Here is a 57,671-nt window from a genome sequence, read left to right as displayed (position 1 = left end):
CTGATACAAAAAGCTTGGAAGGATGATATCCCTTTCTTATCACCCGTTGCCCCTTCACCCATTAGGCGAAACATTTCTCCCACCATTCGGAACTGGACAAACTTTGTACGGAAAGTAAAATATATCCCTGACCCTATTAATAATATAATTAGAACATATGACCAAAGTAATGTATTTGTACCATTTACGAAACTTTCGATTATTTTCATCTACTCATCCCCTTCTACCCTAAATTTTTATTTACTGATATAAATTAACAAATTCTCAGAAATATGACAATATATGAACTTTCCAGCGAATAGATGTTCCATTACTTTCATGAATTAAAAAATGCCTAAATGTCCTTGTTAAATCAAGTCAGTGAACATAAAGAAAACTCGCCGATTGGCGAGTCTTAAGGCGAAGACATAGGCTTAGTTGCACTTATGCCGATACGAAAATTATCCTTTCCTATCAGCTAATAAAAGAAGCGGTCCAACCGCTTCTTATTATTATAGTGTCACCACCAAATTTAGTGTCCACCCCACACGGACAGTGTCTTTTTGTGGTGCCTGACACCATTAGGAAACACGCTTTAAATGTTTGAATTGTCCTTTTGATAGGACGGTTCTCTCCAGGCGATGAGCCATTATTCCTGCTAAGACGGCTAGGACGATATCCTTTGGCAGCGGTGCAACCATCCATAACCATGCCATTTTGTATGTAAATCCTTCTGGTGCGGCTGCCCAAAATTTATAAGCAAAGTACATCCAATTTGTCCCGAAAAGGTAGTTTACGGCCATTCCGATTAAAGCAGCTATGATAAAGGCAGCCATACTTTTCTTCTTCTCGACAATTTTTCCAATGATAAAAGCAGTGAAAATATAAGAAATAATAAAGCCGAAGGTAGGCCGGAAGATGATGGATGGCCCTCCGATAAAATCAGCAAAGACTGGAACCCCTACTATGCCTACTAACATATAAACAATCATTGCAATAGATCCTAAGCGGCTGCCCAAAATGGCTCCTGCTAAAATAGCAAAAAAGGTTTGCAGTGTAATCGGAACCCCGCCAACATGCAAAAACGGAGCAATAGTAGCAATGTTCGCACCAATTGCCATCAGTGCCACAAACATTCCCGCAAGTGTTAAATCAATTGCCCTAAATTTATTCATCTTTGTTCTCCCACCCTAAAATATTATTGATTGTTATAAATCTAAAATAAATGGTAGAACATGCTATTGTCAACCTAAAAATTATTTTAGTTAACAATATAACAATAATACTGGAAATAAATTTCTTCAATCAAACGTTTTATTAATCTTTCACCATAAATACTCTTGAAAAAAATCCCCTTTTCCAGCAAAACTTTTCCACATTTTTCTAAGGAATTAGACTATCATGATTATTAGTAAAGCCCTTTTCAGGAAGCTTAAGAATTCAATTACCGTTTAGGAGGCTGAAAATGAATAAAGAAAAGATACTTGAGCTTTTTAATAAGCATTTGCGAATTGAAATAACCTACCCAAACTATCTTAGAGAAAGAACCAATACAGTTATACGGCAGTTTTCGTCTACAAACGAACCCGGATTTGTAATCTATTCGGAAATAAATGAGACAAACGCTGATACTGTAATTGATGAACAGATAGCTTATTTTGCTCAATTAAAACAATCATTTGAATGGAAGGTTTTCGATTACGACCAGCCGAATGACATAGTGGAAAAATTGCGATCTCGAGGCTTTTCCATCGAAGACCAAGAAGCTCTGATGGTAATTGATTTAACTGAGAGTGAGCATTTGCTTCACATTCCTGCTCAGCCAGAAATAAAGCAAATCACAAATGAACAGGGAATATGGGATATCATGAGTCTTGAGGATGAAGTGTGGGGATCAAGTCACCAAGAACTGGGCGAGCGACTTTTAAAGGATTTGCAAAATGATGCGGTCCACTTATCTATATATGCGGCCTATGTGAATGGGAAAGCCGTCAGCGCAGCATGGATGTACTTGCATAAAGGCACACCTTTCGCAAGCTTATGGGGAGGTTCAACCTTATTGGAGTTCCGGAAAAAAGGTTTTTATAGCTCGCTGCTTGGAATCCGTGCCCGTGATGCTGCAGCAGCAGGCTATCAATTGCTAATGGTCGATGCCAGCTCTATGAGCGAGCCCATTCTCCAAAAACATGGATTCGTCTGTCTCGCTCGCTCTACACCCTGCATGTCACCTGAAAACTCATGAAAATTTTATCAATGATACTGGTGTCAGGCACCACTAAAAGACCTGTGTCCGCCACAGGCTGACACAGGTTGTAACGGACAGATTAAGTCATTTATGGCGGCAGTTTTTGCAGACTTTGATGGTTTGGTTTGTTTCTGTTTTATGTGGGTACAAGAGCTTTATTCCTGTTCTTCACAAAGCGGGCATGTCCCCCGCCCATTTGAAGGCAGGCTGCTGATTGTTTTTCCTCGGTTCCTTTTTGCCATTCTCCATCATCCTATTCATAAAAAAGTTCGTTTCTTTATTTAATGTTGAACTGGAACAAAGGTTGATAGGCATTTAATGGTTTTTGTCACAATAGAATGCTAGAATCCCGCAAGTAATATATAACAACTTTCCTTTTACAAAACTACACAGAAAGCAACAAAATTAAACAAAAAAAACAGCCAATTACCTATTTACTATTTTTGGAAAGTATTATGGAATAAAATCTAGTAGTTTTAAACTTCAAAACTTAATAGAGTAATAGAGTGGAACAGGACTTTTTAAATAGGTGAAACAATCTATGCTTTAATATACAAAAATAAAGTATTATATTTTCCCAATAAAATTTTTGTAGAGCAAAATTTAATCTGCCCCTGATTTTACGACACAATATTATGAATATTCAATTTACAATAAACTTGTATTAAAATTTGTTGTAATTTGGGGGTGCAGTTTTTGGCAAAAACGAAAAAACAGAAATGGAAAAGGAATCTATTGGTTATGACTACAGTAACCGGACTAGGGATCTCCACATTTTACCCAGGCCTTAGTATTCCGGTTACAGCGGTCGAACAGTCTGACCAGCCGATTCCTAAGGAAGAATCTGTCTCAATTGTTCAACTAGTAGTACCGGATGATAAGGCAAAGGACAAGCTTCTCGAGCTTGACATTGACCTTACCCACCGAATCGAAGAACATGATGGTGTCTATGAAGTGGATGCCGTTGTCACACCATCAGAAATTGCCATGTTAAAGACTTTTGGCATCTATGTAAAGGATACTCTGATCACAGAAAACCAATGGAATGCACGAGTGACAGAGCGGCAATCTGCTGTTCAGCTCCAAGCGAGTCTGACTGCGTCAGAGGATACTCTTAAAGTTCTCCGAGCAAATCATTTTACCAATCAATCCGCCACATTCCTTTATCTCGAAGTGAAATCGAGCGCCGGAGCAACAGCAAGCACAGCCCTTAAAGCAACTTGGACTGAGAACGGCGAGGAAAAATCCGCCACACTTTCTAGATTAGTAGATTACGGTGAATATTTATATCACTATTTGCTTCTGCCAGTTAGCGCCATTCCTTCATCTGTCAAAATCGAAAGTAATCTTGGCGGAACAGCTACTAGCTCCGTTACTGAATGGCTGGGGCAGGAACCGAAACATCCAAAAACAGATTATGTCACGGATTTTGTTGACCACTATATGGCACCAAATGAATTATATGAACGTGTCCAAAAGCTAGCAAAAGAATTCCCTAACTTAGTAGAAATCATTGACATGCCAAACAAAACAAACGGATACAGACGTCTTGCCCAGGCAACCATTGGCGGCACGACCAATCTCGCTGTCGTTGTTTCCTCAAAAGCATGGGGGTATCAGGGCGGTAATGATATATCGGTAGAATTCAAAAATCCTGGAACCAATAATGCACCACTAAAAGTAACTGTGGATGGTAAAAAGATTTTAGTAGATTTAGCTACTGATTCGTTAGGCAAAGCCACAAGTACTGCCGCACAAGTGGTCAGCGAACTAAATGCAAAGGCTGGCCAACTTGTTTCCGCGACTACATATCGCGGCAATGCTGGAGCTGGTGTTGTTGCACCAGCGACCGCGAAATTAACGGACAACCTAAACGCACCTGCGGATGTTTCCCGTGATCCGTTCACGGTTAAGGCAATCCGAATCGGAAAGCATCGTGACGGTTCCAAGCCGGGTGTCCTTGGTTACGCTCAAGAGCATGCCCGTGAATGGGTGACACCTCTCGTGACCATTGAAACGGCGGAACGACTGCTGCGAAACTACAACCATGATAGTGAGACGAGAAAACTTGTTGATAACCTGGATATCTTCCTAGTTCCATCTGTAAACCCTGATGGTGCCAATTACAGCTTTTATGATTACAATATGCAGCGCAAAAATATGACAAACCACTGCAGTCCTGCCGAAGCTGATCCAGGATACCGTAATTCTTGGGGAGTTGACCTTAATCGTAACCACTCTGTCGGTTCCGCATTTGATGGCTATATCGGCGCATCGATAACAAATTGCCGAAGCGAAACTTACGCCGGTCCATCTGAAAACTCTGAACCAGAAGCAAGAAACCTTGTCTGGCTTGCTGATCAAAATCCGAACATCAAATTTGCTATGAATATTCATAGCTATGGAGGCTACTTCATGTGGTCACCAGGTGCTTACGATGCAAAACGTACAACCCTGCCACGTCCATCTGCTGGGGAAGAAGCCTTCTATTGGGCAGCATCAGATGTTATCTTAAATGACATTCAGGATCACCGCGGAACGGTTATTCTCCCAAGCCGTACTGGCCCAATTCCTGATGTACTGTACTCCGCTGCAGGCAACTCCGCAGACTATCTTTGGTATGAAAAAGGGATTTACGCTTGGAACTTCGAAGTAGGAGCTGATTTATGGAATAAGGATACGAAAAGATGGCAGGCAGTTGGCTTCCAGCCATCATTTGCAGAAGGTCACGAAGAAGCAATGGAATTTTCCAATGGTTTGATCAGTTTGATTAAAGTAGCCTATAATAATGCGAAAGACCATCAGAGACCTTCATCAAAAGCAACGCCTGGAAACGGTAAATACACAGGCCCTGTTGATGTTAAGATTGAAACAAGTGAGCCAGCCACCGTCTATTATACACTCGACGGCAGCCGCCCTACCTTCCAATCAGCTAAAATCAAATTAAGCGGGACCCGCGAATTTGCAGAAACGTTAAAAATCGATAAAACAACAACCATTAATTATTTCGCTGTGGACGCCGCCGGAAACATTGAGAAAAATTACAATCCATTAAGCAATGGGAATAACTTTAACTCTGTAACCATTACAATTAAATAACCGGTATAAAGGAGTTGGCCTTACAAGGTCAACTCTTTTTCATTAGAGACTTTGAGTTTGATAGCTTTTCTACTATGCCTCTGTTAACACTTTTTAAAAACAAACTAATCGTTACACCAAAAAAGCCTGATTCATCGCTGAATCAGGCTCTTTCTATCATTATTCTTTTCAGAATTTTAATAGGCTGACAAAACGATTTGCTGATAAACTTCAGGTACAAGGCCAGTCTATTATTTTTCAAAAATCGCATTGGATAGCAATCGGAACAGGTAGTCCGTATGGTCACGGAAGCCCGCCTCTAAACCAATCAAGGTTACGTCTTTATCCTGCTCTTTAACCATAACAGCCTGACCTTTGGCAGAAGCGTTATTTTTCCAATGGCCAGCCACGAAGAAATCGTTACTGTTTTCATAGGTTGCGACTACTTTATCGTTTCCAGTATTGGTATACCATGCTGGACGATAGACAAACCCAAGATCCTCCCGGCCATAACCGGCAGTTAAACCAGTGCCTTCATAGTTAACCTTCACAATTCCGTTACTATTAGATCCTCCAACATTAATGGTGTCATCCGTTAGTCCGAGGGTTTTCGTGGCCTGTGACGCACTTGATCCTACTGCAATATATTTGCCGCCGTTGCCAACAAAGTTCGTAATGTTCGCTTTCAACTTAGCTTCTTGTGCCTTGTCTCGTAAACCAAATTCCTTGTTTGCCTCGCTTAAGTTTGAGGATATCAAGCTAGCTGTACCGCTATAAACAAAGACTTCAAAACCGTTAACTCCGTTTTCTGCTACTTCAACCGGTGACACTTCGGTCACGTCGAAGCCAAGTCGTTTCAGGGCTAACTTTGTCCCGCTGTGGGACTGGACTTTCCCCATTCCGCCGTCCTTTAAAATAGCTACTTTTAAACTTGATAATACCGTTGCATCAGCCGGTACTTTAGAGATGCTTTCAACCTGCAATCCAGATGCTTTCACAGCACCTGATATAGTATTGCCTGCTGCTTCTGTGTAATAGTTGCCCTTTGCATCACGTTTTACTACGACACTTTGTTTAAGCAGCGTATTTACTAGCTCGATAGATTTGACAGAGCTATTCGAAATTAAGTATGGACCTTTGCCGGAAACCGATCCTTGCTCAGCAATTTTGTTTACTTTTGTTGTTGTCACATCAATAGAACTTTCTGAAGCCACTGCTTTAAAGCCCCAAAGCTCCGGTAAACTCCATGCTGAAATATCATACATCGCAGCAGTATCGTTTGAGATGTCTTCTCCGTCCCAAAGCATGGTGTTGGCTAAACCTGCCTTGGCCTGATCCATCTTAACGATAAACGTTCCTTTAGGATATGATTTTCCATCCACGACAAATGCTTTCGGTGCTTGAACCACTTCAATGTCATTATTAATTAAATGATTGACAGCTTTATGCGTTACAGTAGGGTCTTTTTCATCGACTGGAAGGATATAGGCTTTAGGGAAGAATCCATCCTTGTGGAACGGATGATCAAAATTAATCCCACGTTTAAACATTTCAATTTGGTCAGTAATCATAGCCTGCTTGTTCTCTGTCGCAAAATTAAGTGCACCGATAATGGCGTTATACATCCAGCGGACTCCGTCCCAATCATTCGTTGGTGTTTCTAAAGTATGTCCATATGCGCCATGGTACATCGCATACATTGGAGTGAAGATTGGCGGATAATCATCCCATCCGTCCTGATCATTACGCTGTGGAACGTAAACGCCTTTCATATTTTGATATAAACTATTTGATGAAAATTTATCCTTTTGGCTCATTATCTGAGCTTCCATCGCTTCAGCCTGTTTATAAGCCCACTTGTTATATAAATCATACTCGTAGTTTGGATTATGCGGCGGTGTACATGGTTCAATTAATCCCTGTAGGTTTGGCGCGTAGTTTTTCACGTATCCATGCGTATCAAGAAATACCATTGGGTTCCATTCTTTAATTAGGTCAACAGTTTCTCTTGTTTCTGGCTGGGATTGTGTAATAAAATCACGGTTCAAGTCAATTCCTTCGCCATTAAAACGAGTGGCATCGACACGTCCGTCCGGGTTTTGCACGACGTTGAATATAAGGATGTTGTTGGCGAGGATATTTTTCGTCTCTTGGTCATTTTCTGTTGCAAAACGTTCAATTAACTGGAGGAGAGCGTCGGTCCCGGCGAATTCCGTGCCATGGATAGAACCATTGATCATGATTGGAACTTTAAAATCCGGATTACCTGCAATCCAATCTTGAGCTTTTCCCGGGTTTTTAAACATTTGCTTTCTTAAAGCCTGGATTTTTCCAAACTTTCCTTGCGTTGTGGGGTCAGCAATCGTCACGACATATAGAGGATGCCCATCCGCTGACGTACCGCGAACTTCAACTTTGACCCGGTTTGATTGCTTCTCAATCTCTAATAATTTTGCTCCGATTTTTGAGAATTTTACAAAGTCATAGTTTTCACTATTAAACTTACTACCATCCTGCTCTTCGTATACATTGACGTTTGTCCATTTTGGACCCTCTGCAAATCCTGCTGTCCAAGGAACTGCAGTAATTAATCCTACTGCTAAAATACCGGCAACCACTCTCTTTTTCTTCATTCACAAACCTCCATTTTCTAATAATTATTAATAGTATGAATATTCACAAACTAATTCCATTTTAATAGAAAACATATAAAATTCCATCGGACTTTTATCCTATACATTAATAACTATCATTAGTTATGATTAGAAAAAACAAACGATGTAATTAACACGAAAAAGGACTTGGAGATTATCCTTGTCCTTTAACATGTTGTGATATGAAATATGGATTTGATGTCTTTTTGGATTATCTACTCCAAAAACTGTGCTGCTTAGTGGTCAACACTTCTCCCTTTTCAATTTAAACTCACAATGATTTAGGTAATCATGGCAGATCCTTATTCACCACAAACCAAGTGTTATTTAGACCATGGCCTTTAGTATCTCCTGGAACGTAATCTTTTTGGTAGTAATACAAAGGGTATCCTTTATAGGTTGTTTGTTTTTGGCCATCTTTCCTTGTGATTGTTCCAAAATCTTTTGCTTTGAACCCGTCTGTAGTCTTGATCGTTTCTTGATAGAACGGCTGCCATTCTGCAATACATTCGTCAATACACTGACTAAAATCTGGAGTATCTTTGCTAGAATAATAAAGCGTGATTCCACTCATGTCCGCTAAATATTTTCCAAATTTATCTGATTTTAAAACTTGTAGTTTCTCTTGTTTATCGGCGATTATTTTTGATTTAAATTCAGAGATGGCCATGTTTAATGAAGATATTGCCTTTTGAACTGCTTCATTTGTTAATGGTAATTGAGCATAAATCTTCTTTGCTTCTCCAATGCTGGAAGCGAACACAGCTTTATCAGCTTCATTAAATTGTCCTGATTTATTCCCAATAACTCCACCCTTATAAATACTTTCAGCCAATTCAATTGTTTCTTGAAGATTCTTCTTGTTTTTTTCATCCTGCACAGGAATTGATTGACGGAGCTGCTCTAACTTATTCATTAAGGCAGGAACATTCGAATCTAATTCATAAGGATACATCGTTAATAATGTCATGACCTCCGCCCTAATAGCATCGTCTCCTCTGTCAAGATGATATAGTTGTAAACCATCTTCCACTAATGCTTTATACTTACTATAATCATTTGTTTTCCCGTACACTTCAAACTCAAAGAAACAGTAGCCCCAGCCCGTTGCTCTTTTGATTCCTTGAAACTTTACATATCGTGCTTTAGTCGGGTCAAAAGTAGATTCTTGAAGCCCCTCTTTCCCGTGAAACACCCCATCATTCGGAAGAACATTCACCCAATTTTTATTATCATTTGAAACTAGGACCTTATACGTTTCTGCATAGGCCGTTTCCCATTGGATAGAGACTTTGCTAATCTCCTTTTCTTCCCCTAAATCAACAGACCACCAAGCAGAATCCGCGTCTGGCTTTTGATAATCTGAAGCCCACTTGGTACCGCTTTTTCCATCAACTGCAAATTCCGGTCCAACCCAATCCACCTCTGAATCTCTCGCATATGCTTGTTTATTTAAGGCGTAATTGACATCTCCTAAAATGTTGATGGTACGGTTGTTGATACGTAAATTATCAATACTCCCTTTAAATGCGTTAGATAAACTTCCTATTTTTTCAAGTGGTAAAACAAAGGTAGTTTGCTTCTGTTCCGTATATTCATTCCCGTTAATATATAAGGTGGTTTTTGTGTTGTCACCCTTTAATAATATATTTGTCCACTGATCATAAGGAAGTTTATAATTAAATTCTTGGCTGTAATTTTCACTTGAGAGAACAATCTTATTCTTTGAGATCTTTAGTTGACTATTCTTCGAATCTAATAAGATGGCATTTTCAGGGTTGTCTTGGTCAGGTTTGATCCAGAAGGAGGTTGTCCAGCCGAAACCCTGGTTTTTTAAACCGGTTTCAACATAACTACTTCCGCCTTTAAGCTTTAATCCTTTATTCATTTTTCCTTCCGTGAATTCGGTATTCTTTGGACTACCGTGATAATTGTTTCCTGACGTATCCTGAAGATTATCATCAAACGCATATTGAATGATGTTTCCATCTTTATTATTCGTATTTATATGGTGGGATAAGCTCGTATTTGGTGCCTCACCAATCACGGAAGCCAAACCGCTAAATTTCGTAAAATCCTGTTTTGTGTCGCCCCCGTTCCACATTTTCTCTGCCAGGACTTGTACCGATGGTAAAATCCGATCGTGAGAATCAGCCATGGTAATGCCCTTTGGATAAGAAACATCATTCCAAAGAGCAAACATCGCTCCCTTTAACTGCGGGTGCCCATATGGTAATGTGGAATCATGAAACTTATTCGCTTCCCAATTTTCATATAAATTCTTTACATCAAGGTAATCATGGTAATAACCTGCTTTAGGAACAATATAAAGATTCGCGTCATCAGTGTTAATAATATTATATCCCTGGTCTAGCATTTCCTCCGGTTTAGAAAAACCAGTACTCCAAACATTCATCGTAGTGTTTGTATCAACAGGGGTGGTTCCCTTATATTCAGTGAGCCCGCCCCATATTAGTGGATGTTTCCCTTTTGCGTTAATAAATTTTATCAGATGGTCCATATACGCCCTGAAATCTTCCACGTCCTTCTGTGTCGGCGTGTGATATTCATCCGTTCCTATATGAACGTCGGGACCGATAAAGGTAGGGTTCGGGCCATCGATGTATTCACTGAATAAACCCTCGACGAATTGGATGGTCTTTGGTTTTGTAACATCCATTCCTCCATGTCCATTTGCCAGCTCTTTGTCATAATTAATGAAAGCCCCAGAATGTCCGGGTGTATCAAACTCTGGAATAACATTTACCCCATAGTTCATTCCTAATTGTTGGAGGCTGCGAAATTCTTCTTTTGAATAATGCTCCGGACTCGCGAGCCCAGGAAAGCGCTCACTTTCAAGTCTAAAAGCATACGTCGTACCATCCGCAAATGGACTCCACACATCATCATTCAAGTGAATCTGGAAATTGGACATTTTATACCAAGATAATAGTTTTACATAATCACGTAAAAATTCGGTCGTGTAAAACTTTCTAGCAACATCCAGCATGAACCCTCTCTCTTCATTTGCGGGATAATCTCTACTGATTCCTTTTGGAATGGTTGTTTGATTCTGCTTTAAAATTTGCAATGCTGTCCGGGTCCCATAGAATACTCCATCCACTTGAGCAGATGTTATCGTTATGTAATCGTTTACATCGAAGATATATCCTCCACTTGTTAAATAGCTAAGGTCTTTCTCCAATGTTAGATAAAGATCCCCCTTAACAGGAGTTCCATAAACAACATTTAGCTGAAAGCCATTCACTTCTTTTAAATCCTTTGCTGTTTCTTCTGCTGCCGTTTGTAGCTCATTTTTATAGGAAGTATTCACGACAATTCTAGAGGAATCGGTTAATTTAAACTCTCCTTCATGCCCAAACCATTCCCTTAAAGATGGTATCACTTTAGGTTCCGGATTAGCACTTTCATTTGCTTTATATTGACCTGGTACATTTACAGCTATATTTTTCGTAATGCCACAAATTGAAGGATTCTCTTTATCTTCCACTTTAAATAATAGATTGACTGGCGTATCCACAAGCGGTTTATGGATTTCGCCGCCAAGATCAATGACAGGTAGCTTATCGCTGCCAAATAAACTAATTTTATAACCTTCCGGCACCTCCGGCATAGTTATTTTATTGGAATCGGCAGTTAAATCGGGTATAGAGGTAATGCTGTTTACAATTTCATTTATTTTACTATAACCATAGACTTCGAATTCATAAAAAGCATAGCCGAAAAGCTGCCCTCTAACCGGTGTTCTTTCAATACCTTGAAACTTAACAAACCTTGCTTGAGATTTATCAAGTTTAATAACTTCTTCTTTATCACTATAATCCTTACTTTCAAGAACTCTATTGTCCTTAAAGGCATTCTCCCATGTCTTCCCATCATTCGAAATCAATAGTTTCCACTTGGCAGCTGGTGCATCTCCCCAGTGAATGACAACCTGATCTAATTCGGATACCGCCCCCAGGTCCACATACCACCAGGAACTGTCTGCATTTGGGTTCATCCATCCGGGTGCAGACGACCACTTCGTATTAAGATTACCATCCACAGCATATTTAGAAGACACATAGTCTACTTCATGGTCTGAGTCAAATGTTGGCTTATTTAGCGCTAGATTTTGATTATTGGCAGCATGAACCTTAGTAGGTGGAATACCCGTTATCACCATACTAATCAACAGAGCAAAGACACAAAATACTGATACAATTCTTTTTCTCATTTCTTATCCTCCTTTAATAAATTTGTACCCAGAAACCCAACCCATTAAATAAAAAAATTTATACAAAAAAGGCATGGAGAAATAATAAAGGGTGTAAATCCTCCATTATTATCTCCATGCCTGATCGTATCAGTTACATGAGATCTATTATTTTACTTTATCTCCATGATACCATGTTTTAACACCTACACAATGCCTTTTATGAAATTTATCTCTTTTTTGTATTTTGTTATATAATTAACCTTTTTCTAGTCTAACGCAAACAATGATTTGTTAAGAAAAGCGTAAGGCGCCTGACTATCGGCGACAGGCACAAGAAGGGATAAAAGGGGTCAGTTCCCCGTTGTGGTAAAGTAGCGGGGGAACTGACCCCAAAAATCGGAAATTAGTTTTTTATTTTTACACATAGGCCTTTCTTGGTTCTAAAATAATCTCATTTAATTTTAGGTTCACTGGGTTCGCGATGGTATCTCCAACCGGACATGTCTTTTCAATAAACGCTACAAACTCTTCAACTTTTTCTCTAGGTGCATCCGTTGCAATATGAAAGTTAAAACGAATATCAGAATAACCGCGACGAACATCAGATTTATTCATAAAGCCATCTGTGTCAAGATCCCCTTCCACATCAATCCATAGATCATCAAATTCTATTTTGAACTTTCTAGCATACACACGAGCTACGATCGCTTGGCAAGCACCTAATGCTGCTAAAGTCAACTCTACAGGATTCATACCAGTATCCGTTCCGCCTAATTCCTTTGGCTCATCAATGGTTATCTCGAAATTACGAGATTTAGCTTTAACTTGAACACCCTTCTGTAAATGGGCAGCAGCTTTAAAGGTTGTCATTGGCATAGTTCATTCACCCTCCTATGGTGGTGTAATGTTACTTCCTAATATATTTTCTATCTACACTATAAATATAAGCGCTTTCATTTTAATAGTCTATGGATATATTGTGAAATATTGAGCAAAATAAGAAAGATTGTTTTAACAAGTGCTTTTGCCTTTACGGATGTCATGCCAGTAAACAGAAAGGGATTGGGATTCTCAACTCCCGGGCGATTAAGCAAAAATCCTCTACCGAACATAACCATAATGTGGCCACTATAGTATGTTCTTAAGTAAAGGGCCAATTGGAATAGAGCTAACCGGTAAAACTTATGTCCACTCCGCAGGCACATCTGGACAATCCTTTAATATCTCTAACAAGAAATCCAATTCCCACAAATCGTCGGTTGTTAAATGTGGATTAAGTTTTTCTAAAATTCTCATACATCGGACTTCCTTATCAATATACTTTTACCCCTACCTAGATTTTAATAAGACAAAGAACACCCTCCGGTTCAACTAGATTGAACCTCTAAAAGTACTAAACCCAAAAACGAATTTTTAGCTGCTGCACGCCAATTATCCCGTTTCCATAAAATATCGTAAGAGCGAAAATGTTATTTTCTATCCCAAAGGGAAAGTTGTGGTGCTTATCTATGAGGAATTCCCCGGCTTATCACCATTCATTTCAAAATCTTCAAGAGAATGGACTGTCGTTCGAACAGGTCTTTGAACGGATTGTTACCTTTATGAAAGGTAATCCAAAAGGACATTACCGCCTTATGGTAGGAACAGATTCACAGGTTCATAAATCCCAGACCACGTTTATCACTGGAATTGTGATTCAAAATGAAGGAAAAGGTGTATGGGCTTGCATTAGAAAAGTGAATGTTCCCAGAAAAATGACCCATTTACATGAGCGGATCTCACTTGAACTTTCATTAACAGAAGAGATTGTTTCCATGTTCACCGAGGAAAGAAAAAATGAGTTAATCAATATTATCCTTCCACATCTTTATCAAGGGGCAACCTTCACGATGGAAGGTCATATCGATATCGGGGCTGGCAAGCGTAACAAAACAAGTGAATTTGTAAAAGAAATGGTAACAAGAATCGAATCCATGGGAGTAGAGCCGAAAATCAAACCGAATGCCTTCGTCGCCTCCAGCTATGCGAACCGTTACACCAAATAAGGGTGTCAGGCACCACAAAAGGACAAATGACCTCGAATGGTGCCTGACACCCTTATTACGATATCCATGTTATATATATTTCAATTCTACCTTTACGGTGGTGCCCTTGCCGAGTTGGCTTTCAATTTTCATTGTGCCGTTATGTTCTTGAATGATTTTGTTGCTGACCGTTAGACCAAGTCCAATTCCTTTGTCCTTGGTGGTGTAAAATGGTGTTCCCAAAAAGTCCATGAGCTCCGTGTCGATTCCAATTCCTTCATCGGAAAAACTAATTAATACTCTTTTCCCCTCTATTTTTTGGACATCAATATGGACGATACCGCCGTGCTGCATAGATTCAATAGCATTTTTTAAAACATTTACAAAGACTTGTTTCAATTGGTGCGGGCTGCAAAGTAAATCGATCTCATCTGTATGGTAGTGGTTTATAATTTGCACATTATGTAGTAATGCTTGTGGATGAAGAATTTTAACCGTGCTTTCCAAGATTGAATTTAGACTTTCCACCTCAAATTGAATGGCTTGAGGTTTAGCGAGCGACATAAATTCATTGACAATTATATCAATCCGGTCTAGTTCATTCGTGATAATCAATAAATAATCTTCTTGCTTTTCTTTATCAGTTGTACCTTTCAAAAGTTTGGAAAACCCTTTTAATGAAGTCAAAGGGTTTCGTATTTCATGCGCAACCCCAGCAGCTAATTGCCCGATAATTGAAAGACGGTCTAAATTACGCAGCGCATCATCATTTTTTACCCTATCAGTAATATTTCTGCCAACCGTCACAAAGGATTCAAGCTCATTTTTTTCATTATAAATAGGAGACATAGTTGTCTCGGAAACAATTACTTCATTGCTCTCAGTTCTAATTTTTGTCTGAAACAGCTGAGGCTCACCCGTTTCGATTAGGTTTTGATAAGCGCTATCGAAATGTTCCTTATCCTCAGGTAAAATAAGATCATATACTGTTTTGTCGAATAATTGTTCCGGCGTATACCCAATCCCTTTTTCATGTGAGGGAGAAGCATAGATAATCTTCTTATCATATGAATAAAGCTTTATCATATCTGCTGTATTTTCCGTAATTAATCGATACAATTCACGCGTTCTTTTCAATTCTCTTTCCATATTTACTCGCTCTGTAATATCACGATAAAGGGCGAAGATGGCAATTATTTCTCCCTGCGAATTTCGGAAAGGAGAATAAGAAACAGCTATATCAAGAATGGTGCCATCCTTATGGCAGCGCTGCATATTAATATTATGAAAGGTTTTGCCTTGTTTTACTGCATTTACAATCTCTATCACCAATTCAGACATTGGAAATTCGTCGAATCTTCTTCCCAAAACATCTTCTTCTGTATAGCCAAATATTCTGGTATACATTTGATTTATCCGAATAAACCGATTCTCCATATCGACAATACAGATTCCATCAGCAGTACAGTTAAGAAAAAGATCAATTAATTCATCAGGATTATAGACAACCGTTTCATTTTCTTTTCCAAAAATCGGGAAACACTTCGCCATAGAGATCTCTCCAAACACATCAATAATACTATCAATTTCCATTTTACAGAATTTTTCAGTAAAGGAAAGAAGTATTTTTAGAATGGTGTCTGGTACCACAATAGGACACTTTTTTCTGTGTGTGGATGTTCTTTTGCCGTACAAAAGCTTGGTCCATATGTAAGGACCAAGCTTTTTGTTTTGTTATGCTTCGTATAATCTCTTTTTCTACAATGCTTCTTCTACTTCTTTTTTCAATATATCGAAATAATTATCCATTCTTTGTCAGCCATTAATTGTGGATTATTTTTTTGCTGCTATTTTCTAATCATACAAATCACCTTTTTTCAAGATTAATTCCCCAAATAGATGGTCTTGACATGCTCTAAATTTCGATACACAGTTTCCCTTTCTGCCGTGATTAATGTCAACCTTTTATTAACAGCTTTTTTCAGTAATCCTATTTTTTCACTGCTGTCACCACCATCGATGACGACCAGCTGATTCTCTAACTTTTTACATTGCTCGTCGAAGCTTCTAGCTAATGGAATCTTTGCTGGATTTACAGGAAGAAATTTACTATCTAAGGAATACGGCGTTGCATTTTCAGGATATGGGATCAGCCATTTAACATGGTTCATCGAAATAAACACTGTTTTATATACCGGGGAGTAAAAGACAAAATAGTCATTCATAATACTCGTTAAATAGCCGTGAATCGCCTTATTCCCTGTTACATACACTTCAACAAATCTCCCCTTAGCATTGGTTAATATTCTTCGAAATGAAATCACCTGTGACTCCGATTCGAGCGGCTTTTCTGAAGGGGGTTCATAGTAAGTACTGTTTTCCTCTTTTTTCGATTCTTTTATCCGCTGAATATGAACCGACGGAATATATAGAAAGGACCCCGTTTTCCCCACATATAAAACAATAATATCTAATCCAGAATCAACTAGTATTCCAGAGTAAAAATACCCGCCAGAAATCTCAATTTCTATATTTTTCCCCATTAAATCGCTAAACTCATACATTGTTCATTCTCCTTTTCCCTGTTCGCTCTGGTTATGCGTTCATCTATCCAATGCAAGTAATCTACGATGTTATCATGAGACAGCTCTGCCTCCTTGAATAGTTACTCCGCTCATGTCCCGCCCTTCCATTTATCACTCTTGTTACTGTGTACTTTATTTATATGTGCCGCTATAGATACAGGCTCTAGGTTTGTACCCGATTCCCGTTAATTCCACAATAATCTAGATAAATCGAAAAAGAAGAAGCTCCTTGCTAGGTACTTGCCCCGAGCCCCTAGGCGCTGGAACTAGACAAAAAGGGTGTCAGGCACCCTGAAAGGACATTTGTCCATTTCCATTGGTGCCTGACACCCCTATTTTTAGCTTATTAGTCACAACTTATAGTTTTTGTTCTTTTTCTAAGTGGCGGTATTTCTAAATAGGTAACCATTCTCCATATCCATTCCAATGGACCGTATTGAAAGAAATGCAGCCAGATTGTGCTAAACATAAACTGGATGATATAAATCGTTAAACATAGGTAAAGAGATTGTATAAAGGTAATATTGTTGAATAAATTTAGCATATTACCAGCCAGATAGATTAGGGCTGTTTGCGAAATATAGTTTGTTAGCGCCATCCGTCCGTAGCTTTTTAATGGGGATAACACTTTTTGAAAAAATGAAGATTGCAACAGTAACACAAGGAGCCCAACATAAAAAGCCGAGATAATCGGTCCGATTGAAATCCCAATGCTTAAAAATTGCTGCATCTTCTTGAAGTCTATTTCCGCACCATTACGAAATACACCCGGGGCATATTGATATTGATAAATAAGGCCTAAAATACTTAAACCAAACATGATACTTGTAAAAAGGATTACCTTATTACGTTTTTTGGATAGCTCCTCAAACACATGATATTGACCTGCTGCAATTCCCAATAACATCAGAGGAATAACCATAAAGAGTTTGAATGAAAAAATCCCCATAACGATTAACATGGCAGTTCCAAACACAAGATTAACTACCCTATTCGCTTTGTAAAATGGCAAAATAATTAGCCCGCAAATTGCGTAAACCGTTAACGCCTCGCCTGGATGGAATCGGACATGGACCAAGCCCATAATAAATAAAGCGATAATACGCCTTAGGAATAATACATATCCATTCCTTCCTTTTGCATTGGCCCGTGTGATAAAAATATAAAATCCGACCCCAAACAAAAAGGTAAATATCGTATAGAAGCGCCCTTCCACAAATAAATATAAAAACCTCCAGTAAAAAGCCTCTATGGTGTGGGGTGATGGCAGCTTCACCGACAGCAACGGGATAATATTCACCAAAATAATCCCAATCAGTGCAAACCCTCGTAAATAATCCAGCAAATCAATCCGTTTTCCTACATCCATTACCTGTTTACTTCTAACCATTTCCTGTTCATTCCCAACCATTTCCTGTTCACTTCCAACCATTACCTTCTCCTTTATAGTGTAAATGGTGCCTGACACCCTTAATACTATTTCTCCCATAAATATACAACAATTATATCATTGGAAAAGGAAAAACGCTTTGATTTGATGGTTCAAAGCGTTTGTTGTAGTTTATTATTGTGATATTTTAATCAGATATGGGATTTAAACCGTTTCCCCAACCGGCTGCAGCATGGTTCCATTAGCAGCATAATTAGTGTGCCAAGAAAAAGCCTTCTCCAGCACATGCGGGGTTTGTCCGCCCCCCTCAAGCGCCTCCTGGTAATATTCACGAAGCTGCTTACGGTACATTGGGTGGACACATCGTTCGATAATTAATTCAACTCTCTGTCTTGGTGCCAAGCCGCGCAAGTCGGCATACCCTTGTTCAGTAACAATTACATCAACATCATGCTCGGTATGATCTACGTGTGAAACAAACGGGACAATGCTCGAAATCTTACCATCTTTGGCAATCGATTTCGTCACGAATATGGCTAGGCGGGCATTGCGGGCAAAATCACCTGAACCCCCGATTCCGTTCATCATTTTCGTCCCTGAAACATGAGTGGAATTGACATTGCCATAGATATCTAACTCCAGCGCTGTATTTATCGAGATTAAGCCTAATCGGCGGATGATTTCCGGATGATTAGATATCTCCTGCGGCCGCATGATTAAGCGATCACGGTATTTTTCAAAATTCCCATAAACCTCTTTCATTCTTCCATCGGAAAGGGTAATCGAGCAGCAGGATGCGAAACGAACCTTACCGGCATCGATTAAATCAAAAACTGCATCCTGTAATACTTCAGAATAAACCTCTAAGTCTGTAAACTCTGAATCTAACATGCCATGGAGAACCGCATTTGCAACCGAGCCAATCCCCGACTGCAGCGGGGCAAGGCTTTCCGTCAGCCGGCCAACCTTCACTTCCGTACGTAAAAATTCAATTAGATGATTCGCCATAATCACAGTCTCTTCATCAGGTGGAACAATCGTTGATGGTGAGTCAAGCTGATTCGTAAACACAATCCCTCTTACCTTCTCTATATCAATTGGAATCCCCATCGTTCCAATTCGATCATCAGACTTTTTCAACGGAATTGGGTCCCTCTCCCCTTGCTTCCCAGGATCATATAAATCATGTAACCCCTCAAGATTAACTTGATGTGCTAAATTGATTTCGATAATGATTGATTTGGCATTCAAGGCAAATGATAAAGAATTTCCAACCGAGGTGGTCGGAATCACCATCCCATCTTCCGTCACTGAGAACGCTTCCAAAATAGCGAAATCTACAGGTTCCATTACGCCTGCTCTTACTAATTCAGCTGTATGCGATAAGTGCTGGTCAACAAACATCATTTCCCCATTATTGATTTTGCTGCGCATTGTCGGATCTGCCTGGAATGGAAGTCTTTTTCTAAGAATCCCAGCCTCGGCAAACAACTTATCCACATCGGAGCCTAAAGAAGCTCCCGTATAGACATTTACTTTAAAGGTTTCTGTCTCAGCGCGTTTCACCAAAGCAAATGGTACCGCTTTCACATCGCCGGCACGTGTAAATCCGCTTAACCCCAATGTCATTCCATCTTCAATCCATGATGCTGCCTCTTCAGGAGTCACTATACGATCCCAAAGACGTTGATCCCGAATCCGTTCAAATTTTTTTTCCATCTTTCATCCCACTCCCCAAGTGAAATATTAAGATAATTTTAACCGATAAAGTTTATCAACTAGGGATTTCTGGGATACATTACGGAAAATTCAGATAAAACAGCATTATCACGGTCTTAAACAGAATTTTTCTAAAATCCTAAAAGTTTGCGAAAATAACTGGAATAAGATTGGCTTACAGGCACTCGATCCCCATTATCCATTGAAAGGATAAAGGTCGAATGAGAATCAGGGAAAATCTCTTTAATATGATTGACATTCACGATAAACGAGCGGTGGCAGCGGATAAAATAATCCTTTGGTAAAAGGAACTCAAATTCCTGCAACGAGTTTTTATGCGTACCACTATGTTCCTTAGTCGAGACATATGTCTTTTTATCCTTTGCTTCCAGATAAATCACTTGTGAAAAAGGAACAGGTATCCAGCCATCTTGAGTTTTGATAGTCACCACCAGTTTTCCGCTCGTTAAGGCTGGGAAGATCGCCGTCACACAGCCTTCCAAATTTCCTTCGTGAAAAAACGGTACCGCCATCCCATGATAGGGAACCCCAAACAAATCACGATTAATAAATTCAGAGATTTTTTGCTTCGAATGAATCGCCTTATAGGCAATCGTTCCTTCCTTCAAAGGGTCACCCGGCATGATTTTTAAATCAATTCGCTTACTCGGGCGATAATAAATATATTCTTTCGTATTCGAAACCGCAATCGAAATCTCCTCTGAAAACAACTCACTTATTACATCTAACAGTGAAACAACCGTAATACTCTCCATATCAAAACCCCTCCCTCCCGCTAAAATTGGAGCTGATAAATTAAAAATCTCTCATTTGGATTATGCTCATATAAATGAGGCAAAATGACTTCCCTTTTTAGTTCAAACGAAGTCTGGTTTTCGAGAAAATAAATATATTCTTCAGATGGATAATATAACACCAGTTCAATATCCCGTTTCGATGTTTCCATTGATAATAAGATATTATTAACAATCTTCCTAAACACCTGAATCGAAAAGGGATTAAAGAAATAGAAGCGATTATCCCTTTCGTCAATCTCATACTTCTCTGCCAGGCAGCAATAAAACTTAATCTGATCCCGGCCTTTTTTAATTTTTCTCACGTAATTGTCAAGATTCCTAATTGCCGCTTGAAAAAGAGTCTCATTCATCTCCACCCCAGCAACAGTTGTATGAAAAAAATAGTGAATATAAAAATTCAATCGCCCTTTCCCGCACCCAAAATCAACTACCCGATCACTGCTTTTCACTTCATAATGACGAAATAATTCCTCCAGTGCACTATAAGGTGTCGGTTCATAGGGATGATAATGCAAGGACTTATTGGCGGCCCCTCCCCAATTTTGATCTCCCTTCGTTTTTATGTTTAATAATTTATCATAATAATGTTCTTTCATCGTTTACACCTATTCGCGTATATTTAAAACAACTACAATTCCAAATCTAAATTATACCATTTTTTTAAAAAAAGACATTAAAACCGCGCCTTCGACAGCTTTTTCTTGATTAGCTTCTATAAAAGAAGGAAAAAGTGGTATAATGTCGAAAGTTTAAATGATAAAAGAATGATTTTGTACTGACTTCGTATGACTGAAATCATTCCCATAAAATCGCTAATCATTAATCCTCTGTATGTCCGAAAAAAACAAGGAGGTGGTTTCATGTGAAAATAAAAAAAATATTAAATAACAACGCCGTTGTCGTTACAGATAATAATGAAGAAAAAATTGCCATTGGGGCGGGAATTGCCTTTCAGAAAAAGAAAAACGATATTATTAACCCGAGTAAAATTGAAAAATTATTTGTCATGAAGGAAAATGAAAAATTTCAGCAGCTGCTTCTTCAAATACCTGAAGAGCATTTTGCCCTCTCAGAAGAAATTATTACCTACGCCGAAGAATCCCTTGGAAGCAAATTAAACGACCATATTCACATTGCCCTTACTGACCACTTATCCTTTGCCATTGAACGTGTACGTGATGGAATCAATCTAAAGAATAAGCTTCTTCCTGAAATAAAAATTCTTTATAAGAAAGAATTTGATATCGGACTGTGGGCGCTTAGGCATATTGAGAAAAAGACAAGCATCAAGATGCCTGTGGATGAAGCAGCCTTTATCGCCCTTCATCTTCACACCGCTAATCTACAAGGCGGGGACATGAAGCAAACGCTTCGGCAAACAGCGATCATTGGTGATATGGTTCAGACGATTAAGGATTACTTACATATTGAAATAAACGAAGACGATCTTTCTTATCAGCGCTTAATGACCCATCTCCGTTTTGCTCTTTCAAGGATTAGCAACGGGGAGCCGAATACCATCGATGATGAGATGCTGAAAATGATCAACAATAAATTCACACTGGCCTACAACTGTGCAAAAAAGGTTTCCAAAGACCTTTCAGTAAATCACGGTATCCACCTGCCTGAGCATGAACTAGGCTACTTAACTCTTCACATCGAAAGATTAAGAAAACGATAAAGAGAACTCGCCGATTGGCGAGCCGTTAGGAGAAGACAGAGGCGTTGTTGCGCTTATGCCTGATAGGGAAGTATAAACTTTCCTATCGGCTAAAAAACGCCTGGACAATATGCTGTCCAAGCGTTTTTGCATCAATTACATGCTATGATAATTCTACTTTTTCTTGCGGATTTTGATAATTTCATCAGCAACAAATTGCACATTAGTACCAACAATAACCTGAATGCTTTGCGGACCGACGATATTGATTCCCGGTACGCCTGTCGCTTTAATTTTCTTTTGGTCGACAGCATTCATATCTTTTACTTCCATTCTTAGACGTGTAACACAATTATCAACAGCTGTTACATTCGCATCCCCGCCTAAGCCTTCGTAAATTTGAGCGGCCATTGCAGCAAATTTGCTTTCACCTTTTGCAAGAGAAACCTCTTCAACCTCATCATCATCGTCTTCACGACCAGGAGTTTTTAAGTTGAATTTCGTAATGATGAAACGGAACAAGAAGTAGTAAATAACCGCAAAAACTAATCCTTGAACGAGTAACATATATGGTTGATTTGCCATTGGATTTTTTAAACTTAAGAAAAAGTCGATGAATCCTGCACTAAAGGCAAATCCTGCTGTCCAATGGAATGCCGCTGCAATCGCTAAGGAAAGACCAGTTAAAACGGCATGCACAAGATAAAGCATTGGCGCTAAGAACATGAAAGCAAATTCAATTGGTTCTGTGACCCCAGTCAAGAAGGAAGCGAAACCAGCTGCAAGCATTAAGGAAGCTACTTGCTTTTTCTTTTTCGTTTTTGCAGTATGAACCATCGCTAATGCTGCTGCAGGTAATCCAAACATCATGATTGGGAAGTAACCTGCTTGATACATACCTGTAACCCCTTTTTCACCTTTACCAGACAAGAAGTTACCTATATCATTGATTCCGGCAACATCAAACCAGAATACGGAGTTTAATGCATGGTGTAAACCAGTTGGAATTAATAGTCGATTGAAGAAGCCATATAAGCCAGCACCGATAGCACCTAATTTACTCATTCCTGTACCGAAAGAAACTAACCCTGTATAAACAACAGGCCATACAAAGAATAATACTGCAGCAACCACCAACATCGAAACCGCTGTCATTATTGGCACAAGCCGTTTGCCGCTAAAGAAGGCCAGGGCATCCGGTAATTTCACATTACTGAAACGATTATACATCATCGAAGCAACTATACCTGAAAGGAGACCAACAAAGGCATTTCCGATTTTCGCAAACGCAGGATCTACTTTTGCTGCATCAATGCCTTGCAGCAATGCAACCGAGTTTGTTGAAAGCAAAGTTGTGACGACCAAATAGGCGACCAAACCACTTAGCGCAGATGAGCCATCCTTTTCTTTGGCCATTCCCAATGCTACCCCAACTGCAAATAGGATAGGGATGTTGTCAATAATAGAAGCCCCGGCTTTAATTAAGAAGGCAGCTAATGGGCTATCTGCTCCCCAGCCAGAAGGGTCGATCCAGTACCCAATCCCCATCAAAATAGCGGCAGCCGGTAATACGGCTACAGGCAGCATCAATGAGCGGCCAAGTCTTTGAAAATATTTCTTCATGTTTTTACCCCCTATAAATTTTAATCAAACTACTAAACATCTGAAAACACTACCAATGAAAATGAATAATTTCTACAAAAGAATGACGATTAGCAGCTTTTGAATCAGTCTTACTATGTTATCCATCACCTCCTTAAAGTAATTTTTCTAAAAGTGAAGTGCTGCTGCAAGTCAAAAGCAGCACTTCACTCATTGAATTACTTAGCAGTAGCTGTGAAAAGAAGCGTCTTGCCGGCAGTCCCTTCCTTATCCTCGGTGAAGGCATATTGCTTTTTACCTTCTTGACTGTTGGTAATGACAATTGGAGTAATAGTACTTTTGGCGTTTGTACTAATATATTCCCAATCAACCTCTATTAGTAGTTGCCCTTCAGAAACTTTGTCCCCCTCTTTAACAGCAACATTGAAACCCTTTCCTTCCAGGGCGACTGTTTCTAACCCGACATGGATAAGAATTTCCGACCCATCATCGGCACGAAGACCAACTGCATGCTTAGTAGCTGCCACAAGAATAACGGTCCCCTTTGCTGGTGAAACAATATCACCTTTTTCCGGCATCACCGCGATCCCTTCTCCCATCATCTTTTGACTGAAAACGGGATCTGGAACTTCCTCAAGAGGAATAATCTTGCCACTGACTGGTATATAAAAATCAACTGATTCCTTTTTAAAAAAATTAAACCGCATTACTATTACTCCTTTGCTTTTTTGTTTATGATTCCCAAAAGATGTAAAAAACAACAAAAAAGGCATGGAGGTACAAATAAACGGATGTAGAAATCCATTCATTTTACCACCATGCCTGATCGTATCAGTAACATGTGATCAATATTAAACTTGTATCATTATCATACCACTAATCTGTAATAATACAATATGTAAACGCAAACATTTTTATGAGGTAAAATTACCCGGTAAAAAAAGCCTATTCTAGCTTCTTTTTTTCTGGGTAATAGTTATGTTAGATTTCCACAACTTGACCTATTTTCTCAACAGCCCGTTAACGTAATATTCAAATATAAAAAAGGAATCCTTCAGACTTCTGTTTGAGGGATTCCTTTTCCTTACCACAGCTATATTAGTTTGGTACAACGTTTCATCATTACAACTATTTTTCTAAACTTAAGATAATTTTTTCACAGATTTCATGTGTTGCTAGTGCATCCAATGCCGAGAATTTTGGCTTACCGTTTGTTCTAACAGCATCAATAAAATCAGTAACCATTTGCTCAAATCCCCGCTTCAATAGGGTCGGCTCCCAGTCGCTTCCCCGAACTTCAGTCATTTCCATATCCTTTGAGATTACTAACTTTGATACATTATAAACCGTTCTTTTTTCCCCTGGTCCCATAACCTCAGCTATTTCCTCGTTTGTTCCATTATCTCTGTTCATGATCCCGATTGCTGTTTCCCCGCTTGAAATAAATTGCACGACGACATGGTAAAGAGTGTCACCCTCCATTCTTCCCCTCACAATTAACTCCTCAATTGGATGCGGAAATAAATATCTCATCGTATCGACAATATGAATAAAATCATCATAAATAAATGTTCTCGGCTCACCAGGGAGCCCTTTACGATTTTTCTGGACGATCACCATATTCGGATCTGCAACTTCCTTCAGTTTCACATAGGAAGGCGCATATCTTCTATTAAAACCGGTCATGAGAATTAGACCTTCCTCATCCGCTAGTTCAACAAGTTTTTTTGCCCCTTCATAATTGTCCGTAATGGGTTTATCAACAAACACATGGATGTTGTGTTTTAACAACTCATGGACGATTTCCTCATGAGATGCTGTCGACGAATGAATGAATGCTCCCTTAATACCACTGTCAAGCAATGACTCCAAGCTAGTGTGGAGATTTTCAAAACGGTATTGGCTGCCAATGGATTGGAGCTTCTCTTGATTCCTTGTATAAAAATGAAAATCAACATCTTGTATTTTACTGTAAACAGGTAGATACGCCTTTTGCGCAATATCCCCAAGACCGATTACACCAAGTTTAAGCACTAAAAGTCCCTCCAATTATCCTTAGTTTAAATCTAAATTAAATTCGACTAATTTTGTTTAATAGTCAAAGTTATCTACGAACCTATGAAGAGTGAAGCAAAACTAAAATCAGCGGTGCTTAAGCTTTAACAGGGTTCAATCCACAGACTAACAAGGGTTACAAATGTACCTATGACAATATGGTAAATTCTTTCGACCGGACCAGTTCCTCACCACATTAATGTGATGAGGAACGGCACTCTAATCAATGAGAATATTTTTCTGCCTTTGACTTTCGAATCGCATGGATAATAAATGTAATCAGGAAAGCAAGGATCATGACGATAATAAATATCTCATTTGGAATCTCGATATCTACGAGCGTCAGTCCCATTTTAACCGCAATAAATGTAATTAGTACATATGCAGTCGTTTCAAGCTCAGGAACTCTGTTCATTAAGCTGATAAAAAATGTAGCAACTCCCCGCATTAATAGAATTCCAATCATCCCGCCAAGTAATAGCACCCAAACTTCCTCCGAAACCGCAAGTGCGGTAAGAATACTATCTACGGAAAAGGCCAGATCCATCAGTTCGACACTAATAACTGTCGCCCAGAAAAAACCAAAGGTTTTCGTTAACCAGCCCTTTGGCTCACGCGTTGTTTCCTCTTCACCATCGTCATTGCTTTTAAATTTGTCCCTAAAGAATTTAAAGGACAGCCAGAGTAAATAGAGCGCTCCAATTAACTTAATGAACCATAGTTTAATAAGAAATGTTCCGAGTCCAATGAAAATGAAGCGGAATAAATACGCCCCCCATAGCCCATATATTAATGCTTTCTTTTGCTGTTGTTTTGGTAGTGGCTTTACAAAAGCAGATAAAACTAAGGCATTATCTGCAGATAAAATACATTCTAGTACGGCTAAGGATAAAATTAAGCCCCAGGATTGTGGTGAGGTCAACACTTCTGCCCACATATGCCAATCAAACATGGAAGCAAAGGTTGATAAAATTTCATTTAACATGTTCATTTCTCCTTTGTTGTTCAAACAATCGTTTCTTAGTTTGTCAATTGTATATTAAACACTATAGTACTTTTTGTAAGTAAATCAAATAAAAAGCTATCAAAAAAATGGTGTAAGGCACCACGAAATAACCTTCGTGGTACCTCACACCATATCTACCCGCGAAACATATTTTCCAATTGCAGCTTTGTGATTACGCCTTCTCTTCCTTTTCCTCATCCATCAAACCTTTAGTGGATGATTTGAATTCTTTCAAGGATTGACCAACTGCCCTTCCTAATTCCGGTAGTTTCTTAGGGCCGAATATGATTAGTGCCAGGACCAAAACAATGATTAAACCTGGAATCCCGATGTTTGATAACATTACAATTCATCTCTTTTCATCTTTAACATGTTTGGCTATTTAAGTAATCAGCCCTCCGACTCGCGCAAACCGGACATTTTTCATCTTGGTCATGCAAAGTTTGAAAGCTATTTTTGCATAGGCTGCACGTTTTCTGATAGACCTCCAAACATTTCGTAACCGCTGTTGAAATTGAACTTATTACGGTAATAGCCTTTTCAGGGCAAAGCTCCTGACAAAGCATACACCCAGAACAGGACTGAAGGTTTATCGTAAAACCATTGTCTTCTAATCTAAAGCAAGTTTTAGGACACGTCACTTTACAAGCCTTACAGAGAGTACACTTTTCATGCGCAATGGTCACATCAAAGAATTGATGATCAGGATAATATTGATTCACATCTAGAACCAAGTGGTTAAATCGCCATTTAGCCGGTGTTACCTGCCTTACTAATGACTGGCTTTCTTTCTTCAAAAGAGAGAATAGCTCTCTTCTTGAATAAGAGTTCCCAAAACTTGTTTCCGTCTCTGTCATAAAAGGCGCCTTACCAAGTTGATCTAATAATAAATTGACTTCTTCTACTGAATCCTTCCACGCTTGACTGAATTCTTTTTCTTCACAGGCTATTGTGTTGACTCCTTTAGCATGGTAGATTAGCAGTTCCTTTGATGAAGGAGGTTTTTCATTTGTGGCAATTAATATTTTTTGAAAAAAGGACCGCTTTGGCAGTATGCCAGCCACAGCTTGAACTGGGCAGTCTACCATACATTTTCCGCACTCTGTGCACTTTTGATTATCAATAATTGGCTTTTCCTGTGATAAGATTATGGCACCTTCTTGGCAGGCAGCTAAACATTTTTCGCAGGTGGATCGGGGGCTTTTATTGCGCACACAAGCTGATGTGAAAATTTCGTAATTATAAACAAGACTTTCCACCCACATTTCAACAAATCCCACTAATGCCACCCCCACTTTATTCAAGGGCAGAAGCGGTTAGCCTCTGCCCCATATCTTATGAACCTAATACGTAAAACACATATCTGCTCACGCCTTCTGCAAGTACAAAGAAGATCAGTGCAGCATAGATGAAGGCGTATTTCATATTTTTCTTAGTATTAAGTGATAAATAAGCCAGCAGCAGGAGCCCGGCAATTTCGATAACCCATCGTACCCCGATCATACCGGAATATGGCACCATTTTATTAGCAGCGGTTTCCCCCGAGATTGTCTGAATTTCAGGTATATAAGCATTGAACATGGCGGAACCAATTAGTTGGACAGCAATCCCTATGATACTAAATGCAAATGCCCATTTTATAACTTTTTGGATTGCTTCACCCTTGAGAGATGGTGCCAAAAGGCTTGCAGCAAGGATTGGCCCCAAGGAAAAAGCGGTACCATAAAATACGAAATATGTGTTCAGATGATTCCAGCCGTTAACACGTGTAACAGCATAGGCTGTTGCCATGCAATAGATATCAATAACTCCGACCAGCCCAGTAATCAACATGAGGATTGGATTGATTTTCTTTTGGACAATCGTAAGGCCGGCAGTTAAGCATGCTAAAGCAATGAATGCTCCGGTAGCGACAATCTCATTACTCATCCAAGACCGGCCAAACCCTCTAATAGCGTTTAAAGCATTCAGCGGATAGCCGAGATGAAAGAATGAACCGATTAAACCTATTATAGAAAGAATTGCAATTACTAGAAGCGGTATTTTCATTATTTTTATTGTATCGCCGTTGCTCTTGGCAATGTTCCCATGGGTAAACCATAGAAACAGAATAGCACCAACAGAAGCAGGGATTAAAACTGTAAAAATTAATAATGGCCATTCATGCATTAGAATCCCTCCAAAGATTACTTCGCATATTTATTAGCATTAATTACAATATTAGGTTCAGTAATTGAAGAACTTGGTAACCCCTTTATATCTCTAACATTTCCATATTTTTTTCTTAATTCATCGATTGGACCATAATCCAAAGCGCGCATAGGACATGCCCCTACACATGCAGGATTTTCTCCCTTGTCGATAAGATCAATACAGAAATCACATTTTGTCATTTTCCCAATTTTTTCATTATACTGTGGTCCGCCATATGGACAATTCCAAATACAATATTTACATCCAACACATTTATTCTGATCAACTAAAACTACACCGTCTTCTTCACGCTTATGCATTGCACCTGTTGGACAGCCCTTGACACATGCTGGGTTTTCGCAATGATTACAAGATATAGAGGTGAAAAAGGTTTGAATATTTTGAATGAACGCTTCATCTCTCTCAACATAATCTCCCTCGGAATTCTCATATACTCTACGAAAATTCACACCTACTTCAAGGTCATTTTTATCCTTACAGGCTATTACACAAGCTTTACAACCGTTGCAATATTCATTGTTAATAAAAAATCCTAATTGAACCACCAATATTCACTCCTTTCGTCTATCTACGCTTTCCTTACCTCGACTAAATTAGTATGTTGTGGATTTCCCTTTGCTAAAGGTGATGGCCGCTGACTAGTTAGTGTATTTATATTGCCACGCTGATCAATACCTTTATCATCAGGGGACCACCATGCTCCTTGCGGTATCGCAACTGTTCCAGGAATGATTCTATTTGTAATTTTCACAGGCATCTGTACTTCCCCGCGGTCATTATATACTCTCACTCGCTCCCCATCTTTAATTTTCCTTTGTTTCGCATCCCGTTCGTTCATCCACATGACTTGTGGGCCGGCTTCTTCCAGCCATTTATTATTGTCAAACGTGGAATGACAGCGACGTTTATAATGCCAACCGATAAGTTGCAGTGGGTATTTTTTAGTTAGCGGATCTTCCGGTCCCTCCCAAGATGCTACATATTTTGGTATGGCCGGTATTTCTTCTGGATTATTCATATCCCAAAGAGCCTTTGAAAAAATTTCTATTTTTCCTGATGGAGTTTCAAACTTATTATTTTCAGGATCTTTTATTTGCTTTTCAAATGCAATTACTGCGTTATTCTCCAATGAAACCTGGTAGATACCTTGTTTCTTAAACTCCTCAAAAGTAGGGAAATGAGGATCTTTCTTTCGGGATTCTTCAATGGACCATTTGACCCAATCCAACTCTGACTTTCCTTCGGTAAACTCCTTTTCGATACCTAACTTTTTGGCCAACATAGTCAACCATTCATAATCTGACTTTGACTCGTACATATTTTCAATACACTTTTGAGATAAGATAGCGTGTTGCGATGGTGCCCAAGTAGTACCAATATCCCATCTTTCCATAAAAGTATTTGACGGAAGTAAAATATCAGCAAACTTTGCGCTTGGAGTCATGAAGATTTCACTGACAACAATTAATTCAGCAAGATTTTCATTTCTTAAAATTTCAGCAGTTTTATTACAGTCAGAATGTTGATTAATAAGAGCATTTCCTGCTAGGTTAAAAATAGCTTTAATATTTGATGGCAGTGTTTCTTGACCCTCTGGAAGCCCCTTAACTCCATCTTTTTCACCCATCTCTGTTCCTCTAACAATGGCATCTGTCCATAGGAAGCACGGAATGGTTAAATTACCTAGTGGATTCGTTCCTTTTGGTACTGATGTTGTTTTTACTAAACTTATATAACCAGAACCAGATGCCCATCCACCTCTAATACCTACATTTCCCGTAATAGCTGCAAGAACCGTTCCGCCTCGAACAAACTGTTCACCGAATGCTTGTCTTTGCGGACCCCATCCCTGCAGTAATGCGGATGGTTTATTTGTTGCGTATTCCCTAGCAAGTTTTCGAATGGTTTCTGCCGGAACTTTACATATTTTCTCCGCCCATTCTGGAGTTTTTGCTACTCCATCTTTATCACCTAGAATATAACCAACTAATGATTCACCTTGCGGAACCCCTTCCGGCATATTTTCTTCATCAAAACCAACACAATATTTATCTATAAAATTCTTATCATATAATTTTTCAGAAATAATAACATATTGCATGGCATCCATCATTGCATTATCTGTAGTTGGTAAAATTGGTATCCACTCATCCGCTAAACCAACAGCAGTATTAGATTGTCTGGGGTCAATAACTACTACTTTCACACCTGTTTCTTTAGCTTTTTTAACATAGTAGTCTGTTACTCCCCAGCGAGTTTCTACTGGGTTATGTCCCCACAAAATTATCAATTTTGAATCAGATAATGTATTTAATGTATTACCTGTTTGTGTCGTTCCATAGGTATAAGGAGTTGCCGTTGAGGTTTGAGCAGAACTATATGAGTTGTGGTACCCCAAGTACCCTCCAGTTAGAGCAAAAATTTTTTGAATCATATTGCCAGCTCCGATGATACTACCCGAATGCCCAGTAGAATAATTACTATAGCGGCTAGCAGGCCCATGTTTATCTGTTAATCTTGTTAGTTCCTTTGCAATGTATTCAATGGCTTCTTCCCAAGAAATCCTTTCAAACTTCCCTTCACCACGTTTTCCCACTCTTTTCATTGGATACTTTAATCTATCAGGATTATAGACAAACTGCCTATATCCTCGTCCTCTTATACATGCACGAAGTTGAGGTAATTCAAATGTATCTTCTTTAATATCTGTACTTAAACGTGTAATAACTCCATCATTGATATGAGCCCTTATTAAACATCTGCCACCACAATTAATTGTCGAGCATGTTGAAAGAATTTGTTCATTAGATGCTTTAACCGTTCCAGCAGCATTTACTTTATCAACGATTTTTGTTTCACTTGCTATTCCTCCAATAATAACTGGTGCTGTAACTGCACTTGACCATTTAATAAAACTCCTGCGTGACAGACTTCTTTCATTGATACGATCAAATAAACTTTTACTCATATTTATTCCTCCTAACATCACAAAAAATTACTTACATATCTTTTATCATAGAATTGTGTTTCAACAGTTATTAATAGAAACAAATAAATCATCAACAAGTTCACAATCAAATTTGGTAAAGAAATCTAACAAATATCCAATTCCAATAAAAAGACTTGTTGATGCATTATTCCGAATGTCTAATGAAAATTGAGGAACCCATTTTGATAGATGTTCACTAAGTAACATTTTCTGACCTTCCAATAACTTAATGATTACATCCCTCTCTTCTTCCTTTTGTGTTTTTTCTATTAATGCAATCATGAATTCAATTTCAAATACGATATGATCATCTGCTTCATCATGAAGGTTCTCTCTTTTTCTGACTTCAAGTCCAAATTGATTATAAAGATTTCTTACTTCGAATGTAGGGAAATCAAATAACGCCCTTTCCTTACTCCTATAAACAGATTCCCATGGTGGTGCAGGTAAGGAATCAGGTCCAATAAATAAACGGAAGAAGTCCTCCCGAGCTTTTTGTATGGATTCGTCTATATCCTGACAATAAAAAAAATCGTATAAAATTTGCACAGAGTTATCTAATTCTATCAGTCCATCTATATATCCCTGCTCTTTAATTTCTATAAATCTTTCAAAAGAAATAGGCTCTGATAATAGTTGATGTAAAAGCTGGTAGAGTTTTTTCCGTGCACTTAATAATTGGTTTTGTTCGGTTGTGAATAGTTGATTTTGGATTTCCATTTGCTACATCTCCCAACTCATCTTTATGATATTTAACTATATTATTCATTCATCATTCCTACTCTTAAGAGTTTGCCATCTATATATTTATTTAAATTATAGATTTAGAACGGATCTGTTCATATGGCCCTGCTTCACGAATTAAAGATGCTATTTTTGTGCCCGGTAAACAAAAGGATTTAACGATTCTGTGACATTCATTGTCCAGTCTATCTACTTGCTTTAAGATAATAGAAGACAACATCCAGATAGGAGAAAGGTGAATAATCGATGCAAAAACAATATGCTATTCCAGACTTTATTCAAGAATTAATGACCGTTTCAAGCCAAGGCGTTAACCAGATTATTCAAAAACTCTCCACACTTTTATCCCATTCAGTCCTTGTAGCGGACCCACTCTATCAGATTCTTTATTGCTCAGCCGGAAATGAAGCGATAGATGAAATAGTTATCATGCCTGATCAGCATCAGGAATCCAATCCAAACATTTCTGTTTTCAGCTGCCAGATTTCAACCATAAATAATTTAATAAATGGATTGGCTAGTCCAATAACATTCGATAATAAAAAACTTGGCTATATCATTTTATGTAGTAACAACACACCGTTAGAGACTTGTCTCTATGAAGATCCTCTTATTTATGCAGCTTCTTTATGTGCTTTGCAAATGCAAAAAAGCCTGGAAATCAAGCAAGAAAAACAGAAATTCAAAGAAGCCTTTCTATTTGACCTACTATATGGAAACATTAAGAAAAAGGAAGAGATCATTGAATACGGAGAAATTTGGGGATGGGATTTTAGCGTCCCTCATATTGTAATCGTATTTTCATATAAAGAAGTAAATCATTTTTTTACGAACAAGCACATGGTTAATATGCTTTTACAAGTTGTTGAACAAGATTTGATTTTGCATAACTTCAAACCGATTGCAATGGCCAAACAAAGTCAGGTGATAACCCTGATTCCACTGGCTGATGCTGATCATGCTGAGAACGGGGCCAAGCTAGAAGCGTTTACTAAGACTATTCTAAAAAAAGCAGTAAAAATAAATTCAGATTTTGAAGTTGTTTGCGGAATTGGAAAAAAATACACGAATCCTGCCGAGCTTTTTAGAAGTTATCAAGAAGCAAAAGTAGCTCTTGAATTAGGCATATTATTGAATATTACAACACCACTATTCACTGATTTAGGCTTAGAACGGATTTTATATAAACATGATCTCCAAGACTTGATTGAATATTACAACCATACATTAGGAAGCTTGCTTGAACACGATCAGAACAATGATGGACATCTTATCGAAACACTTGAAGCTCTTGCCTCTAATCAATTCGATATGGGTAAAACGGCTAAAGAATCGTTCCTTCATCGAAATACATTACGTTATCGTGTGAAAAGAATTGAAGATATTCTTCAGGTGAAATTGGATGACTTACATGTTCGATTAGATATTATGGCAGCTTTCAAAATTAAACAGCTGCGAAAAATATGAAGAATGAAGGTTGTTCACAATGAAAGATGGCATATACAGAAACACTTGTCCCCGTAATTGTTATGGAACCTGCGGCATTTTGTCATATGTTAAAAATGGCCGGCTCATGAAAGTGACCGGTGATCCAAAACATGGCTATACACAAGGAAGACTTTGTGCAAAGGGATATGCTTCCACCCAATTTGTCTATAATACGCAAAGGCTTAAGTATCCAATGATACAAAGCCCTAGAGGGTCTGGAAACTGGAAGAGAATATCATGGGATGAAGCTTACTCTATAATTGCTGGGAAAATCATCGAATTGAATCAGCGCTATAGGTCTAACCTTGCCAGTGGCTACAACAAATTCTCAGGAAATCTTGGGTTACTGCACTATGCTGTAGAAGGTATGTTCAATAGTTTCGGTCCTCATACGAAACCAACTGGGAATCCTTGTGCTCTAACGGGAAAACTCGCAGTTAACCAATCCTTCGGAGATAATTACAGCTCCGTTCCCGAGGATATGGCACGTGCAAACTTAATTGTTATCTGGGGAGCGAATCCTGCCGTTACCAATGTCCATCAAATGAAGTTTATTTATGAGGCAAGGCGCAGAGGAGCAAAATTCGTTGTCATTGATCCTATTTTTACAAGAACAGCTGAAAAAGCGGATATCTATATCCAAATCAATCCCGGAACAGATGGGTGGCTGGCTCTCGGAATCGCCAAAATCATTATTGAAAAAGGGATTAATTTCGAAGAGTCTACTCGGGATCAAACAATTGGCTGGGAACAATATAAACACTTTATTCAAAATCAAATTGACCTATTTGATGTATCGAAACGAACAGGTGTCCCAATGGAGGCAATGGAGGTACTTGCTGAATTTTACGGTAATTTAAAACCGGCTGTCACTTGGAACGGTTTAGGTCTTCAGCGTAACGATAGAGGCGGCCACAGCATCAGTGCTATCAACAGTCTTGCAGCCATGACAGGTAATCTAAGTAATCCAAATGGCGGTTTATATTATATTCATTTTGATATTGACTATTTTCCACACCTTCTGTTAAACCACCAGGGTCCTATTCATCCAACTATCACCAACTCTAGAGAAGTTGATATTAGTAATTTTTCAAAAAATGCTCTCAACTTAACAGATCCGCCGTTAAAATTCCTTTGGGTGGCGTCAAGAAATATTATTACTCAGGATCAAAACCTTAATTCTTGGCAGCAATTGTTTAATCAATTAGAGCTTATCGTGACAGTGGATCTTTATTTGACAAAAACAGCGAAAAAGTCCGATATCGTTTTACCTGCAGCCTCTCATTTTGAAGAAGAAGATTTAAATGTAGGTTATTGGCATTATTGGCTGGCCCTAAACCAAAAAGCAATTCCTCCATATTTCGAAGCAAAAAGTGATTTACAGATTGCTCGGGAATTAACCAAAAAGCTAAATGAACTCTCACCGGACTTTTCTAACTTCCCTTATGAAAAAGAACCAATTGACTGGATAAAAGAAGAGCTATCTCCGGAGATTATGCGTCAGTATGGACTTACTAGTTATGAGGATTTACTAAAGGGGCCGCAAAAAAAATTAGAAATAACTTACTCTATGTCTGATCCAGAGAAATTCAAACTGCTTCCGGCGATAGAAACACATGCTAATGATCTGTTCCTAGGTGAAAATCTTCAACAGCCATTAACCTATAGACTTTTATCACCGCAAACATTGTTGAAAATCCATTCTCAATATGAATTGGTGTCTTGGTTAGATCATGGAGAAACTGACAATATCATTGAACTTTCCTATAGTGCTGCGATCCAACATGAAATTGATGAAAATACAAAAATTGAGATTTACAATGAACATGGATTAATTGTCGGTACCGCTAAAATTAATCCTACATTGCCAAATAATGTGGTGCTTGCCTCTCAGGCTGGCAGTAACCCCATTAATCAATTAATCTCTCAAAAAGAAGAAAAAGATAAAAATAGCGCCAGTACTTTTTTTTATGACAGCATTGTGAAACTTAGGAAATGGAGAGAGAAGTATGTTTAAACGGGCCGGATTCATTTTCAATGCGGATGATTGTATCAATTGTAAAGCATGTGAAATTGCCTGTAAAAATGAAAATCAAACTCCCACCGGTATCCAATGGAGAGGGGTTAAAAAGGTAGCACCAGAATTATATCTATCTATTTCATGTAATCATTGTGACAGCCCGGAATGTTTCCGGGTCTGTCCAGAAAGGGCATTCACGAAGCGTAAAGATGGCATCGTCCAAATTGAAGAGGATCTTTGCACAGGCTGCCAGTTATGTATCTCTGCCTGTCCCTATCAGGCACCACATTTTAATCCTGAAACACGAAAGGTCAGCAAATGCCATATGTGCTTCCCAAGACAAGATATCGGAATGATTCCGGCTTGCGTTGAAGCTTGCACTACAGGAGCGCTGAACTTGGTAGATTTAAATACTTTTGAAGATGAGCAGGCAGTCCGTATGATTCAAGGTTTCCCTGAGATTACTATTACCTGCCCATCCATCCTCTTCTATCCATTAAAACCTAGAAAGAGATATTTTCTTCAATAAAGTATCTTCTAGTTAATCGTTCATTGGTTAAAATGAGCGATTATTTTTTCGACAAATGCTATAAGGCTATTAAAGAGGCTGCATCTGGAAAATTCCAACTCTTACCTCTAATATAACAAACAATTAACCACTGTAAATAATAGAAAATATTTGAAAATTTCACCATTTCCTTTATACTTGATAGTTAATGAGAGAGCAAAATAATAGACTAGACGGAGGAATAATGTGAAGAAAAAAGTTTGGATTTGGATTGTGTCAATTGTCGGATTACTTGTGATCGCAGGAACTGCTATCTACTTTTTTACCAAAGGCGATGCAGAAGTGGCAGGAACTGATGCCAAGGAAATGGGGATAACGGTTCAAAAAGCTAGTGAACAAGAATTATCTGAGACAATACTTGTTACAGGTAAAATTGTCCCTGAAAGTGAGCAAAAGGTGTTTTTGGAGCCGGAAAAAGGAGTAATTAGTGAGTATAAAGTGAAGGAAAATCAGGCTGTCAAGGCTGGTGACCCTCTACTAATTTACGATTCTTCCAAAATAGATAGTGAACTAAAAAAAGCGGTTCGTGAAAAGGAATTACTTCAAAGTAAAGGAAAATCAGAACAAAATCAAATTGCCGAACTAGCAAAACGTATTGCAGAAGCGAAAAAGAATACGACCACACAAAGTACCGCAACAGAAGAGGCAAACGGTGGAGTTGTTACGCAAGTAGACATAAACCAGCTTTCAACTGAAAAGATTCAACTGGAAATGGGATATGAAAGCACAAAATCAGAAATTGCCTCAGCAGATGACCGTATAAAAGAACTGAATGCACAGAAAAAAGAAATGACGATCGCTAGCAAAATTGATGGGATTATCGTTAAGGTAAATCAAAACGTAGCAAAGACAGAGACAGGAGCAGCTGAACCTGTCATCCATATTATTTCGAGCCAGCCATATAAGGTAATTGGTACCATGAGTGAATTTGATGCCGTAAAGATTCAAAAAGGGCAGCCGGTGATCATCCGTCCGAAGGTTTATAAAGATCGGGAATGGAAAGGTGCTGTTGAATCTGTTTCACAATTTCCAAATGCAGAAGGCGGCGGCGGTGAAGACTTCGGCGGCGGTCCTGGCGGTGGTCCTGGCGGCGGCAATGTGACGATGTATCCATTTAAAGTCGCGATTACAGATGATACTTCAGAGTTACGTCAAGGCTTCCATGTTTCTTTAGAAATTAAAGTGGGCGGCTCAGACAAAAAGCTTGTAATCCCCCATCCATCACTAATTGATGAAGGTGGAAGCAAGATAGTTTATGTTTTAGTCGATAAAAAGCTTGAGAGACGGGAAGTAAAAACTGGGGCAATGAACGATGAATTCATCGAAGTGACTGAAGGAGTAAAGCCGGGTGAGCTTATCGTTATAACACCAAATGAACAAATGCATGATGGAATGGAAGTGACCTCCTTTGATGAAGTTAAGTGAGATTACGAAGGTTTATGGTAAGGGGGCACTAGAAGTTCCTGTGCTGCATGGAATTGATTTAACGATAGAAGATGGCGAGTTTGTCGCGATCATGGGTCCATCTGGTTCAGGTAAATCAACCTTAATGAATATCATTGGCTTTTTAGATTATCCAACTTCGGGTACATTCGAATTAAATGGCGAAAAAATTGATTCAGCAAAAGAGAGTGTCCTTGCACGGTTAAGAAATGAACATATTGGCTTTGTTTTTCAACAATTCTTTATGTTTCCAAGGGACAACGCTATCAAAAACGTCGCATCCCCTCTTATTTATGCCGGTGTTTCAAAACGAGAAAGAACGGATAGAGCCAAAAAAATGCTAGGAAAGGTCGGATTAGAAGACCGAATGAAGCATTTGCCCAATCAATTGTCTGGCGGACAGAAGCAGCGTGTCGCCATCGCTAGAGCACTTGTCAATAACCCAACGATCATTCTTGCTGATGAGCCTACCGGAGCACTTGATTCAAAAACAAGCGAACAAATAATGAAACTATTTATTCAGCTTAATGAAGAAGGCAAGACAGTTATTATCGTTACACACGAAGAAGAAATAGCCGCATATGCCAAAAGAATCATTACACTAAAAGATGGCCTGATCACCAATGACCGGAGGGTGAAACCATGAACATCTGGGAAAGTTTCAAAATTGCCCTTTCGTCTATCTGGAATCATAAAGTACGGTCAATCTTAACCATGCTCGGTATCATTATCGGGGTAGCCGCAGTTATTATTATCGTTGCGATCGGACAAGGCACAAGAAAACAAATGACGGATGAATTGTTTAGTACGGATAAGGCCGCGATTGATATTTATTATGAATACATCCCGCCAGAAGGTGAGCCAGAAACCTTTTGGCAAGAGCCTGAATTGACGTCGGAAGATATCCAAACACTAGCTAAGGTTCCAGGTGTGAAAGCTGTGATTGCTACCAATCAAGGCTTTGGTACAATGGTCCGTAATGACGAGCAAGGTGAGATGCAAATTACTGGTGTGGGTGCGGAATTCTTCTCCGCTAAAAATATTCAAATTGTTGAAGGGCGAGCTTTCTACGCTGCAGATAACGATGGATTGAATCGGGTTGTCCTTATTGACACCATTGCCAGGAAGAAATTTTTTAAGGAAACTGAAAACCCGATTGGCGAAATCATTGACCTGAATAATAATCCTTACAAAGTCGTAGGCGTTTACGAATCACCGATTCCTGAACAATTTCGGAATAAGGATACCGGTGAAATGCTTATGCCGCGTTCAGTTATATCAATGGTGTTCGGCAACCGTGAAATCGAACAACTCTCTGTCATTGCAAGTGATCCTGAAAAGGTTTCTGAGACCGGTAAACTGGCTGCTGCAACACTGACAGAAAAAAAAGAACTGGAAGATGGAAAGTATTCTACTAACAGCTTTGAAGATTACGAAAAAGAATTAAACAAGATGATTTCGTTACTGACATTACTAATTGGCAGTATCGCAGGAATTTCCCTCTTAGTTGGCGGGATTGGTGTCATGAATATCATGCTTGTTTCTGTTACAGAAAGAACAAGAGAAATAGGACTTCGAAAAGCAATTGGTGCTACTAGAAAGAAAATCCTATTACAATTTCTTATCGAAGCGATCACCTTAACTTCATTAGGCGGACTGCTTGGAATTGGACTAGCGTCAATCGGAACCATCATTGTTTCTCAAGTAACTCCTATTGCAGCGACGGTCAGTCCCTTAATTGTCTTAATTGGAGTTAGTTTTTCTGCTCTAATCGGGATTATTTTCGGGATCCTCCCGGCTAATAAAGCATCGAAGCTTAGCCCGATTGATGCTTTGAGATATGAATAAAGTGATACTTCAATCAGTGCTTTTTTCCATCCCCCTATTTATTCTTGTTAGTTCCCTCGAAGTTTTCAAGGGGGGTCTTACTGCTCATTAATGCGGGATTAAACTAAATCAGGGTCAGTCCCTCACCGCTTTTTTGCGACGAGGGACTGACCCTTTAACTTATACAGTGCCAAGTGTAACACCAAGTTTAGTTAAATATTGTCGATAGGCAATGCTCATTCGGTCACATTTCAACGAAAGTTCTACCTGCAAATCAAGTGGTAAGTCCTCGGGTTTCTGATTTTCGACGATAGGCTTGTCTTGAGCGAAAATCATATCCTGGAACTCTATGATTTCCTGATCAGTTGTACCCGTTTCATAGTTAAATGACAAAATCCCATAGGCAATGGACTTGCATTCTGCAATAGGCAGGATGGTGAGTAAAATGGTCATCTTGTTGTCAGTATCCGGATCTCTTTTTGTGAACCGAACGGTTAATGGTCGTATTACTTCATACGTATAAAATACATCTTTGGATTGTCCGGTGCCGTCAGGGTCTGGCTGAAAGATGGCGATTTCATCTGAAAAAATCCGATCTTCTTCCATATGAACATCGTAATCCCCAATGACAGGATGCTCCTGTACCCCCAGAAACCCTTCATGTATAAAGGAAAGATGGCTTACATCCAAGAAGTTCTCAACGATTCTTGGAGGATTGGCATTCACTTCCTGTGGTCCCCATAAGACATTACGGAAGTTATCATCTGTATATTCAGGATAAGAAAAGAATTTAGGATTATTGTTGTTGAGATTAATCCACACAAATCCATATGCTTCTTTGCATGTATATTTAATAGCTTTAGCTTTTAATGGAATGGCTCTTCCTTCAGGGAGCTGCGGGATCTTTGTACATGTACCTGCAGAATTATATTCCCATCCATGGTAGGGACATACGAGATTCCCATCTTTTACGCAGCCTAGTGATAGAGCAGCACCTCGGTGAATACATAAGTCCTTAAAAGCGTGGATCCCTTCTTCATTGCGGAAGAGAACGACCCTCTCGCTTAATATCGTTACCTGTAATGGCTCTTCTTTTACGTCCTCTCTTTTACAAGCAACGACCCAGTCACTGCGTAACACGTTATCTTCCAAAAGCATGTTTACCATCCCTTCATTGATGAATTCTTTATATTACCTATATTTTATGAAGCTATTTTAACAAAGTCAACACAAAACACGAACATTAATTAAAAATAATATAAAAATATACGTAATTTATTGTTTACAACTTCTAAATTGTTTTTTATAATTCAATTAAAGTTTTTAATACAGCAGTAGTAAAAAACCCGCAAATCATCACAAAGAAAATTGCTTCTACATCTATGTTTTACTGTGATTTCAACATGATTGAAATGCTATTATCCCTAGTATCTTTATTCTTTTATTGTTTATTGATTTCAAATTAATTTAAAGTAGAGGAGAATAATTAAGTGGATCAAAAAGAGCAAAACACGAACATTGTAGCAGGCATCAATGAAAAAATCAGTTGGGGAAGAGCTTTTTTGCTTGGTATGCAGCATGTACTGGCGATGGATCTGTATATCGCACCAATCATTATTGCTGGTTTACTTTCATTGGATTCAATGAATACAACATTTTTCATTCAAATGTGTTTTTTGGCAGCAGGACTAGCTACACTCATCCAAACCATTGGCGGCTTGCGGCTGCCAGTTGTTCAAGGCCCATCCTATGTCCCTATCGGTGCGTTAGCAGCAATAGGAGGTAAACTTGGATTAGGTGCTGTTTTCGGCAGCCTCCTTCCTGGGGCCTTAATTATTGCAATCCTTGGGTATCCGTTAAAATGGTTTGCTAAAGCTGTTCAAAAAATAATCCCGCCGCTTGTCGGAGGAACCGTCATTGTCATTGTAGGGATCTCATTAATGCCGAATGCATTTAATAGTATTTATCATGCGCCTGGAAATGTAGGACACAATGTTTTGATTGCATTTGTTTCTGCAGCGGTTTTAATTATCTGTATTCTTCTTGGACGTAAAGCAAAGGGGTATGGCACATTTTTCCGTTTAGTTTCGGTCATCCTAGCCATCATCGCAGGCACGATTACCGCATCACTTTTTGGAACCGTTGATTTCTCCTCTGTAAAACAAGCATCATGGATATCATTTCCGAGCCTTTTCCCATTCGGAAAACCAGTTTTTAATTTACAAGCGATTTTAACAATGGTATTTATTTATTTGGTTATTTTAATTGAAACAACAGGAACTTGGTTCGTGGTATCAACTGTTACTGACAGTGAATTAGATGAAAAACGATTGAACCGAGCATCAGTCGGCGAAGGAATTGGCTGTTTCGTAGGATCTCTTTTCGGGGGTACACCTATGACAGGGTATTCTTCAAACGCTGGAATTATTGCGATTACTGGTGTTGCAAGCAGAATGGCCATCATCGCTGCCGGTATTATTTTGATAGGCTTAGGATTAATCCCTAAATTATCTGCAATCATTACTTGTGTTCCTGAACCAGTGATTAATGGAATCTTTGGTGTCGTTTGTGTAGCAATTGTCATGAACGGTTTAAAAGTCATTCAGCATGTTGTCATCGATGACCGCAATATGATGGTAATCGGAGTTCCGATCCTACTTACAGTAGGTACTATGGTTCTTCCGAAGGAAATCTTAAACAGCGTACCTGATTTCGCAAACTATATCTTATCTTCCGGAACAGCTGTTGGGGCGATCGCTACGGTCATACTTAATCTAATCATCCCACATGAACGAGAAAAAACAGTTCCGTCAGGAAAAGAATCATTAACTTAGTCAGATAAACTCAAAACAATAGGAAGGGTTAGTCATGAAGACTAATCCTTCCTATTTGTTTATGTTAATATAGTTGTACAGTAGCGCAGCTCTAGCTGCTCCCCCACAAATAGCCCCAAAAAGAGGCCAGAATACAAGTCACATACATAAAAGCTCCATATATAAAAAATTGGGGAATTTTCCCACCCTTTTTTAGTTGAAGCAACTCATAATTAAAGGTTGAGAAGGTTGTAAACGAGGCCAGAAAACCGACAGCGAGGAAATTGAGTTGATCTTCCGAAAAATATTTTGCCCCATAAATGAATCCTAAAGCAAGAGAACCCAAGACATTAATAATAAATGTAGCAGTTGGAATCGAAAGGATTGTCCATTTTGTGAAAAAATTACTAAGCATGTAGCGAAAAATGGCTCCGAAAAACCCTCCTGCCCCGATAATCAGAAGTAATTTAACCATAGGCTTAAACTTATCCTTTCTCGATTTTCACAGCAAGAGAATGTCCCAGGTGAACAAAACAATAACCGCCTATTATCGTAAGCAACGTATAAATGGCGCTTGTTTGAAGCCCCCAATTTTTAAAAAGCTCCAACACTTTAACACTGAAAGTAGAAAAGGTTGTAAAGGAGCCTAAAAAGCCTGTTGCAAATCCGATTCTTAACAAAGGAGAAAAACGTTCAGAATTCAACGATAAGAAAAAGCCAATCATAAAACAGCCTGATAGATTAACAATTAAGATTCCAGAGGAAGGGGGAAGAAAGGTGCGAGAAAGCAAATAATCTAAAAAATACCGTACGATTGTCCCTACCGTTCCCCCTAAGCCAACAACGAAATATACCATTTTCATCACTTCTTTTTAATACAAATATATTCTTAAACGGTAAAGAAATGCTTAATGGTATAAAAAATTCAGTTTTATGAAAGTGCCTTATTAATCTCGGTCAATATTGAACCATTCCTCTTCCCATTCATCTTCTTCCCATTCACTGCACCATTTATAATTTCTTTTTGCAAAGGTCAATATGTAGTTCTTTAACATACTATGGCGAACGAGTTTTTGCTCCTCTGTTAAAGCTCCAGCCCACGCATACGTTTCTATCAAATCCTGATAATCGGTATAAATCCGATGGTAAATTTGATCAAGGCGCTTTTTTTGTGCCTCTGTATACTGCATATCCTTGGTACAGTTTAGATCGTCTTCTAAACTTTCTGGTTCAAGTTCTGATTCAACTATTTTCTCCTCTTTTTTCTCTTTTGCCTGTTCTTTTGCATCAGATTTATTTTCTTTTTTAAGTCTATTATTTTTTACATTATCGGGCTTTGTCTTTCCATCAATCTCTTCTACTTCCTTATTTATGTTTGTGATAGTTGTTTCAGCAAAAGAAGGCATTTCATAATTCAAATAGAAAATGAAAAAAAATAGGATAAACACAAATTTTTTTATCATCAATCTTCTCCTTAATACAAATATGTAAAGTTGCATATCAGAAATGACATGCAACTTTTAGGAAATTTCTTTTAATCATCGTAATGATCGTCATCGCCATCATGTGATCCTTCTTGTTCAACCTCCAGCACCTGGCCTGTCTTGGCATCAATTTCTACCTCGTACATAGAGCCGGAGCTTTTTATGATGACCTCGTAATATTGCCGCCCATCATCCTCTTCTAGCTTTACCATGACAACTTCCCCTTTTACTTTACCCAAAGCAATTTCTTTTGCTTGTTTTTCTAAGATTGGGGTATTTTGCGTTAGCAATAGATGGCCTGCCTTGGCGTGCCCGCTCTGAAAATAGGCACCATATCCTAGTGAAATTAAAAGGGTTAGCAACAAAATTAGCTTTTTCAAACTCTAACACTCCTTTTTATTTTTTAGCCGAAAGGAAAGTATAATTTTCCTTTCAAGCATAAGCGCAACTACACATCTGTCTTCGCCTAACAGCTCGCCAATCGGCAAGTTTTTTTTAGCTAATAGGAAAGTATAAATTTTTCAATTTTATACTTTCCTAACGCATAAGTGCAACTACGCCTCTGTCTTCGCCCTTAGGGGCTCGTCAATCGGCGAGTTTTCTTTATCTTGTGCAAGAGTAAATATCTTATTCATTTAGTTACATTTTTTACAAGAGTGGATATATTGAATTGCCAATACAGAATTTGTCCAAAAAGATACGGCTAAACTGGGACAACGCCGTTACACTCCACACATAAAAAGCAATAAATACAGTAACATGATTTTTAAGCTGAAGGAGAGAGTACAATGGGATAAGCAGGTTTTTTAATCCAAAAAAAATAAAAGAATGGTATCAGTCTAGGAAATTTAATCATACTCAAAAAATGGAAGAAGAATATATAAATTGGGGACTGGGGGTTGAGGTTCCGTTTTTTTCAAGTTCAAAATTTTCTATTGAAAATAGATCAGTCGCTATCGTTGGTTCACAAATCACACATAATCGTTCCTGGCCCATTAAGTATTCTATCGTAAAAATAAGTAAACTGGGGGCTTCGATACAATACTATGACAGTGTCATTTTTTATGGAGACTATTTTAATGGCGAATTCCAGCACATTTTTCATCCCCCAAATGGTACAGATTATCAATTGCTCATATTCAATTATTATCAATATCATTCCATTGGAAAATTTCGGATGATCCAAAATAACATATAGGCTAGGCAACTGTCCTATTTTATAGAAAAAAATGATTTGCCCACCACCTTAGGACAACTTTTGCATACCCTAAATTATCTAAAAGGAGGTGATCGCAAAAATGTTTAGTTTAACTAGTGCTGAAATTAGTCATTTTCTATTAGCGATGGGATGCTTACTCGCTATGGCTCATTTATTGGGATATATGGTAGAAAGAATATACATTCCCCGCGTCATTGGGGAAGTTGCAGCGGGCTTAGTTCTTGGTCCTACCTTACTAGGGCACTTTTTTCCGGATGCGTTTAAATGGCTGTTTCTTGGATTTACTACGGAAGACAAGTTATTCGGGCTTCTATACCAATTTGGCTTGTTAATGCTGATGTTTTGTTCAGGGCTAAAATTTCAAACTAAATTTAATAAGGATGATATCAAAATTACCTCTGCTTTAGTGGTAGGTGCAACCATTCCGGCCTTTATTGTTGGCTGGTTTGCCGCTGATATTTTTAATATTACCCCCTATTTAGGAACGGCTAATAATCCTTTAGCAATGAAAATAGTAATCGCGATTTCAATTGCTATTACCTCCATACCTGTTATTTCCAAAATATTTAATGATCTTGGCATTATGCATACTAGGTTTGCAAAAATTGTAATTGCGTGCGCAGGCTTCCATGATATTCTGCTTTGGGTCACTCTTGGGTTCGCCACAGCCATTGCCAGCAATGGCGGTGTTTTCACTGCTGGTACAGCCCTGAAAAGTGTGGGTATATCGTTTGCATTTATTATCGGAACTTTTGTTCTCGGCTATTTTCTCTTTAAACGGTTAACTATCATCAGACAAAACTTATTATTTAGGTCATCTAACCTTGGGTATTTTTTGTTTATCATGTTTATGCTTGCATCTCTTGCCGGCAACCTTCACGTAGAAACGATTTTTGGAGCGCTGCTTGCGGGAATTATTGCGAAAGTGGCTTTGCCAAAGGCAGTATCGGAGCGTCTGGAGCAAGGGGTTAGTAATATTTCATTCTCTTGGTTTATACCGATTTATTTTGCAACAGTAGGCTTACAATTAGACCTTGTCAGACATTTTAGCCCTCTCTTCTTCCTTGCCTATTTCTTGTTTGCAACCTTAACTCAAACATTGGCCGTTTTTATCACTTCACGTACGATCAAACAAGATCGTTTAACCAGTTTTAACTTAGGGGTGGCGATCAATGACCGCGGCGGCCCCGGAATTGTCCTTTCTTCCGTTGCCTACGCCGCAGGAATTATTAATCAGGAATTTTTCGCGATCCTTGTCATGTTAGCGCTTATTACTTCCTGGATTCCAGGAACTTGGCTTCGGATCGTGGTTAAAAAGAAATGGAGACTTATGCCTGGGGATGAAAATATTACGCCACAGCCAAGAGATGACGGAAAAATTAAATCTATTAATCGATCTATATAGAAGAGGTCAGTCCCCAGCTCTTTAAAGCCACTGAGGACTGACCTCTTCCCCTTAATTCATCACCCATTTATCCTTCAGGAATAGAATCCTACCCACAATAAACAGAAGGATCATACTGACCAGGTTGCTTGTGATGGTGATTAGGATATGTTCGTAATCAATAATACCGAAGACTAGTTCTTTCAGCAGGCTGAACAGGTTCAAAATCGGAACAGCAAAATGCTGAAAGGATAATTCGTTAATTCCGATACTTGAAAGGATCATCGTCGGGAACATGGCTAACATCATCACCGGTGTGCTATAGCTTTGTGATTCTTTTACGGTCTTGCCGATAATACTTGTGAGCATGAGAAGTGACGCAGTAAACATAGCATAAATGATAGAGACCAACACAGCTAACGCAATAATAACGACAACATTGTTACCGAAAGAAACAGCCTTTTTTAGATTTTCTGTCAGTAAGTTAATCTCTAAAGCGACGACCAGTAAGGTAATAATCCCCGTGACTGACCCAACTGTAGCAATTGTCAGCCATTTCGAAAACAGCAAGGTTGAACGCTTTACCGGAGTCATTAATAATGCTTCCATCGTCTTCTTCTCTTTTTCACCGGCAAATAAATCGGAAGCAGCCGGACCTGAACCAACCCCAATAGCTATGGCTAGAATTAACGGAATTAGCATCGCGATTAAGTTGGCATTCGGATTTTGATCCGAAATTTCCTTTTGTTCAATTGTAATGGGCTCAACTAAGTTTGGAGCTGTTCCTTTTGCTTTCATCCGTTCTGAAAAAATTGATTTCTCGTAAACTCCCAGAACATTTTGTACAATGTTCTTCAAATTAGACGATTTTTGGCTGAAGGAGTCACCAATAATCGTGACCGTCGCCTTATCCCCGTTTTCGATATTACTACTGAAATTAGGATCCAGGATTAGTGCAGCCTGGACTTTCCCATCCTGCAGCGTTTTTGCCGGATTGGCCGAGTGAACGAGTTCAATATTTTTATAACTTGTAAATATTCCTGCAAGTTCGGGTTCAAACGATTCGTTCACGGCAAGCTTATAGCTTTCCCCTTCGCCATCAGAGATCATTTTTTCATAAAAAAAAGTTAATCCGGTCATCATAATTACCGGTAATAGCACGGTTAGCAATAACGTCCGGCGGTCACGGAAGCAGTCTTTTATTTCTTTTAAATAGATTTTAAGAAGCATAGTGTTCGTTCCCCCTTACAAGCTTACTCATGAAAATATAGTTTAAATCACGGCTGCCCTCTGACTTGTACAATGACTCAAGATTGCCGTGATAGACAAGTTCACCTTTATGCATCATAGCGACAGAATCGCAAAGCAGCGATACTTCCTCCATAATATGGCTTGAAAAAATAATCGTTTTTCCATCACGCTTTAGCTGATGCACAAGCTGGCGGAACACATTGGAGGATGTAATATCTAAACCGGTTGTCGGTTCATCAAAGAGAATTATCTCAGGATTATGGATCAGTGTTCTCGCAATCGCAACCTTTTGACGCATTCCTTTAGAGAAGCCGCCCACTTTCCGGTTCAAATAATCGCGCATACCGAACATCCTTGACAGGTCATCAATACGCACCTTCGTTTCATGCTTACTTAATCCATATAGTGCTGCAAAGTATTCTAAGTTTTCTCTGGCGGTCAAGCGATCATATAGCCCCGTTTCTCCGCCAAACAATACCCCGATTCTTTTTTTCACTTCATTTGCATTCTTGATCGTGTCAAAGCCTGCAACCGTTACCGCCCCCTCTGTCGGCGTAAGAAGTGTGGCAACCGTTCTTAGTAACGTCGTTTTCCCAGCACCGTTCTCCCCAAGCAGACCGACCACCTGCCCTTCTTTTACAGAAAAAGAGACATGCTTTAATGCCGTGACAAATTTCTTTTTATCTTGAAATTTCTTCGTTACCTCATGGATTTCAATCATTTCATTCCACCCCATCTGTTTTGTTTCTTGATGTCATCATACAAATAATCGAAAAGGAAATCTGCACTTATGTCGCGAATCGTCCATTTCCTGTCGCGAAAATGCCAAATTCCTCTTTAATAATGGTAAAATAAAGAAGATTCTTTTAAAGGAAATTCTGAATGGTTAAAGGTGTGGCGGATTATGATGAAGGTTGGTCTTGTCGATGATCGATTCATTGATTTAGATAAATTAAATGCGATTGTCGCTGGAATACCAGATGTAGAGATAGTTTTCTCGACTACCTCTGCAGAAGAAGCGTATGAGCATATCAAAAAAGAATCAATTGATTTATTAATTGCTGATATTGAAATGCCAAATTTATCCGGATACGAGCTGGCAGACATTATTCATTCACACGCCCTTAGTATTTCAGTTGTCTTTGTGACGGCCAACAGCGGCTATGCCGTTCATGCCTTTGAATTGAATGTCCATGACTATATTATGAAGCCTTATCTGAAAGACCGTTTAATTAAATCAATCGAACGCTTGAAGGAGAAGACAAAGTCAGCTGAGATTGCCGGCAGGCTTTATTTAAAACAAAAAAACGATATTCATATCATTCAGAAGAAGGATATTATTTTTATTGAAAGATCCGGCCGTTCCTCAACGATTTATACAAAGTCTGGTTCGATTAAAACCTATCAAACTCTTAACGAATTAGAGGGTGAATTAAGGGAACGGGATTTTATCCGCTCGCACCGATCCTTCATTATCAATATCCACTATGTAAAAAACTTTTCCCTGTATGCAAAGAATTCCTATATCGTGTCGTTTGAAGGAATTGAGGAGCAAGCGATGATTACAAAGGAAAAAGTAGATTTTTTACAAGAAAATTATTTTTAAAGGCAGGAAATGAACTTGAAGTCGATAATTTTATATTGGTTGGCATTAGCAGTACTAGGCACGGTTCATCTTCATCGGCTTACACTAATGCTGCCATGGAACATTCCTATCTATTTAACTTGTTTACTCGTAATCGTGATTATCTATTATTTTTATAAAAAAAGTATCACTCACATTTCTATTTCAGGGGTAAAATGGAACTCCCTGTTATTTGGCTTGCAGCTGCTGCTTGTCGTGATTTATACTGCCTTAAAGCCATCGTGGGTATATCTCGCACTGTTAATCCTCTTTATCGGAATTGAATGTATTAGGCTTTCTGTTGCACAGAAGCTGGCAGCATTAACCCGAGAGAATCATCTTTTTAAGGAACAAACAGCCCATTTTAATGAAACATTTCGCATTGTCCGCAGTGAACGGCATGATTTTCTCAAACATGTTTCCGCCATCCACTTTATGCTTGAAACCGGAAAACACGGTGAGGCAAAAGCGTATCTGGATGAGTTAGTCGAAAGCTATGAAGAAACGAATCTTTCCATTAAAGGGGAACGGGGAATCGTTGCCGGGAGCTTACATCAAATGTATCGGCGTGCCAAAACAGCAGGAATTCCGGTTGTCTATGACTTCGACCTGCCGCTATCGACATTACCACTCCCAGATACCGTTATGGTGAAACTGCTCGGAAATCTGTTATCAAATAGCATCGAGGCTAGTGAAGACTGGCAAAAGGAACATAAGCAACAGGCTGTAATCACACTTCAATTTTATAAACGAAGCGGTTTGTTCCTATTAATTTGTAAAAATAATAGTCTGCCAATTCCACCTCCCATCTTAGATGGATTGTTCCAAAGATACGGAAAAACGACAAAAGCGAACGGTCATGAGGGACTTGGGACGAAGATCATTAAGGATATCGTAAATGACCACCACGGCTTTTTAGACTTCGTCTATAAAGACCAGGAGTTCACCGTCAAAATAAAATTTCCAGCCATACAATGAACAACAAAAATCCCATCTTCTCGAGTAGATGGGATTTTTCCTTTAGTACGGTCTAGTTCTCAATTGCATGTGTACCATTTATTTCGTTTGCAAGTTTTTTACCGGCACTGATGAAAGTTTAATCGATAATGGAAAGGCTAACAGCAGTAAACAAATAATAAAGCCAATTACTCCACCCCAGCCGAAATTCGACCAGAAAAATCCTCCGGCAGTACCTGCCGTGCTTGATCCAAAATAATAAAAAAATAAATAAAGCGAAGAAGCTTGCGCTTTCGCAGTTTGTGCTCTTCGCCCCACCCAGCTTGAAGCGATCGAATGGGAGCCAAAAAATCCAAAGGTAAAAATAGCGATACCGATTATCTTTAACACCAAAGGCTCTACAAGTGTCAATGCTGCTCCAGTAAGCATAATGACCAGGCCAAGCCATAAGACCTTCCGGCGGCCGAGCGTATCAGAAAGCCGCCCCATCCATGTTGAACTAAAGGTGCCAGTTATATAAACTATGAAAATCCAGCCGACTATTGTTTGGCTCAATTGATACGGAGGTGCCATCAATTCAAAGCCAATATAGTTATACAACGTGACAAAGCTTCCCATCAAGATAAAAGCAATAGCAAATAAACATAATAATGCCGGGTCTTTTAAATGACCTACCATTGATTTGACTAACGTATTTAGTTTCAATGACTTTGGTGTAAAATAGCTGGAGCTCGGCAAATAAAACCAAAACCACAAGCTAAGCACGAGGCTAATCACCCCAATACTCCCCATTGCAACACGCCAAGAAAAAAGGTCCGTAACAGAGCCGGTAATAATTCTTCCTGCCATACCGCCAATGGAGTTCCCGCTAATATAAATCCCCATGGCAATACCAAGACTTTTTGGGTCGACTTCTTCACTCAAATAGGCCATAGCGATGGCCGGCAGCCCCGCAAGAACAATTCCTTGCAGAATGCGAAAGCTGATTAACGACCCAAATGTGGGACTGAAGGCAGTTAAGATGACAATGAGGGAGGAAAGGAATAAGGAAGCAGCCATAATTGGTTTCCTTCCCCACGCTTCAGATAAAGAACTGGTAAAAAGCATTGCCACAGCAAGTGCGAACGTCGTTACCGACAACGTCAGACTCCCCGTTGCCGCTGTGACATTAAACTCTTTTGTAAAAATCGGCATTAACGGTTGGACATCATAAAGTATAGAAAAAGTTATAAATCCCCCTGCAAAGAGGGCAAAATTGGCTTTACGAAAGGCTGTAGTACCTTGTTGCAGCTTACTCAACAAAAAGACCTTCTTTCTACTTTTTTACACTTTTCAACTGTACTCCTCTAACGTGAAAAATTCAATTAGATATAAGTTCCTTTCGGTATTATTGCTGGTTCAAGATAGGTAATATTTGTTCTTCTTCTGTACCAAACAGTGAAGAGGGATTTCCTAACAAAAGCTGTTTACTTTATTATAACAATACATAATATTTATTGAGGCAATGTTCAACTGTGTTTGTAATTTTGTAATATTTCAACATGACGAGCGCTTTAAACGGTTTTTTGTTGTAAGCCAATCCGTTCTGTCTCTATCGTCCCAATGATTAATCAGAATTTTTATAAAAATCGATAAAATACCTTGACAGTTCGATTATGCTTCGTTATTATTTATTCCTATAAAACACATCGGGATTATCAAATTGGCATCGATAATAAACTAACAAGTTACTAGGAGGGAAATCGTGCTTACCTTATTCGTAAAGACAGAAAAGCAAAAGACATGGTTACAAAAATTGCGTGAGAAAGAAGCAAGATTTAAAAATAAGTCGGCGGACATTGATGAATTGGCCATTTTTCCAGAAGAAAATATTCAGGAGCTAGTGGAGATGGGCTATTCAAGTATTACTCTTCCGGCTGCTTATGGCGGAGAAGGATTAAAGGTCTATGACATGGTGCTCCTTCAAGAAACACTGGCTAGTTTTGACGGAACCACCGCACTTTCGATTGGCTGGAATCTTGGGGTGATCGGCGAGCTCTTTGAAACAAAACATTGGGATCAGGAGAAATTGAATTTTTTTGCAAAAGAAATTCTTAACGGTGCCTTAGTGAATCGGGCCGTAAGTGAAGCACAAACAGGAAGTCCAACTAGAGGCGGACGACCAGGAACAACTGCGGTTAAGAAAGATGGTGCTTGGGTGATATCAGGACGGAAAACATTTACCACCATGTCTCCCGTATTAACTTATTTTCTAACATCTGCCTGGATTGAAGAAAAGCAAAAGGTTGGCTTTTTTCTCCTGCATAAAGATTTAGAAGGACTAACGATTGATGAGACATGGGATGTCATTGCCATGAGGGGCACAGGAAGCCACGATCTTGTTCTCAATAATGTAACCGTCGATGATTCCAATCTTGTTGAACTCCCGTCCATGCCCAGCGGAAGTAAAATAAACGGCTGGATCCTGCACATTCCTGCCTGTTATCTTGGCATCGCCCAAGCGGCACGCGATTATGCTGTCCATTTTGCCAATCACCATGCTCCCAATAGTTTAAACGGGCCGATCAGCCAATTACCTAATGTTCAACAGCTGTTAGGGGAAATTGATTTAGAATTAATTAGAGCTAGACATCTTACCTATAGTGTTGCAGCGGCATATGATGACGTATCTCTTAGAGAATACCTCGAAAATGAACTTGGAGTTGTCAAGCATACGGTTACGAATTCGGCGATTACCATTGTTGATAAAGCAATGAGGATCGTTGGGGCCAAAAGTCTTGGGCGCAATAATCCCCTGCAACGCTACTACCGCGATGTAAGGGCAGGTTTGCACAATCCACCAATGGATGATATGACGATAAAAAAATTAGCACTTTCAGCCATTGAACAGGAGAAAATAAGAAAAGCGTAAGCTTCCTTTGAGCGGCGGATGGACTCCTCGAAAAAGCTAACACTTTTTCTTCGTGCGATGCCTATGCTGCCGAAGCCTTCCTTGTGGAGCGAATCGATGTTGACTTATCGTAGGGAGAAGAGCGAAGTTGTTTCGCCGCTGGGTGCTCCTCGAAAAAGCTATATTTTCCTTCGTGCGAGCTATCGCTTCCGAAGATTATTCTAAGACAATTCTCAAAGTCGAAATTCTCTTATTTAGAGTAGGAATTTCATCCATTCCTACTCCCTAAAACTATAAAAATTTTTTTAGTTTTAAATCCAACTATTTTGATAAGAAAACTTAAAATAATAATTATAAAAAGGAGATTGGTATGATGAGAAATAAAAAGTTTTTCAAGGTAATCGTAACAGCTTTATCGTTATTCATTCTGTTAGCAGGATGCGGCATCAGTTCCACGTCTGGTGAATCATCAGACGCAAAAAATAAATCTTCAAAGGTAAGAAAGGTAAAGATCGCCTATGACCAAGCTTCAAAACCCATCTCCTATATCGATGATAAAGGAAATCCAACTGGATATGATGTAGAAATGATGAAATTGGTCGATAAATTACTTCCTGAATACGAATTTGAATTCGTTGGAACATCAAGTGATGACTTATTACTTGGGGTTGAACAAGGAAAGTATCAGGCAGGCGTGAAAAATGCCTTCTGGACACAGGAAAGGACAGAGAAATTTATCTTTCCAAAAGAATTCCTTGGACTGAGCAGCGCAGGTCTTGTCTTAAAGAAGAAAAATGAAAACATTAAATCGCTGGCAGATTTCGCTTCCGCTGGCTTAACCTTAGCGCCAATCGCTGCTAACAACGCGCAGTATACCATTATTGACGAATATAACAAGGCCAATCCGGATAATAAAGTCAAATTGAAAGCTGGAGATTCCTTTACAGTGGACGTTGTTCAATGGGTAAACGAAGGACGGGTTGACGGCGGTGTAATGATTGAAGGTCCATTTCAAAAGCAGGTCATTGCTGATGACGGTCCCTATCATAATCTAAAAAATGAGGTTGTTTATAATGAATTCGCCGTCATCAAAACTTGGCCATTATTTAACAAAAAGGAGCAGGAATTTGCCGATGCTTTTGATAAAGCCATTAAAAAGCTGAAAGAAGAAAAGAAACCAAACGATTTAAGTAAAAAGTTCTATGGTAGAGATTTGTTCGAGGTATTGGATACTGTCAAAAGATAAGTACTATTTTCATAGCAAAGAAACGTCTTAAATCTTGAGGTTACATCCTTATGAAAGGCGTAACCTCAGTTCCCTATAAAAAGACAATCAATCTATGAAAATGCTGGAGGTGAATTATGGAGAAATACTTTGATGCCAAATATATCTGGGAGTCATTCCCGCTGTTAATCCCTTATATAAAAGTGACATTTCTAGTTGCTGGTCTATCAGTCCTGTTTGGAACCATCTTAGGTTTCATTTTAGCTGCAATGAAATTAGGAAACAGTAAGATTGCTCAGAAAATCGCCAATGGGTATACGACCGCATTAAGATGTACGCCCTCGATTGTCCTGCTCTTTCTTGTTTACTATGGGATTCCGAAAATCGCCGAAAATTTCGGCTTAAACTTTAGCGACGTTGATAAAATCGTCTTTATTGTCATTACCTTTTCCCTGCAGTTTGCCGCTGCTATGTCTGAAGTGATCCGCTCAGCTTATCAATCGATTGATCGAGGGCAATTTGAGGCTGCCGTTAGTGTAGGGTTAAGTAACACACAAGCATACAGGAGAATTATCTTTCCACAGGCGTTTGTCGTTGCCTTACCAAACTTCGGCAACAGTTTACTTGAGTTGATAAAAGAGGGTTCTTTAGCATATACAATCGGATTAATTGATGTAATGGGGAAAGCAAGCCTGATTATCGATGGCCGTTTTAATGCTCATGCCTTTGAAACGTATCTTGCCTTATCGATTATCTATTGGGTGATTTCCATTGCGATTGAGCAGTTTTTCCTAAAACTAGAAAAAGGTTTTAGTAAAGGAAAACAAGTCATCAAACCAACATAAAGGGGGTGGCGGAGTGTCTGAGAGTTTAAATTATCAGTTTTTAGTAAAGACATTTTTTACAGCATTATCAGGAGTACCCACCGCACTCATAATAACAATTGTCGCCTTACTAATTGCCCTTCCGCTAGGGTTCTTACTTGCCTTAACAAGAATCAATCGAATTCCCTTGCTCCATCGTTTTGCCCAGGTTTATGTATCTTTTGTAAGAGGAACACCTGTCATTGTGCAAATTTTTATAATTTATAGCAGTGTCCCCCTGGTATTAACTTCGATATTTAAAAAGTTTCAGATTGAAACGAATGTTTATGATATCAATCCGATTTGGTATGCATTCATTGTTTTCTCATTGAATACGACAGCTATCTTAATCGAGGTATTTCGTTCAGCGCTTAGCACGGTTAGCAAGGGTCAGCTGGAAGCCGCTTATTCAGTCGGACTAACCAATGTGCAGGCATTTAGGAGAATTATTATCCCTCAGACATTGGTTGTCGCCTTACCAAATATATGTACAGCAACCGTCAATCTGATTAAGGCAACCTCTTTGGGATATGCGATGTCCTTGCAGGAAATTACACTGCGAGCAAAAGTAGCAGCAAATGTTGGCTACAATTATGTTGAGGCGTACATCGATATCTTTCTGGTCTATTTGATTTTATGTAGTTTAGTAGAATATTTATTTAAATTATATGAAAAACGGTTACGGAAATATAAAGCAGCAAATGCCTAAGATTGAAACTGGAGGCAGAACGATGTTAGAAATTAAAAATATTCATAAATCATTTGGAAAAAATGAGATTTTAAAAGGCGTGGATTTACGCATTGACAAGGGTGATGTGGTTGTCATCCTTGGACCAAGCGGTTCCGGTAAAACCACGTTACTCAGGTGTATTAACTTTCTGGAAAAAGCAGATCAAGGGCATGCTATATTTGGATCCACGGATGTCAATTTGAAAACAGCTTCCAAAAAGCAAATTCACGATATCAGACAGAAGGTCGCGTTTGTATTTCAAAATTACAATCTATTTAATAATAAGACCGCACTTGAAAATGTAACAGAGGGGCTGATTATTGGCAGAAAGGTTCCGAAACCTGAAGCAATCAAAATTGGCAAAAAGGCATTGGATAAAGTCGGTTTGTCAGAAAAATATCATGCCTATCCTGTTGAATTATCTGGAGGACAGCAGCAAAGGGTTGGGATTGCCAGAGCTGTTGCCTTAAATCCGGATATCATTTTGTTTGATGAACCAACCTCTGCCCTCGATCCGGAAATAGTCGGGGAAGTATTAACGGTGATGAAAAATATTGCCAAAGAAGGGACCACCATGTTAGTCGTCACCCACGAAATGTCGTTTGCGAAGGATGTAGCCAACCGTGTGGTCTTTATGGATGGTGGCGTCATCGTTGAAGAAGGGTCCCCTAAGGAGATTTTCACCAACCCAAAGGAAGAAAGAACCCAGCAGTTCTTAAAGAGAGTTTTACCAGAGGATTATATCTTTTACATTTAGACGAAAGGGTCAGTCCCCGCCGATTTAACGAAACGGGAACTGACCCTCTTTTAAAGACTTTTCTCCTACAGTCTTTGCGTGATTTGTCCTTTAGAGTACCTATTAAAGACATTTCTCTTTCGATTTCATGAAGTTTTGTCCTTAAGA

50 protein-coding genes (1 of these 50 running past the window's edge) are annotated in these 57,671 nt (G+C 38.9%); 21 read left to right on the top strand and 29 right to left on the bottom strand.

The genetic code is table 11. The features are described 5' to 3' along the window. Together V7150_RS01720 and V7150_RS01715 are read right to left on the bottom strand one after the other, a co-directional pair. Window positions 1–209, bottom strand: partial view of an alanine/glycine:cation symporter family protein gene (locus tag V7150_RS01720; RefSeq protein ID WP_335513014.1) — the 5' portion only. 1,219 nt of this gene lie to the left of the window's left edge; 209 of the gene's 1,428 nt are visible here — the first part of the coding sequence; it begins with the start codon at window positions 207–209; its stop codon lies off the left edge, out of view. Between the two features lie 351 nt (window positions 210–560). Beyond that, window positions 561–1,154 carry a biotin transporter BioY gene (locus tag V7150_RS01715; protein ID WP_335513012.1) on the bottom strand — a complete coding sequence of 198 codons (594 nt, stop codon included), beginning with the start codon at window positions 1,152–1,154 and terminating at the stop codon, window positions 561–563. 290 nt (window positions 1,155–1,444) lie between these two features. On the opposite strand from V7150_RS01715, the gene V7150_RS01710 reads away from it, so the two are divergent. From V7150_RS01710 to V7150_RS01700, 3 genes are all read left to right on the top strand, one after another. After that, entirely contained in the window at window positions 1,445–2,221 is a 777-nt protein-coding gene (locus V7150_RS01710; protein WP_335513010.1) for a GNAT family N-acetyltransferase, read from the top strand. 93 nt (window positions 2,222–2,314) lie between these two features. Beyond that, on the top strand, window positions 2,315–2,509 hold the full coding sequence (locus V7150_RS01705; RefSeq protein WP_335513007.1) for a hypothetical protein: 195 nt from the start codon (window positions 2,315–2,317) through the stop codon (window positions 2,507–2,509). 411 nt (window positions 2,510–2,920) lie between these two features. Then, the gene (locus V7150_RS01700) at window positions 2,921–5,323 is read left to right on the top strand and encodes a M14 family metallopeptidase (RefSeq protein WP_335513005.1); all 2,403 of its coding nucleotides are present in this window, start codon (window positions 2,921–2,923) and stop codon (window positions 5,321–5,323) included. 230 nt (window positions 5,324–5,553) lie between these two features. Here the strand turns inward: V7150_RS01700 and V7150_RS01695 are convergent, their stop codons facing one another. The 3 genes from V7150_RS01695 to V7150_RS01685 form a co-directional block, all read right to left on the bottom strand. Continuing rightward, complete coding sequence (locus V7150_RS01695; RefSeq protein ID WP_335513003.1) at window positions 5,554–7,935, bottom strand: M14 family zinc carboxypeptidase; 2,382 nt, start codon at window positions 7,933–7,935, stop codon at window positions 5,554–5,556. 310 nt (window positions 7,936–8,245) lie between these two features. After that, window positions 8,246–12,193 (bottom strand): discoidin domain-containing protein, encoded by a 3,948-nt coding sequence (locus tag V7150_RS01690; RefSeq protein WP_335513001.1) that lies wholly within the window; start codon window positions 12,191–12,193, stop codon window positions 8,246–8,248. A gap of 399 nt (window positions 12,194–12,592) precedes the next feature. After that, complete coding sequence (locus tag V7150_RS01685; protein ID WP_335512999.1) at window positions 12,593–13,051, bottom strand: OsmC family protein; 459 nt, start codon at window positions 13,049–13,051, stop codon at window positions 12,593–12,595. Between the two features lie 632 nt (window positions 13,052–13,683). Here V7150_RS01685 and V7150_RS01680 point away from each other — a divergent pair. Next, entirely contained in the window at window positions 13,684–14,220 is a 537-nt protein-coding gene (locus tag V7150_RS01680) for a ribonuclease H-like YkuK family protein (protein WP_335512998.1), read from the top strand. A 69-nt stretch (window positions 14,221–14,289) separates the two neighbouring features. On the opposite strand, the gene V7150_RS01675 is transcribed toward V7150_RS01680, so the two are convergent. The 6 genes from V7150_RS01675 to V7150_RS01650 form a co-directional block, all read right to left on the bottom strand. Further along, on the bottom strand, window positions 14,290–15,792 hold the full coding sequence (locus V7150_RS01675; RefSeq protein ID WP_335512996.1) for a PAS domain-containing sensor histidine kinase: 1,503 nt from the start codon (window positions 15,790–15,792) through the stop codon (window positions 14,290–14,292). Between the two features lie 290 nt (window positions 15,793–16,082). Next, window positions 16,083–16,763, bottom strand: a complete 681-nt coding sequence (locus V7150_RS01670) for a DUF2642 domain-containing protein (protein ID WP_335512994.1) — start codon at window positions 16,761–16,763, stop codon at window positions 16,083–16,085. A gap of 367 nt (window positions 16,764–17,130) precedes the next feature. Continuing rightward, window positions 17,131–18,153, bottom strand: coding sequence for a DUF418 domain-containing protein (locus V7150_RS01665; protein WP_335513042.1), 1,023 nt, complete (start codon window positions 18,151–18,153; stop codon window positions 17,131–17,133). A 225-nt stretch (window positions 18,154–18,378) separates the two neighbouring features. Next, window positions 18,379–19,893, bottom strand: coding sequence for an acetyl-CoA hydrolase/transferase family protein (locus V7150_RS01660; protein ID WP_335512992.1), 1,515 nt, complete (start codon window positions 19,891–19,893; stop codon window positions 18,379–18,381). A 131-nt stretch (window positions 19,894–20,024) separates the two neighbouring features. Next, the gene (locus tag V7150_RS01655) at window positions 20,025–20,669 is read right to left on the bottom strand and encodes a LytTR family DNA-binding domain-containing protein (RefSeq protein WP_335512991.1); all 645 of its coding nucleotides are present in this window, start codon (window positions 20,667–20,669) and stop codon (window positions 20,025–20,027) included. 20 nt (window positions 20,670–20,689) lie between these two features. Beyond that, window positions 20,690–21,307, bottom strand: coding sequence for a methyltransferase (locus tag V7150_RS01650; protein ID WP_335512989.1), 618 nt, complete (start codon window positions 21,305–21,307; stop codon window positions 20,690–20,692). A 266-nt stretch (window positions 21,308–21,573) separates the two neighbouring features. Between V7150_RS01650 and V7150_RS01645 the strand changes: the two genes are divergently transcribed. Next, window positions 21,574–22,392 (top strand): PRD domain-containing protein, encoded by an 819-nt coding sequence (locus V7150_RS01645; protein WP_335512987.1) that lies wholly within the window; start codon window positions 21,574–21,576, stop codon window positions 22,390–22,392. Between the two features lie 153 nt (window positions 22,393–22,545). Here the strand turns inward: V7150_RS01645 and nagE are convergent, their stop codons facing one another. From nagE to V7150_RS01595, 10 genes are all read right to left on the bottom strand, one after another. After that, window positions 22,546–23,994 (bottom strand): N-acetylglucosamine-specific PTS transporter subunit IIBC, encoded by a 1,449-nt coding sequence (gene nagE / locus V7150_RS01640; RefSeq protein WP_335512985.1) that lies wholly within the window; start codon window positions 23,992–23,994, stop codon window positions 22,546–22,548. Window positions 23,995–24,191: 197 nt separating this feature from the next. Continuing rightward, window positions 24,192–24,680, bottom strand: a complete 489-nt coding sequence (locus V7150_RS01635; protein ID WP_335512983.1) for a PTS sugar transporter subunit IIA — start codon at window positions 24,678–24,680, stop codon at window positions 24,192–24,194. 421 nt (window positions 24,681–25,101) lie between these two features. Further along, on the bottom strand, window positions 25,102–26,007 hold the full coding sequence (locus tag V7150_RS01630) for a Gfo/Idh/MocA family protein (RefSeq protein WP_335512981.1): 906 nt from the start codon (window positions 26,005–26,007) through the stop codon (window positions 25,102–25,104). Window positions 26,008–26,251: 244 nt separating this feature from the next. Next, window positions 26,252–27,019, bottom strand: coding sequence for a TerC family protein (locus V7150_RS01625; RefSeq protein WP_335513040.1), 768 nt, complete (start codon window positions 27,017–27,019; stop codon window positions 26,252–26,254). Between the two features lie 187 nt (window positions 27,020–27,206). Further along, complete coding sequence (locus tag V7150_RS01620) at window positions 27,207–27,377, bottom strand: twin-arginine translocase TatA/TatE family subunit (RefSeq protein WP_335512979.1); 171 nt, start codon at window positions 27,375–27,377, stop codon at window positions 27,207–27,209. 22 nt (window positions 27,378–27,399) lie between these two features. Further along, entirely contained in the window at window positions 27,400–28,314 is a 915-nt protein-coding gene (locus V7150_RS01615; RefSeq protein WP_335512977.1) for a 4Fe-4S binding protein, read from the bottom strand. A 55-nt stretch (window positions 28,315–28,369) separates the two neighbouring features. After that, window positions 28,370–29,203, bottom strand: a complete 834-nt coding sequence (locus tag V7150_RS01610) for a dimethyl sulfoxide reductase anchor subunit family protein (RefSeq protein WP_335512975.1) — start codon at window positions 29,201–29,203, stop codon at window positions 28,370–28,372. Between the two features lie 17 nt (window positions 29,204–29,220). Further along, window positions 29,221–29,793: a DMSO/selenate family reductase complex B subunit gene (locus tag V7150_RS01605; protein ID WP_335512973.1), complete on the bottom strand. Its 573-nt coding sequence runs from the start codon at window positions 29,791–29,793 to the stop codon at window positions 29,221–29,223. 23 nt (window positions 29,794–29,816) lie between these two features. Then, complete coding sequence (locus tag V7150_RS01600; RefSeq protein ID WP_335512971.1) at window positions 29,817–32,216, bottom strand: DMSO/selenate family reductase complex A subunit; 2,400 nt, start codon at window positions 32,214–32,216, stop codon at window positions 29,817–29,819. Window positions 32,217–32,276: 60 nt separating this feature from the next. Continuing rightward, window positions 32,277–32,957 carry a TorD/DmsD family molecular chaperone gene (locus tag V7150_RS01595; protein ID WP_335512969.1) on the bottom strand — a complete coding sequence of 227 codons (681 nt, stop codon included), beginning with the start codon at window positions 32,955–32,957 and terminating at the stop codon, window positions 32,277–32,279. Between the two features lie 270 nt (window positions 32,958–33,227). On the opposite strand from V7150_RS01595, the gene V7150_RS01590 reads away from it, so the two are divergent. The 6 genes from V7150_RS01590 to V7150_RS01565 all read left to right on the top strand — a co-directional run bounded on the left by V7150_RS01590 (window position 33,228) and on the right by V7150_RS01565 (window position 40,348). Beyond that, window positions 33,228–34,448 carry a PucR family transcriptional regulator gene (locus tag V7150_RS01590; protein WP_335512967.1) on the top strand — a complete coding sequence of 407 codons (1,221 nt, stop codon included), beginning with the start codon at window positions 33,228–33,230 and terminating at the stop codon, window positions 34,446–34,448. Between the two features lie 19 nt (window positions 34,449–34,467). Next, the gene (locus V7150_RS01585; RefSeq protein WP_335512965.1) at window positions 34,468–36,486 is read left to right on the top strand and encodes a molybdopterin-dependent oxidoreductase; all 2,019 of its coding nucleotides are present in this window, start codon (window positions 34,468–34,470) and stop codon (window positions 36,484–36,486) included. Next, the gene (locus V7150_RS01580; RefSeq protein ID WP_335512963.1) at window positions 36,479–37,018 is read left to right on the top strand and encodes a 4Fe-4S dicluster domain-containing protein; all 540 of its coding nucleotides are present in this window, start codon (window positions 36,479–36,481) and stop codon (window positions 37,016–37,018) included. Before V7150_RS01585 ends, V7150_RS01580 begins: the two co-directional genes overlap by 8 nt. A 225-nt stretch (window positions 37,019–37,243) precedes the next feature. Then, on the top strand, window positions 37,244–38,482 hold the full coding sequence (locus V7150_RS01575; protein ID WP_335512961.1) for an efflux RND transporter periplasmic adaptor subunit: 1,239 nt from the start codon (window positions 37,244–37,246) through the stop codon (window positions 38,480–38,482). Then, window positions 38,466–39,146, top strand: a complete 681-nt coding sequence (locus V7150_RS01570; RefSeq protein ID WP_283921487.1) for an ABC transporter ATP-binding protein — start codon at window positions 38,466–38,468, stop codon at window positions 39,144–39,146. The genes V7150_RS01575 and V7150_RS01570 overlap by 17 nt, the downstream gene beginning before the upstream one ends. Further along, complete coding sequence (locus V7150_RS01565) at window positions 39,143–40,348, top strand: ABC transporter permease (RefSeq protein ID WP_335512956.1); 1,206 nt, start codon at window positions 39,143–39,145, stop codon at window positions 40,346–40,348. The genes V7150_RS01570 and V7150_RS01565 overlap by 4 nt, the downstream gene beginning before the upstream one ends. A gap of 159 nt (window positions 40,349–40,507) precedes the next feature. Here V7150_RS01565 and V7150_RS01560 read toward each other — a convergent pair whose 3' ends face one another. Continuing rightward, the gene (locus V7150_RS01560; RefSeq protein WP_335513038.1) at window positions 40,508–41,485 is read right to left on the bottom strand and encodes an aromatic ring-hydroxylating dioxygenase subunit alpha; all 978 of its coding nucleotides are present in this window, start codon (window positions 41,483–41,485) and stop codon (window positions 40,508–40,510) included. 332 nt (window positions 41,486–41,817) lie between these two features. Between V7150_RS01560 and V7150_RS01555 the strand changes: the two genes are divergently transcribed. After that, on the top strand, window positions 41,818–43,161 hold the full coding sequence (locus V7150_RS01555; RefSeq protein WP_335512954.1) for a nucleobase:cation symporter-2 family protein: 1,344 nt from the start codon (window positions 41,818–41,820) through the stop codon (window positions 43,159–43,161). A 91-nt stretch (window positions 43,162–43,252) separates the two neighbouring features. Here the strand turns inward: V7150_RS01555 and V7150_RS01550 are convergent, their stop codons facing one another. The 4 genes from V7150_RS01550 to V7150_RS01535 all read right to left on the bottom strand — a co-directional run bounded on the left by V7150_RS01550 (window position 43,253) and on the right by V7150_RS01535 (window position 45,004). Further along, window positions 43,253–43,615, bottom strand: a complete 363-nt coding sequence (locus V7150_RS01550; protein WP_335512952.1) for a fluoride efflux transporter FluC — start codon at window positions 43,613–43,615, stop codon at window positions 43,253–43,255. 10 nt (window positions 43,616–43,625) lie between these two features. Next, complete coding sequence (gene crcB / locus V7150_RS01545; RefSeq protein ID WP_335512950.1) at window positions 43,626–44,003, bottom strand: fluoride efflux transporter CrcB; 378 nt, start codon at window positions 44,001–44,003, stop codon at window positions 43,626–43,628. Between the two features lie 84 nt (window positions 44,004–44,087). Beyond that, a complete protein-coding gene (locus tag V7150_RS01540; RefSeq protein WP_335512949.1) occupies window positions 44,088–44,603 on the bottom strand; it encodes a DUF2680 domain-containing protein in 516 nt (171 codons plus the stop codon). Window positions 44,604–44,674: 71 nt separating this feature from the next. Continuing rightward, window positions 44,675–45,004 (bottom strand): PepSY domain-containing protein, encoded by a 330-nt coding sequence (locus V7150_RS01535; RefSeq protein ID WP_335512947.1) that lies wholly within the window; start codon window positions 45,002–45,004, stop codon window positions 44,675–44,677. Between the two features lie 485 nt (window positions 45,005–45,489). Between V7150_RS01535 and V7150_RS01530 the strand changes: the two genes are divergently transcribed. Beyond that, complete coding sequence (locus V7150_RS01530; RefSeq protein ID WP_335512946.1) at window positions 45,490–45,822, top strand: hypothetical protein; 333 nt, start codon at window positions 45,490–45,492, stop codon at window positions 45,820–45,822. 100 nt (window positions 45,823–45,922) lie between these two features. Then, window positions 45,923–47,248 carry a cation:proton antiporter gene (locus V7150_RS01525; protein WP_335512944.1) on the top strand — a complete coding sequence of 442 codons (1,326 nt, stop codon included), beginning with the start codon at window positions 45,923–45,925 and terminating at the stop codon, window positions 47,246–47,248. Window positions 47,249–47,299: 51 nt separating this feature from the next. Here the strand turns inward: V7150_RS01525 and V7150_RS01520 are convergent, their stop codons facing one another. After that, window positions 47,300–48,457 (bottom strand): ABC transporter permease, encoded by a 1,158-nt coding sequence (locus V7150_RS01520; protein WP_335512942.1) that lies wholly within the window; start codon window positions 48,455–48,457, stop codon window positions 47,300–47,302. Beyond that, complete coding sequence (locus V7150_RS01515; protein ID WP_335512939.1) at window positions 48,447–49,199, bottom strand: ABC transporter ATP-binding protein; 753 nt, start codon at window positions 49,197–49,199, stop codon at window positions 48,447–48,449. Before V7150_RS01515 ends, V7150_RS01520 begins: the two co-directional genes overlap by 11 nt. Window positions 49,200–49,382: 183 nt before the next feature. On the opposite strand from V7150_RS01515, the gene V7150_RS01510 reads away from it, so the two are divergent. Together V7150_RS01510 and V7150_RS01505 are read left to right on the top strand one after the other, a co-directional pair. Beyond that, window positions 49,383–50,084, top strand: coding sequence for a LytR/AlgR family response regulator transcription factor (locus tag V7150_RS01510; RefSeq protein ID WP_335512937.1), 702 nt, complete (start codon window positions 49,383–49,385; stop codon window positions 50,082–50,084). 15 nt (window positions 50,085–50,099) lie between these two features. Next, window positions 50,100–51,080, top strand: coding sequence for a sensor histidine kinase (locus V7150_RS01505; RefSeq protein ID WP_335512935.1), 981 nt, complete (start codon window positions 50,100–50,102; stop codon window positions 51,078–51,080). Between the two features lie 78 nt (window positions 51,081–51,158). Here V7150_RS01505 and V7150_RS01500 read toward each other — a convergent pair whose 3' ends face one another. Continuing rightward, on the bottom strand, window positions 51,159–52,358 hold the full coding sequence (locus V7150_RS01500; RefSeq protein ID WP_335512934.1) for an MFS transporter: 1,200 nt from the start codon (window positions 52,356–52,358) through the stop codon (window positions 51,159–51,161). A 445-nt stretch (window positions 52,359–52,803) separates the two neighbouring features. On the opposite strand from V7150_RS01500, the gene V7150_RS01495 reads away from it, so the two are divergent. The 5 genes from V7150_RS01495 (at window position 52,804) to V7150_RS01475 (ending at window position 57,524) form a co-directional block, all read left to right on the top strand. Continuing rightward, window positions 52,804–53,970, top strand: coding sequence for an acyl-CoA dehydrogenase family protein (locus tag V7150_RS01495; RefSeq protein ID WP_335512932.1), 1,167 nt, complete (start codon window positions 52,804–52,806; stop codon window positions 53,968–53,970). A 352-nt stretch (window positions 53,971–54,322) separates the two neighbouring features. Beyond that, entirely contained in the window at window positions 54,323–55,195 is an 873-nt protein-coding gene (locus tag V7150_RS01490) for a transporter substrate-binding domain-containing protein (protein ID WP_335512930.1), read from the top strand. A gap of 116 nt (window positions 55,196–55,311) precedes the next feature. Further along, window positions 55,312–56,019 carry an amino acid ABC transporter permease gene (locus tag V7150_RS01485; protein ID WP_335512928.1) on the top strand — a complete coding sequence of 236 codons (708 nt, stop codon included), beginning with the start codon at window positions 55,312–55,314 and terminating at the stop codon, window positions 56,017–56,019. A 13-nt stretch (window positions 56,020–56,032) separates the two neighbouring features. Beyond that, a complete protein-coding gene (locus V7150_RS01480; RefSeq protein WP_335512926.1) occupies window positions 56,033–56,746 on the top strand; it encodes an amino acid ABC transporter permease in 714 nt (237 codons plus the stop codon). Window positions 56,747–56,768: 22 nt separating this feature from the next. After that, window positions 56,769–57,524, top strand: a complete 756-nt coding sequence (locus tag V7150_RS01475) for an amino acid ABC transporter ATP-binding protein (RefSeq protein WP_335512924.1) — start codon at window positions 56,769–56,771, stop codon at window positions 57,522–57,524. Window positions 57,525–57,671 lie beyond the last annotated feature (147 nt).

The sequence above is a fragment of the Neobacillus drentensis genome, assembly GCF_036965245.1.
GTDB lineage: Bacteria > Bacillota > Bacilli > Bacillales > Cytobacillaceae > Neobacillus > Neobacillus drentensis_G.
The sequence above is the reverse complement of the archived record's forward strand: the minus strand, read 5'-3'. Positions and strand labels throughout refer to the sequence as shown.

What these genes read in the sequence shown, in the direction of transcription:
- V7150_RS01715 (WP_335513012.1), bottom strand. Translation starts at nt 1,154, where the DNA reads ATGAATAAATTTAGGGCAATTGATTTAACACTTGCGGGAATGTTTGTG.
- V7150_RS01705 (WP_335513007.1), top strand. Translation starts at nt 2,315, where the DNA reads ATGGCGGCAGTTTTTGCAGACTTTGATGGTTTGGTTTGTTTCTGTTTT.
- V7150_RS01560 (WP_335513038.1), bottom strand. Translation starts at nt 41,485, where the DNA reads ATGCTTTTGGAAGATAACGTGTTACGCAGTGACTGGGTCGTTGCTTGT.
- V7150_RS01565 (WP_335512956.1), top strand. Translation starts at nt 39,143, where the DNA reads ATGAACATCTGGGAAAGTTTCAAAATTGCCCTTTCGTCTATCTGGAAT.
- V7150_RS01620 (WP_335512979.1), bottom strand. Translation starts at nt 27,377, where the DNA reads ATGTTATCAAACATCGGGATTCCAGGTTTAATCATTGTTTTGGTCCTG.
- V7150_RS01590 (WP_335512967.1), top strand. Translation starts at nt 33,228, where the DNA reads ATGCAAAAACAATATGCTATTCCAGACTTTATTCAAGAATTAATGACC.
- V7150_RS01595 (WP_335512969.1), bottom strand. Translation starts at nt 32,957, where the DNA reads ATGGAAATCCAAAATCAACTATTCACAACCGAACAAAACCAATTATTA.
- V7150_RS01680 (WP_335512998.1), top strand. Translation starts at nt 13,684, where the DNA reads ATGAGGAATTCCCCGGCTTATCACCATTCATTTCAAAATCTTCAAGAG.
- V7150_RS01475 (WP_335512924.1), top strand. Translation starts at nt 56,769, where the DNA reads ATGTTAGAAATTAAAAATATTCATAAATCATTTGGAAAAAATGAGATT.
- V7150_RS01660 (WP_335512992.1), bottom strand. Translation starts at nt 19,893, where the DNA reads ATGGAAAAAAAATTTGAACGGATTCGGGATCAACGTCTTTGGGATCGT.
- V7150_RS01695 (WP_335513003.1), bottom strand. Translation starts at nt 7,935, where the DNA reads ATGAAGAAAAAGAGAGTGGTTGCCGGTATTTTAGCAGTAGGATTAATT.
- V7150_RS01650 (WP_335512989.1), bottom strand. Translation starts at nt 21,307, where the DNA reads ATGAAAGAACATTATTATGATAAATTATTAAACATAAAAACGAAGGGA.
- crcB (WP_335512950.1), bottom strand. Translation starts at nt 44,003, where the DNA reads ATGAAAATGGTATATTTCGTTGTTGGCTTAGGGGGAACGGTAGGGACA.
- V7150_RS01530 (WP_335512946.1), top strand. Translation starts at nt 45,490, where the DNA reads ATGGAAGAAGAATATATAAATTGGGGACTGGGGGTTGAGGTTCCGTTT.
- V7150_RS01520 (WP_335512942.1), bottom strand. Translation starts at nt 48,457, where the DNA reads ATGCTTCTTAAAATCTATTTAAAAGAAATAAAAGACTGCTTCCGTGAC.
- V7150_RS01675 (WP_335512996.1), bottom strand. Translation starts at nt 15,792, where the DNA reads ATGGAAATTGATAGTATTATTGATGTGTTTGGAGAGATCTCTATGGCG.
- V7150_RS01525 (WP_335512944.1), top strand. Translation starts at nt 45,923, where the DNA reads ATGTTTAGTTTAACTAGTGCTGAAATTAGTCATTTTCTATTAGCGATG.
- V7150_RS01670 (WP_335512994.1), bottom strand. Translation starts at nt 16,763, where the DNA reads ATGTATGAGTTTAGCGATTTAATGGGGAAAAATATAGAAATTGAGATT.
- V7150_RS01550 (WP_335512952.1), bottom strand. Translation starts at nt 43,615, where the DNA reads ATGGTTAAATTACTTCTGATTATCGGGGCAGGAGGGTTTTTCGGAGCC.
- V7150_RS01710 (WP_335513010.1), top strand. Translation starts at nt 1,445, where the DNA reads ATGAATAAAGAAAAGATACTTGAGCTTTTTAATAAGCATTTGCGAATT.
- V7150_RS01580 (WP_335512963.1), top strand. Translation starts at nt 36,479, where the DNA reads ATGTTTAAACGGGCCGGATTCATTTTCAATGCGGATGATTGTATCAAT.
- V7150_RS01690 (WP_335513001.1), bottom strand. Translation starts at nt 12,193, where the DNA reads ATGAGAAAAAGAATTGTATCAGTATTTTGTGTCTTTGCTCTGTTGATT.
- V7150_RS01610 (WP_335512975.1), bottom strand. Translation starts at nt 29,203, where the DNA reads ATGCATGAATGGCCATTATTAATTTTTACAGTTTTAATCCCTGCTTCT.
- V7150_RS01600 (WP_335512971.1), bottom strand. Translation starts at nt 32,216, where the DNA reads ATGAGTAAAAGTTTATTTGATCGTATCAATGAAAGAAGTCTGTCACGC.
- V7150_RS01510 (WP_335512937.1), top strand. Translation starts at nt 49,383, where the DNA reads ATGATGAAGGTTGGTCTTGTCGATGATCGATTCATTGATTTAGATAAA.
- V7150_RS01625 (WP_335513040.1), bottom strand. Translation starts at nt 27,019, where the DNA reads ATGAACATGTTAAATGAAATTTTATCAACCTTTGCTTCCATGTTTGAT.
- V7150_RS01515 (WP_335512939.1), bottom strand. Translation starts at nt 49,199, where the DNA reads ATGATTGAAATCCATGAGGTAACGAAGAAATTTCAAGATAAAAAGAAA.
- V7150_RS01685 (WP_335512999.1), bottom strand. Translation starts at nt 13,051, where the DNA reads ATGCCAATGACAACCTTTAAAGCTGCTGCCCATTTACAGAAGGGTGTT.
- V7150_RS01585 (WP_335512965.1), top strand. Translation starts at nt 34,468, where the DNA reads ATGAAAGATGGCATATACAGAAACACTTGTCCCCGTAATTGTTATGGA.
- V7150_RS01655 (WP_335512991.1), bottom strand. Translation starts at nt 20,669, where the DNA reads ATGGAGAGTATTACGGTTGTTTCACTGTTAGATGTAATAAGTGAGTTG.
- nagE (WP_335512985.1), bottom strand. Translation starts at nt 23,994, where the DNA reads ATGAAGAAATATTTTCAAAGACTTGGCCGCTCATTGATGCTGCCTGTA.
- V7150_RS01635 (WP_335512983.1), bottom strand. Translation starts at nt 24,680, where the DNA reads ATGCGGTTTAATTTTTTTAAAAAGGAATCAGTTGATTTTTATATACCA.
- V7150_RS01490 (WP_335512930.1), top strand. Translation starts at nt 54,323, where the DNA reads ATGAGAAATAAAAAGTTTTTCAAGGTAATCGTAACAGCTTTATCGTTA.
- V7150_RS01485 (WP_335512928.1), top strand. Translation starts at nt 55,312, where the DNA reads ATGGAGAAATACTTTGATGCCAAATATATCTGGGAGTCATTCCCGCTG.
- V7150_RS01540 (WP_335512949.1), bottom strand. Translation starts at nt 44,603, where the DNA reads ATGATAAAAAAATTTGTGTTTATCCTATTTTTTTTCATTTTCTATTTG.
- V7150_RS01665 (WP_335513042.1), bottom strand. Translation starts at nt 18,153, where the DNA reads ATGGATGTAGGAAAACGGATTGATTTGCTGGATTATTTACGAGGGTTT.